Annotated in this window: 38 protein-coding genes and 1 pseudogene; 20 read left to right on the top strand and 19 right to left on the bottom strand. The window is 72.2% G+C overall.

Features of this window, described 5'->3' with window-relative positions:
• Positions 1-420 precede the first annotated feature (420 nt).
• Both ACFWBB_RS33035 and ptsP read left to right on the top strand, forming a co-directional pair.
• Complete coding sequence (locus tag ACFWBB_RS33035) at positions 421-870, top strand: PTS glucose transporter subunit IIA (RefSeq protein WP_385279825.1); 450 nt, start codon at positions 421-423, stop codon at positions 868-870.
• 78 nt (positions 871-948) lie between these two features.
• Positions 949-2,619: a phosphoenolpyruvate--protein phosphotransferase gene (gene ptsP, locus ACFWBB_RS33040; protein ID WP_385279828.1), complete on the top strand. Its 1,671-nt coding sequence runs from the start codon at positions 949-951 to the stop codon at positions 2,617-2,619.
• An 85-nt stretch (positions 2,620-2,704) separates the two neighbouring features.
• Here the strand turns inward: ptsP and ACFWBB_RS33045 are convergent, their stop codons facing one another.
• A complete protein-coding gene (locus ACFWBB_RS33045; RefSeq protein ID WP_385279831.1) occupies positions 2,705-3,598 on the bottom strand; it encodes a hypothetical protein in 894 nt (297 codons plus the stop codon).
• 236 nt (positions 3,599-3,834) lie between these two features.
• The gene (locus tag ACFWBB_RS33050; RefSeq protein ID WP_385279834.1) at positions 3,835-5,811 is read right to left on the bottom strand and encodes an acetoacetate--CoA ligase; all 1,977 of its coding nucleotides are present in this window, start codon (positions 5,809-5,811) and stop codon (positions 3,835-3,837) included.
• A 215-nt stretch (positions 5,812-6,026) separates the two neighbouring features.
• On the opposite strand from ACFWBB_RS33050, the gene ACFWBB_RS33055 reads away from it, so the two are divergent.
• Positions 6,027-8,393, top strand: a complete 2,367-nt coding sequence (locus ACFWBB_RS33055) for a TIM-barrel domain-containing protein (protein ID WP_385279837.1) — start codon at positions 6,027-6,029, stop codon at positions 8,391-8,393.
• A 2-nt stretch (positions 8,394-8,395) separates the two neighbouring features.
• Here ACFWBB_RS33055 and ACFWBB_RS33060 read toward each other — a convergent pair whose 3' ends face one another.
• Both ACFWBB_RS33060 and ACFWBB_RS33065 read right to left on the bottom strand, forming a co-directional pair.
• Entirely contained in the window at positions 8,396-8,932 is a 537-nt protein-coding gene (locus ACFWBB_RS33060; RefSeq protein WP_385279840.1) for an NUDIX domain-containing protein, read from the bottom strand.
• 47 nt (positions 8,933-8,979) lie between these two features.
• Entirely contained in the window at positions 8,980-9,789 is an 810-nt protein-coding gene (locus ACFWBB_RS33065; RefSeq protein ID WP_385279843.1) for a M15 family metallopeptidase, read from the bottom strand.
• Between the two features lie 96 nt (positions 9,790-9,885).
• Here ACFWBB_RS33065 and ACFWBB_RS33070 point away from each other — a divergent pair, with 96 nt between their 5' ends.
• From ACFWBB_RS33070 to glpK, 5 genes and pseudogenes are all read left to right on the top strand, one after another.
• The gene (locus ACFWBB_RS33070) at positions 9,886-10,311 is read left to right on the top strand and encodes a Zn-ribbon domain-containing OB-fold protein (RefSeq protein WP_385279927.1); all 426 of its coding nucleotides are present in this window, start codon (positions 9,886-9,888) and stop codon (positions 10,309-10,311) included.
• A complete protein-coding gene (locus ACFWBB_RS33075; RefSeq protein ID WP_385279846.1) occupies positions 10,308-11,498 on the top strand; it encodes a lipid-transfer protein in 1,191 nt (396 codons plus the stop codon). The genes ACFWBB_RS33070 and ACFWBB_RS33075 overlap by 4 nt, the downstream gene beginning before the upstream one ends.
• Before the next feature lie 129 nt (positions 11,499-11,627).
• Positions 11,628-13,292 (top strand): EAL domain-containing protein, encoded by a 1,665-nt coding sequence (locus tag ACFWBB_RS33080; protein WP_385279849.1) that lies wholly within the window; start codon positions 11,628-11,630, stop codon positions 13,290-13,292.
• A gap of 625 nt (positions 13,293-13,917) precedes the next feature.
• Positions 13,918-14,007: pseudogene (locus tag ACFWBB_RS33085) on the top strand (aquaporin family protein); the annotation flags it as partial.
• A 48-nt stretch (positions 14,008-14,055) separates the two neighbouring features.
• Positions 14,056-15,576, top strand: a complete 1,521-nt coding sequence (gene glpK / locus ACFWBB_RS33090) for a glycerol kinase GlpK (RefSeq protein WP_385279853.1) — start codon at positions 14,056-14,058, stop codon at positions 15,574-15,576.
• 155 nt (positions 15,577-15,731) lie between these two features.
• Here the strand turns inward: glpK and ACFWBB_RS33095 are convergent, their stop codons facing one another.
• From ACFWBB_RS33095 to ACFWBB_RS33115, 5 genes are read right to left on the bottom strand one after another with little or no spacing between them, the layout of a single operon-like run.
• Positions 15,732-16,337 (bottom strand): ATP/GTP-binding protein, encoded by a 606-nt coding sequence (locus ACFWBB_RS33095; RefSeq protein ID WP_385279857.1) that lies wholly within the window; start codon positions 16,335-16,337, stop codon positions 15,732-15,734.
• Positions 16,318-16,626: a hydantoinase/oxoprolinase N-terminal domain-containing protein gene (locus tag ACFWBB_RS33100; RefSeq protein WP_385279860.1), complete on the bottom strand. Its 309-nt coding sequence runs from the start codon at positions 16,624-16,626 to the stop codon at positions 16,318-16,320. The genes ACFWBB_RS33095 and ACFWBB_RS33100 overlap by 20 nt, the downstream gene beginning before the upstream one ends.
• Before the next feature lie 24 nt (positions 16,627-16,650).
• Positions 16,651-17,046: a DUF742 domain-containing protein gene (locus ACFWBB_RS33105; protein WP_385279863.1), complete on the bottom strand. Its 396-nt coding sequence runs from the start codon at positions 17,044-17,046 to the stop codon at positions 16,651-16,653.
• 9 nt (positions 17,047-17,055) lie between these two features.
• Positions 17,056-17,490: a roadblock/LC7 domain-containing protein gene (locus ACFWBB_RS33110; RefSeq protein ID WP_385279866.1), complete on the bottom strand. Its 435-nt coding sequence runs from the start codon at positions 17,488-17,490 to the stop codon at positions 17,056-17,058.
• On the bottom strand, positions 17,487-20,456 hold the full coding sequence (locus ACFWBB_RS33115; protein WP_385279868.1) for a nitrate- and nitrite sensing domain-containing protein: 2,970 nt from the start codon (positions 20,454-20,456) through the stop codon (positions 17,487-17,489). Before ACFWBB_RS33115 ends, ACFWBB_RS33110 begins: the two co-directional genes overlap by 4 nt.
• A 420-nt stretch (positions 20,457-20,876) precedes the next feature.
• Between ACFWBB_RS33115 and ACFWBB_RS33120 the strand changes: the two genes are divergently transcribed.
• A complete protein-coding gene (locus tag ACFWBB_RS33120) occupies positions 20,877-21,536 on the top strand; it encodes a hypothetical protein (RefSeq protein ID WP_385279871.1) in 660 nt (219 codons plus the stop codon).
• A gap of 197 nt (positions 21,537-21,733) precedes the next feature.
• Here the strand turns inward: ACFWBB_RS33120 and ACFWBB_RS33125 are convergent, their stop codons facing one another.
• The 4 genes from ACFWBB_RS33125 to ACFWBB_RS33140 form a co-directional block, all read right to left on the bottom strand.
• Positions 21,734-26,365: a hypothetical protein gene (locus ACFWBB_RS33125; RefSeq protein WP_385279874.1), complete on the bottom strand. Its 4,632-nt coding sequence runs from the start codon at positions 26,363-26,365 to the stop codon at positions 21,734-21,736.
• A gap of 131 nt (positions 26,366-26,496) precedes the next feature.
• On the bottom strand, positions 26,497-27,375 hold the full coding sequence (locus ACFWBB_RS33130) for a hypothetical protein (RefSeq protein WP_385279877.1): 879 nt from the start codon (positions 27,373-27,375) through the stop codon (positions 26,497-26,499).
• A 52-nt stretch (positions 27,376-27,427) separates the two neighbouring features.
• On the bottom strand, positions 27,428-28,957 hold the full coding sequence (locus ACFWBB_RS33135; protein WP_385279880.1) for a hypothetical protein: 1,530 nt from the start codon (positions 28,955-28,957) through the stop codon (positions 27,428-27,430).
• A gap of 157 nt (positions 28,958-29,114) precedes the next feature.
• Positions 29,115-29,816, bottom strand: coding sequence for a GntR family transcriptional regulator (locus ACFWBB_RS33140; RefSeq protein WP_385279884.1), 702 nt, complete (start codon positions 29,814-29,816; stop codon positions 29,115-29,117).
• 171 nt (positions 29,817-29,987) lie between these two features.
• Between ACFWBB_RS33140 and ACFWBB_RS33145 the strand changes: the two genes are divergently transcribed.
• From ACFWBB_RS33145 to ACFWBB_RS33165, 5 genes are read left to right on the top strand one after another with little or no spacing between them, the layout of a single operon-like run.
• On the top strand, positions 29,988-31,283 hold the full coding sequence (locus tag ACFWBB_RS33145; protein WP_385279887.1) for an MFS transporter: 1,296 nt from the start codon (positions 29,988-29,990) through the stop codon (positions 31,281-31,283).
• Positions 31,284-31,315: 32 nt separating this feature from the next.
• Positions 31,316-32,158, top strand: a complete 843-nt coding sequence (locus ACFWBB_RS33150; RefSeq protein WP_385279930.1) for a putative hydro-lyase — start codon at positions 31,316-31,318, stop codon at positions 32,156-32,158.
• Between the two features lie 20 nt (positions 32,159-32,178).
• Positions 32,179-32,946, top strand: a complete 768-nt coding sequence (locus tag ACFWBB_RS33155) for a LamB/YcsF family protein (RefSeq protein ID WP_385279890.1) — start codon at positions 32,179-32,181, stop codon at positions 32,944-32,946.
• A gap of 2 nt (positions 32,947-32,948) precedes the next feature.
• Complete coding sequence (locus ACFWBB_RS33160; protein ID WP_385279933.1) at positions 32,949-33,602, top strand: allophanate hydrolase subunit 1; 654 nt, start codon at positions 32,949-32,951, stop codon at positions 33,600-33,602.
• Positions 33,599-34,468 carry a biotin-dependent carboxyltransferase family protein gene (locus ACFWBB_RS33165; protein ID WP_385279893.1) on the top strand — a complete coding sequence of 290 codons (870 nt, stop codon included), beginning with the start codon at positions 33,599-33,601 and terminating at the stop codon, positions 34,466-34,468. Before ACFWBB_RS33160 ends, ACFWBB_RS33165 begins: the two co-directional genes overlap by 4 nt.
• A gap of 73 nt (positions 34,469-34,541) precedes the next feature.
• Here ACFWBB_RS33165 and ACFWBB_RS33170 read toward each other — a convergent pair whose 3' ends face one another.
• From ACFWBB_RS33170 to ACFWBB_RS33190, 5 genes are all read right to left on the bottom strand, one after another.
• On the bottom strand, positions 34,542-35,468 hold the full coding sequence (locus tag ACFWBB_RS33170) for an SGNH/GDSL hydrolase family protein (protein ID WP_385279896.1): 927 nt from the start codon (positions 35,466-35,468) through the stop codon (positions 34,542-34,544).
• Positions 35,465-36,826, bottom strand: a complete 1,362-nt coding sequence (locus ACFWBB_RS33175; RefSeq protein WP_385279899.1) for a glycosyltransferase — start codon at positions 36,824-36,826, stop codon at positions 35,465-35,467. The genes ACFWBB_RS33170 and ACFWBB_RS33175 overlap by 4 nt, the downstream gene beginning before the upstream one ends.
• A gap of 20 nt (positions 36,827-36,846) precedes the next feature.
• Positions 36,847-37,974, bottom strand: coding sequence for a glycosyltransferase family 4 protein (locus ACFWBB_RS33180; RefSeq protein ID WP_385279902.1), 1,128 nt, complete (start codon positions 37,972-37,974; stop codon positions 36,847-36,849).
• Between the two features lie 217 nt (positions 37,975-38,191).
• Positions 38,192-39,613, bottom strand: a complete 1,422-nt coding sequence (locus tag ACFWBB_RS33185) for a HEAT repeat domain-containing protein (protein ID WP_385279905.1) — start codon at positions 39,611-39,613, stop codon at positions 38,192-38,194.
• A 323-nt stretch (positions 39,614-39,936) separates the two neighbouring features.
• Complete coding sequence (locus tag ACFWBB_RS33190; RefSeq protein ID WP_385279908.1) at positions 39,937-40,329, bottom strand: ankyrin repeat domain-containing protein; 393 nt, start codon at positions 40,327-40,329, stop codon at positions 39,937-39,939.
• Between the two features lie 263 nt (positions 40,330-40,592).
• Here ACFWBB_RS33190 and ACFWBB_RS33195 point away from each other — a divergent pair, with 263 nt between their 5' ends.
• Positions 40,593-40,787, top strand: a complete 195-nt coding sequence (locus ACFWBB_RS33195; protein WP_385279911.1) for a hypothetical protein — start codon at positions 40,593-40,595, stop codon at positions 40,785-40,787.
• A gap of 40 nt (positions 40,788-40,827) precedes the next feature.
• A complete protein-coding gene (locus ACFWBB_RS33200) occupies positions 40,828-42,645 on the top strand; it encodes a hypothetical protein (protein WP_385279914.1) in 1,818 nt (605 codons plus the stop codon).
• A 51-nt stretch (positions 42,646-42,696) separates the two neighbouring features.
• Here ACFWBB_RS33200 and ACFWBB_RS33205 read toward each other — a convergent pair whose 3' ends face one another.
• The gene (locus ACFWBB_RS33205) at positions 42,697-44,196 is read right to left on the bottom strand and encodes a PLP-dependent aminotransferase family protein (protein WP_385279917.1); all 1,500 of its coding nucleotides are present in this window, start codon (positions 44,194-44,196) and stop codon (positions 42,697-42,699) included.
• Positions 44,197-44,292: 96 nt separating this feature from the next.
• On the opposite strand from ACFWBB_RS33205, the gene ACFWBB_RS33210 reads away from it, so the two are divergent.
• The 4 genes from ACFWBB_RS33210 to ACFWBB_RS33225 all read left to right on the top strand — a co-directional run bounded on the left by ACFWBB_RS33210 (position 44,293) and on the right by ACFWBB_RS33225 (position 47,812).
• Positions 44,293-44,979: a YitT family protein gene (locus ACFWBB_RS33210; RefSeq protein ID WP_385279919.1), complete on the top strand. Its 687-nt coding sequence runs from the start codon at positions 44,293-44,295 to the stop codon at positions 44,977-44,979.
• A complete protein-coding gene (locus ACFWBB_RS33215) occupies positions 44,976-45,743 on the top strand; it encodes a glycerophosphodiester phosphodiesterase (protein WP_385279922.1) in 768 nt (255 codons plus the stop codon). The genes ACFWBB_RS33210 and ACFWBB_RS33215 overlap by 4 nt, the downstream gene beginning before the upstream one ends.
• Before the next feature lie 51 nt (positions 45,744-45,794).
• Entirely contained in the window at positions 45,795-47,159 is a 1,365-nt protein-coding gene (locus tag ACFWBB_RS33220) for an MFS transporter (protein WP_385279924.1), read from the top strand.
• Between the two features lie 278 nt (positions 47,160-47,437).
• On the top strand, positions 47,438-47,812 hold the full coding sequence (locus ACFWBB_RS33225; protein ID WP_356567412.1) for an RNA polymerase-binding protein RbpA: 375 nt from the start codon (positions 47,438-47,440) through the stop codon (positions 47,810-47,812).
• The last annotated feature ends 65 nt before the right edge of the window (positions 47,813-47,877 follow it).

The raw sequence follows: 47,877 nt of genomic DNA on the forward strand, positions 1-47,877 counted from the left end.
GTTGATTTTTGGCACGCTGTTGAGTTCTCAAGGAACGGACGCTTCCTTTGTACTCACCCGATACTCTCGGGCTTTCCTCCGGGCGCTTCCCTTCGTTCTTGCGTTCCCGACTCTATCAGGGTTTCTCCGGCCTCCTGACCACCGCTCTGCAGACATGCAGAAGATGATCCGAAGATAGGATCTGACAAGTTGGGTGCTGCTCGATAAGCGCGCTTGATCGCGTCACTCACCCTCAAGCAGAAGTACGACTATACACGGGGCCGCAGAGTCGCTGCAAATCGACTACGCTACTGGTCTAGACCACGGATCGGGAGCTCTCGTGCGGAACCGGTACTTCATATGACATACCCTGCTGCACAGCGCGCCGACCTGAACAGGCAGTAACGGCCCATATACATCTCCACCCCCGGGAGGCTTCCCATGACCACCGTGACGTCCCCTCTAGTAGGACGCGCCATCGGACTGGCGGCCGTGCCGGACCCCGTCTTTTCCGGGGCCATGGTCGGCCCGGGCGCAGCGATCGACCCCGTGCGTGAGCCTTCCGAGGCAGTCGCACCCGTCGACGGAGTCATCGTCTCCCTCCACCCGCACGCTTTCGTCGTGGTCGACTCCGAGGGGCATGGGGTACTTACTCACCTCGGGATCGACACCGTGCAGCTCAACGGTGAGGGCTTCGAGCTCCTGGTGAACAAGGGCGACACCGTGACGCGCGGGCAGAGCATCGTGCGGTGGAACCCGGCCGCGGTCGAGGAAGCCGGCAAGTCCCCCGTGTGCCCGGTCGTCGCCCTGGAGGCCACGGCCGACTCGCTCGGCGAACTCCGTGAAGACGGCGACGTCAAGGTCGGCGACGTTCTCTTTTCCTGGCAGTAGTGCTGACGCCGTCCTGTCGACGGCACGCAGGACAACCACTGCGGCGGCGGGACCCGCCGCACTATCGGAGACGGTGAGATGGAGACAACGCTTCGAGGCGTCGGCGTGAGTCACGGTGTGGCGATCGGCGAGGTTCGGCACATGGGAACGGCGGTGCTCGAACCGCCGGCCAAGCAGATCCCGGCGGAGGAGGCGGAACGCGAACAGGGGCGCGCCCGCCAGGCCGTGGAAGCCGTGGCAGCCGACCTGATGGCGCGCGGCAATCTGGCTGGGGGCGAAGCGCAGGCAGTGCTCGAGGCGCAGGCCATGATGGCCCAGGACCCCGAGCTGATGGTCGACGTGGACCGGCGTATCGCCGTCGGCAGCACGGCCGAGCGCGCTGTGTACGACGCTTTCGCCGCCTACCGGGAGCTGCTGGCGGGAGCGGGCGAGTACCTCGCCGGTCGCGTGGCCGACCTCGATGATGTGCGGAACCGTATCGTCGCCCGTCTGCTGGGCGTCCCGATGCCCGGTGTCCCGGACAGCGACGAGCCCTACGTGCTGGTGGCCCGGGACCTGGCGCCCGCCGACACCGCACTGCTGGACCCGACGCTCGTCCTCGGTTTCGTGACCGAGGAGGGCGGGCCGACGAGTCACAGCGCCATCCTGGCGCGGGCCCTCGGCGTGCCCGCCGTCGTCGCCCTGCCGGGCGCCGGTGAGCTCGCCGAAGGAACGGTGATCGCCGTCGACGGCAGCAGCGGCGACATCTTCGTGAATCCGAGCGACGAGAAGAAGGCCCAGCTCGAGGCCGCGGCCGCCGAGCGCAGGGCGGCGCTGGCCGGCTCGACCGGGCCGGGTGCCACCGCCGACGGTCACAAGGTGCCGCTGCTGGCGAACGTCGGAGGGCCGGCCGACGTTCCGGCTGCCGTCGAGGCCGGAGCCGAGGGCGTCGGGCTGTTCCGTACCGAGTTCCTCTTCCTCGACGACAGCAAGAGCGCGCCGTCGGAGGAGAAGCAGGTCGAGGCCTACCGTCAGGTGCTCGAGGCGTTCCCCGAGGGGCGAGTCGTCGTGCGCGTGCTGGATGCGGGCGCCGACAAGCCGCTGGACTTCCTCACCCCGGCCGATGAGCCCAACCCGGCGCTCGGCGTGCGTGGGCTCCGGACCCTGCTGGACCACCCCGACGTCCTGCGGACCCAGCTGACCGCGCTGGCGAAGGCCGCCGAGGGGCTGCCCGTCCACCTCGAGGTCATGGCGCCGATGGTGGCAGACCGCGCCGACGCGAAGGCGTTCGCGGACGCGTGCCGCGAGGCGGGACTGCGGGCGAAGTTCGGCGCGATGGTGGAGATCCCGTCGGCCGCTCTGCGGGCGCGTTCCATCTTGCAGGAGGTGGAGTTCCTGTCGCTGGGTACGAACGACCTCGCTCAGTACACGTTCGCCGCCGACCGGCAGGTGGGGGCGGTGTCCCGGCTGCAGGACCCGTGGCAGCCCGCGCTGCTGGACCTCGTCGCTCTGTCCGCCGAGGCGGCCAGGGCCGAGGGCAAGAGCTGTGGTGTGTGTGGCGAGGCCGCGTCGGATCCGCTGCTCGCATGTGTCCTGACGGGTCTGGGAGTCACCTCGCTTTCCATGGGGGCGGCGTCGATCCCCTACGTGCGGACCGCGTTGGCGAAGTACACGCTGGCGCAGTGTGAGCGGGCGGCGGCTGCCGCGCGTGCGTCGGACAGCGCCGAGGAGGCGCGCAACGCGGCTCAGGCCGTGCTGTCCGGCGAGTAGTCGGTTCCGGCCGAGGATCGGCCGGTGAGCAGGGGCGCTCCGCCTTCGGGTGGAGCGCCCCTCGTGTCTGTGGACGGTCCCTCGGTCAGTGGCTGTGACCCTGCGCGGTCCCCTCATGGCCCAGGTCGGGTGGGAAGCAGTAGTCCACGTTGGACTCGGGTGAGATGAGGTCGCCGGATTCGACGTCGGTGCAATAGGCGTCGAAGACCTCGCCGGCGGTCAGGGGTTCGAAGCCGTCGCCGCGCAGCCGCCAGCCGTAGATCCGGTCGGAGGTGTCGGGGGCTGTGGTGCGCATCACCAGGCCGCCCGGGCTCTGGGTGGCCAGGCCGAGGGCGAGGACGGTGGTGAACTCGAGCGCTTCGGCCTCGTCGAGTTGGGTGGCGCCGTGGTCCTCTTCGTCCGCGTGGAGGACGGCGACCAGTGTTTCGGGGGTGCCGGTGACGCTGCATACGAGGTGCCGGTCGCCCGGTGGCGCCGTGTCGAGGATGCGGGCGACGAGGTTCGAGGCCCGGGTGAAGGCGGCGCGGCCGATGTCCTCACCGCAGGTCGCGCAGGCACCGAGGCGGGCGAGCAGGGTGGCCGCGTACTCCCAGGTCGCTTGCCGCACGGCTTCGTCGACGAGGGCGGGCAGGAGGTCGGCGAGGGGCTGACCCTCGTAGGGGATGGTAGGCCCTGTGGTCGCGACTTCGGCCGTGAAGCGTGTGCGGTGGGCGGGGATGTCGGGGTCGATTCCCCGGGCGGTGCAGTACTCGGCGTATTCCTGTGGGTCGAAGAGGGCCACGGTGGTGTGGGTGCCCTGCATGGCGCGTGTCTTCAGGAGGTCTTCGACCTGCTGGAGGTAGACGGCGTGATCGTCGAACGTGAAGGTGCGGTAGCGCCGCATGGCACGGAAGTCGTGCTCGTCGGTGAGCAGGCCGAGGGTGCCGGCGATTTCGCGGCGCAGGACGCGGCGCATGGTCTGGTGGTCGAGGTGTGCCATGTGTTTCCCCCTGTGTGCACAGTCGATCGATGCTCACCCAAAGTAACCGTCGGCACTGACAATGGGTCCTGCGTGATCAGAGGTCGCTCAGGGGGGCCATGAAACATGCAGGTCAAAGCGATGTGATGGCTAGCGTGGGAGGGTCGGGGGACTTCCGGCGATCGCCGGAAGTGACGGTGAGTGGTGCCGAGGTCGCGTCGGCCCCGGCGCCACGGCGTCGCCCTCCCGGCATGTGCTCAGGTCCGTTTGCGGGCGAGGTCCTCGTAGAAGTGCAGCAGCTCGAGGTTGTCGATGGAGCCCGGGTTGACGGCCTTTTCCAGTGGGGTGCCCTGGAGGAGGCGTTTGACCGGGACCTCGATGCGTTTTCCGGTGAGAGTGTGCGGGACCCCTGGGACCTCGATGACCTCGTCGGGGACATGGCGCGGCGAGAGCTGTTCGCGGATGGCCTGTTTGATGCGGCCGAGGAGTGCCTCGTCGAGGGCGGCCCCCGGGGCGAGGTGCACGAAGAGGGGCATCCAATAGCCGCCGTCAGGCTGCTCGACGCCGATGACCAGGGATTCCTTGATCTCGGGGAGCCGTTCTACGACTTCGTAGATGTCGGCGGAGCCCATGCGTACGCCCTGGCGGTTCAGCGTGGAGTCGGAGCGGCCGTGGATGACGACGGAGCCGTGCGAGGTGATCGTGATCCAGTCGCCGTGGCGCCACACGCCGGGGTAGGTGTCGAAGTAGCTGTCGTGATAGCGGCTGCCGTCGGGGTCGTTCCAGAAACGGATCGGCATCGACGGCATCGGGTTGGTGACGACGAGTTCACCCACCTCGTCGATCACGGGGTGACCGTCGGTGTCCCAGGACTGCAGGTCGGTGCCGAGGCCGGGTGCCTGCAGTTCACCGGTGTGGACCGGGAGCGTCGGGACGGCTCCGGCGAAGCAGGAACACACGTCCGTACCGCCGCTGACGGAGGCGATCCACAGGTCGGCCCCGCTCGCTGCGAACTCGTCGTGCAGCCAGCGGAAGCCGTCGGGTGGGAGCGGCGATCCCGTGGTGGCGACGCACTGGACCTTGGAGAGGTCGAAGTCGCGGGCCGGGTGCACCTCTGCCTTGCGGCAGGCCATGACGTAGGCGGCCGAGGTGCCGTAGAGGGTGGCGCCGGTCCGTTCCGCGATGCGCCATTGGGCGCCTGTGTCGGGATGGCCGGGGCTGCCGTCGTAGAGGACGATCGTGGTGCCGGTCAGGAGGCCGGAGACGAGGAAGTTCCACATCATCCAGCCGGTGGAGGTGTACCAGAAGAAGCGGTCCTCGGGGCCCAGGTCGCAGTGCAGGCCGAGCTGTTTGAGGTGCTCGACGAGAATGCCGCCCTGGGACTGGACGATGGCCTTGGGCAGACCTGTCGTACCCGAGGAGTAGAGCACCCAGAGAGGGTGGTCGAAGGGAACCTGTTCGAACACGGGTTCCTCGTCCGCGGCTGTCAGGGCCGACCATTGCAGGGCTCCCCGGGGCGGTTCCGTACCCAGCAGCGGGATGTGGACGACGGCGCGCAGGGTGGGCAGTTCGGCGCGGAGTTCGGCGACGACGTCACGCCGGTCGTGTTCCTTGCCGCCGTAGCGGTAGCCGTCGACTGTGAACAGGACGACGGGTTCGACCTGCTGGAAGCGGTCGAGGACGCTGCGGGCGCCGAAGTCGGGTGCACAGGAGGTCCAGACACCACCCACGGCGGCTGTCGCGAGGAGGGCTACGACGGCCTGGGGGATGTTCGGGAGGTAGCCGCTGACCCGGTCTCCGGGGCGGACGCCGAGGGCGCGCAGTTCACCGGCCAGTGAACCGACCTGGCGGCGCAGGTCGGACCAGGTGACGGGGCTGGGTTCATGGGTCTCGTCGACGTAGAGCAGGGCCGGTTCGGCCGGTCGGGTGGCAGCCGCGCGCAGGGCGTGCTCGGCGTAGTTCAGCGTCGCCCCGGGGAACCACTGGGCCCCAGGCATGGAGCGGTCGCCCAGTACGCGCGCGTAGGGCGTCGAGAACCGTACGTCGAACCACTCCGTGACGGCCTTCCAGAACGTCTCCAGCTCGTCCACGGACCAGCGGTGCAGCGCCGGATAGCCGCCTTGGGAGGGGGCTCCGTGCTGCTCGGCGGCCCAGGTATGGAACTTCGTGATCTGGGCCTGGGCGATCCGCTGCGGATCCGGCCGCCAGAGCGGCTCGTGGTTCACGGTCGTCATGGGGCGGCTCCCGGACTGTGCGCGTCGTGTGCGTCGACCGCGCACGAGCGGGGGTGGTGCGCGTGACGCGGCTGACACGGACGATGCCATGTGATCGACTTCTGCACCAGGGTGGGCTCCCCACAGTCCAGTGTCGTGAAGATGTGGGGCCACCACAGGTGAACGGCAGTTGAACGAGCCGCGCGCGGAGCACGGTCAGTGACAGGGTGAACAGCATGGACGGTCGTGACCTGGTGCGTTCGATGAAGGCGGTCGGTTCCGCGGGAACTGCCCAGGGGTTGCGGACCGTGCGGGCCGCGTGGCGCAGGAGCCGCGCCGACGCCGCCGGGCTGCCGGCGCGCGGCCCGGAGCGCGCGCGGGTGCCTGGTCCGGTGCAGGAGGTGGAGTCGGAGCCCGGCGGTGGGACGCTGCGGTTCACCCGCTCGGAGCTGAGGATCCGCGTCGCCGTGAACGGCGCGGTGTTCTGGGGATGGGACGGTGCCGAGCCCGAACCGTCGTACGCGTTGGCCGGCCGCTGTCCGGAGCCGGATACGCGAGCGGTGCTGGAGCCCGACAAGGACGGCGGGTGGCGGGTCGTCGCCGAGCGGGTGACGGTCGTGGTCTCCCGGCACGGTGCCATCGAGGTGTGCACGCCGGGGGGTGTCGTGTTGCGCCGTGATCTGCCGCCCCGGTGGTGGGAGCCGCTGGGGGGCGGGCCGGCCCGATGGATGCAGCGTTCGGAGGTGGCGGCGGACGCGCGCTTCTTCGGTCTCGGCGGGCGAGCGTCCGGGCCGCGGCTGCGCGACGGCGCGTACCGGCTGTGGAACACGGATCCCGGGCGCGCGTTCGGCCGTGGGGACGACCCGCTGTATCTCACGATGCCGGTACAGCTGGTGGTCGCCGACGCGGCCACTCACCTGGTGTTCCACGACACCTCGTGGGACGGCACTGTGACGCTGCGGGAGGGCGAGGAGGGGGCCGGCTCCGGGCACGACCGGTCCGGGGCGTGCGAGATGCGGATCGACGGAGGTCCGTTGCGCTGCTGGGTGGTGGTGGGCACTCCCGCGCGCGTGCTGCTCGCCTGGGCCTCGCTCACCGGGGCGCCCGCGCTGCCGCCCGCCTGGGCGCTCGGTCACCAGCACGCGCGCCGGGGTTTCGGCAGCGAGGCGGAGGTGCGCCGGATCGTGGCGGGCTATCACGAGCACGGCCTGCCGCTCGACGCCGTTCACCTGGACATCGACCACTACGACGAGCACCAGGTGTTCACCGTCGACCAGGAGCGCTTCCCCAAGCCGGCGGTGCTCGCCGAGGAACTGCGCCGGGACGGGATACGGCTGGTTTCGGTCGTCGAACCGGCGGTCAAGGCCATCCCGGGCAACGCCGTGTACGACGGTGGGCTCGTCGAGGACGCGTTCGTGCGGGACGCGTCGGGGCGGCTCGTCGAGGCAGTGGGGTGGCCGGGAGAGGTCGTTCTCCCGGACTTCACGCACCCGCGTGTGCGGCAGTGGTGGGGAGGTCTCCATGCCGAGCGGATCGCGCATGGTTTCGCCGGCTTCTGGCACGACATGAACGAACCGACGGTGTTCGCCGCCTTCGGGGAACCGACGTTGCCCCGGTCGGCCCGGCACGCCCTGGAGGGGCGCGGCGGTGATCACCGCGAGGCGCACAACGTGTATGGCCTGTGCATGGCCTGGGCGGCCTACGAGGGGTTGCGGGAGCTGGTTCCGGACGAGCGTCCGTTCGTCTTCTCGCGGTCCGGCTGGGCGGGCCTGCAGCGCTACGGCGGCACTTGGTCCGGCAACGTCGCCACGGGCTGGCCGGGACTGCGGGCCTCGCTGTCCCTGGTGCTGGGGCTGGGGCTGTGCGGTGTGCCGTACTCGGGTCCGGACGTGGGGGGCTCCGACGGCAGTCCTTCGCCCGAGCTGTATCTGCGCTGGTTTCAGCTGGGCGCCTACCTGCCGCTGTTCCGCACGCACGCGGGTATGCGCGCGGGGCGCCGGGAGCCGTGGGAGTTCGGTCCCGAGGTGCTCGAGCACGCGCGCGTGGCGCTCGTCGAGCGTCGGCGGCTGCTGCCGTACTTCGTGACGCTGGCGCATCTGGCCCGCCGTACCGGTGCCCCTTATGTGCGCCCGGTGTGGTGGGGAGCGCCCGGCAACCGGGCATTGCGCGACTGTGAGGACGTCTTCCTGCTGGGCGACTGCCTCCTGGTGGCGCCGGTGCTCGACCCGGGCCTGGACCGGCGGGCGGTGCAGTTGCCACGGGGGCGCTGGTACGACACGGCGACGGGGCGGGCGTACCAGGGGCCGGGACAGGTGCTCGTGGATGCCCCGTTGTCGCGCATCCCGGTGCTCGCGCGGGCGGGCGCCGTCATCCCTGTGCGGGGAGACGACGGGCGGCTGGAGCTCGAGGTGTGGGCTCCGGTTCGGGGGCGGACGGGCGGCGGCGTGGTCGTGCCGGACGCGGGCGAGGGCTGGGAGGAGCCGGAGATCGAGCGGTACGTCGCCCGTTGGGAGGGTTCGCGGCTCGTCGTCGAGCGGGAGGGGGAGGACGGCGTGCACGTGCCGTCCCACCCGGTGCGCGTACGCGGGCTCGACGAGGGGTGAGTTCAGATGTAGCGGCCCTCGAAGAACGCTCGCACGGCGTGCGTGTGCAGGGGGAAGGCGAGCTCCTCCGGGCGGTGGAGAAGATGCCAGCCCTCGGTCTCGTCCGTGGGGACGGTCGCGGGGAGGCGGTCGGCGGGTCGCTCCGGCAGGAGCCCGAACAGCAACAGGTGGCCGTCGGGGGAGCTCATGGCGTCGGCCAGCCGCACGTCGCGGGCGGCGGCGTCGATCCCGGTCTCTTCCCTGAGCTCGCGGACGACGGCCTGGCGCCAGTCCTCACGGTTGTCGATGTAGCCGCCGGGCAGTGCGATGCCCCCGCGCGCGGGGGCGATGGTTCGGGTGATGACGACCAGGGCGGTGCCCTTGGCGTCGTACACGGGCTGGAGCGCGACGGCGACCGGCAGCGGGTTGCGGTACGCCACGGTGGCGCAGGCCGGGCAGGTGCGGGGCCAGCTGGTGACGCCCTCCCCGTAGGGCGCTCCGCAACTCGAACAGTGGGAGTCGCGCGCGGAGTTCGAAGTGGAGTGCAGATTTTCGGACACGCGGCGGAGCGTATCCGATCTTGGGGAGGGCGTCGTACGGAGGCGGCTCACCACCCCTGGGCGACGGACTTGACGGAGACGGGGAAGTCGAAGTAGGTGTCGGGGTGGGGCTCCGGCTTGAAGGTGTAGTGCCACCACTCCTCTGGGAGGTTCACGAAGCCGAGGGCTTCCAGGGTGTCTTTGAGGAGCATCCGGTTGGCGTGCTGCTGCCCCTGGATGCGCGGGTCCAGGGTGTGGGCCAGGGTGTCGAAGCAGTCGAACCCGGTGCCCATGTCGACCGAGTTGTCGGGGAAGCGCTGCTGTTGAGGCGCGTAGCACGGGACGAGAGGCTCACCGGGCACATAGGGCCGGGTCGGCGTGGCCGGGAGCTTCACGATGGTGAGGTCCATGGTCGATCCGCGGCTGTGGCCGGACTTCTCGGCGATGTAACCGTCCTCGAAGAGCCGGGTCTTGTCGACGTTCGGGTAGAACTCCCCTTTCATCGACTGGTCGTTCAGGTCCTCGGCCCAGCGGACGAAGTGGTTCACGGCGCGCTGCGGGCGGTAGCAGTCGTACATCTTGAGCGTGTAGCCCTGGCTCAGCAGTTTCGTCTGGGCCCTGTGCAGGGCTTCGGCGGCCGGCCGGGTGAGGATGCAGATGGGCTGCTGGTAGCCGTCCACGCGCTCGCCGACGAAGTTGTGCTGGGTGAAGTAGCGCATCTCCTGAAGGATCGTCGGGTCCACGGTCCCCAGCGTCACGAAGTCCGTGGGGGCCCGGGGATCGGTGCGGGCGCGTGCGGCGGCGGCGGTGGCCGTCACGGTCAGCAGGGCGACCAGTAGGGCAACGACACCGCGTACCGCGCAGGAGAGTCGTGTCATGTCTCCTGCCCTGCCCAATTCGGCACGCGCGTGACACACTTCTGACGTTCCGTCAGATATCTGCCGGGAGGCACCTTGTCACGCACACGCACACCTGTGGTCACGGGATGGTTCGTCGGGGAGGGGGACGACTTCAGACTGCTCGGCACGCGCTGCTCCGCGTGCGGGTCGGTCTTCTTCCCGCGCGAGGACACGTACTGCCGCAACCCCGGCTGCCAGGGCGGCGAGCCGGCGGAGGTCCCGCTTTCGCGGCGTGGGCGCGTCTGGTCGTACACGGACAGCCGGTACCGGCCTCCGTCACCCTATGTGACTGATCCGGAACTTCCGTGGGAGCCGTACGCGTTGATCGCTGTGGAGCTGGAGTCCGAGCGGATCGTGGTGCTCGGACAGGCGGTTCCCGGGGTCACCGTCGCCGATCTGACGGTGGGCATGGAGGTGGAGGTCGTCCCGGGCGTGCTCGACGAGGACGCAGAGACGACCTGGACGGTCTGGCGATGGCGGCCCACGGGGGTGGCGGGATGACGGCAGAGGTGGCGGTGCTCGGCGCGGGGATGCATCCGTGGGGCAAGTGGGGGCGCGGCTTCGTCGAGTACGGCCTGAAGGCGGCGCGCGCGGCCCTCGCGGACGCCGGTGTGGACTGGCGGGACGTCGGTTCGATCGTGGGCGCGGACACGGTGCGAGGCGGCTATCCGGGATATGTGGCCGGGGCGACGTTCGCCAAGGCGCTGGGGTGGCAGGGCGCCCGGGTCTCGAGTGTGTACGCGGCGTGCGCGTCGGGCGCCCAGGCGGTCGCCACGGCCCGGGCCCAGATCCTCGCGGGCCTGGCGGACGTGGTGCTCGTGGTGGGGGCCGACGCCGCCCCCAAGGGCTTCTTCCGGCCCGCGGGCGGAGACCGGCCGGACGACCCGGACTGGCTGCGGTTCCGGGTGCTCGGCGCGACCAATCCGACGTACTTCGGGCTGTACGCACGCAGGCGCATGGCTGTGCACGGGGACACGCCTGAGGACTTCGCCCAGGTCAAGGTGAAGAACTCCGCCATGGGCGCGCTGAATCCGAACGCGCGCTACCGCAGGCGGGTCACGGCGGAGGAGGTAGCCGCCTCCGCGGTGGTCGCCGATCCGCTGCGACTGCTGGACATCTGCGCGACGTCGGACGGCGGCGCGGCCCTGGTGCTGTCCAGCATGGAGTTCGCCCGGCGGCACGGGGTGGCGCAGCCGGTACGGATCAGGGCCGTGTCCACCGTGACGCCCCGCTACCCCAACACGGTGCTGGATCTGCCGGACATCGCGACCGATTCCGCGGTGGCGGGGGAGCCGGCCGGTGAGCCCTTCAGGGCTTCGATCGCGCGCGCCGCCTACGAGGAGGCGGGCATCGGGCCCGACGACCTGTCCCTCGCCGAGGTCTACGACCTGTCCACCGCCCTGGAGCTGCAATGGTACGAGGATCTGGGGCTGTGCGGCGAAGGTGAGGCCGCCAAGTTGCTGCGGGAGGGCGCCACGGCACCGGGCGGCCGTATACCGGTGAACACGAGCGGTGGCCTGGCCTCCTTCGGAGAGGCGGTGCCCGCGCAGGCGATCGCCCAGGTCTGTGAGGTCACCTGGCAGTTGCGGGGACAGGCGGGCGATCGCCAGATCGCGGACGCGCGCGTGGCCGTCACGGCCAACCAGGGGCTGTTCGGGCATGGTTCGGCGGTGGTCGCGGTGCGGTGAGGGGCCCCGGACGGCTCCCTGCCACGCGCCCCGACCGAGCGATCTCACCCTCTGTGATCACCACGGAATCCTGTGTGAACGTCTCGTGAACTGCGCCTGGGCGCAGGCCGGCAGCGCAATCATGCTCCCGTGCACTCCTGGACGGACACTCTCCGCTTTGCCTTCCAGCCGGTGGTCAACCTGACCACGGGAGGGGTCGCGGGACTGGAGATACTCGCCCGCCCGGAGGCCGGCGACATCTTGGCGCAGGCCCGACGGGATCCCGGACTCGACGGCCGCCTGGCCGTGCAGGCGGTTCGCGCGGCGGCCCGCAGGGAGACACTGCTGCCCCTTCACGTGAACGTGTTCGCAGGCACTCTGGCCGACCTCGGTGGGCTCACCCCGCTGCACGACGCCGTGCGCGAGGCGGGGCGGTTGCCGTGGGAGGTGACGCTCGACGTCGTACCGCCCTACACGCACGTTCCGCAGCCCGCGCTGCTCGAGGCGCTGGCCGCACTGCGGGGCCAGGGCTTCCGGATCAGCGCGGACGGGGTCGGGGACGGGGACGCACCCCTGCGGCTGCTCGTCGACATGGCGCCGGACCTGGTCAAGCTGGACGCCTCGCTCCTGGCACGGCCCGCGGCGGTACGGGCGATGCGGACCCTGTGCGACGAGTTGGGGGCGCTTCTGGTCGTCGAGGGCGTGGAGACCGAACTCCAGTGTGCGGCCGCGCTGTCGGCCGGGGCGCAGCTGGCACAGGGCATGCTCTTCGCGCCGCCGAGCCGATTGCCCGCCGCAGACGTGTACGTGCCGCCCCTCGGGTCCGGCGTCGGGTCGGCGCCCCGGTCGGGGCCGTCGGTAAGGGAGTTCGTCCGGCCGGCCGCGCTGCTGCCCGCCACTGCCTCCGCCGGTCAGGTGCGGGCACTGCTGACCGGCTCCCCGGACGTGTCCGGGGTGCTGCTAGTGGACCGTGCGGGGGTCCCGGTGCGATCGGTGCACCGTTCGCGATTCCTGCTGTCGCTGTCGGGGCGCTACGGCCATGCCCTGTACGCGGACCGTCCGGCGGCCAAGCTCGGTGACCCGCCGCGGACGGTGGGCGTCGACGCGACGGCGTGGGAGGTGCTCGACGTGGTCGCGGTCGGCGACCGGGACCGCACCTCGGACGATGTCGCGGTCGTCGACCACAACGGGCGCTGCGTGGGCGTGGTCCGGCTGGCGGACCTCGTACGGGCGCTGGCGGAGAGCCGGGTCGAGGAGGCGGCCGGTCTGAATCCGCTGACGCGGCTGCCCGGTTCGGACGCGATCACCGCGGAGGTGGACCGGCGGATCGCGGAGGGACGCATGTTCGCGCTGAGTTGGCTGGACATCGACCACTTCAAACAGGTCAACGACGGGGCCGGGTTCGCGGCGGGTGACGAGCTGATCCGCTCGGTGGGACGGGCACTGCAGATGACGGCGTCGGGGAACACGCGCGTGGGGCACATCGGCGGAGACGACTTCCTGGTGCTGGCCGATCCTGAGGCCCTGGAGCCGCTGGCCGTCTCCGTACTGGACACGCCTTGGTCGGCGGGCGGGTACCCGGTGACACTGTCGCTGGCCACGGTCCTGAGCCGACCGGGCAGCGTGACCGATCACCGTCAGGCGGCGTCGTGTCTGGCGCCTCTCAAGAAGGTCGCGAAGTCACTGCGAGGGGCGAGCTGGGTGGTCGGACACGCGGGACTGACCGGATACGAGATCCGGCGGGGGTCCCCGCCCATGGCCCCCGCGGGAACGGGGGCGGTAGGAGCGGTGGGGGCTGAGCCGGGGGTGGGCTGACCTGCCGTCGGCGGGTGGGCGGGTGGCTGAACGGCTCGGCCGCAGCGAAACGGGATGGGGCAGCCGTTCAGGACGACCGTCCGGCGGCTGCGCCCACCCGTCGGCGGGCCGGGTGCGCGGGCTGCTGGAACCGCTGACGGGCGCTCCGGGCCGCCTGGGGGTCTCCCCGGACTTGACGGGCGCTCCGGGCCGCCTGGGAGGTCCCCCGGGGGCCCTGGGGAGCCGGCAGTGCGCGAGAGCGGCCACTGAGCGGCTCCAGGGCGGCAAGGACGCGGGGACCGACGGGCGGGACCCGAGGTGTACGTCCCGGAAGCCTGAGCGCGCGAGCCGCTGCCCGCGCTCCCAACCGTTGCCGTCGGCCTCCTTGACGCTCCCTTGGTGCCGGTGAACACTTCCCGGTGTCGGCCGACATCGCCGTACATTCTCGGCGTGTCCAGGCATGCGCCGTACGGGCTCCCGACGGAAGGCCCGCTCCCCCACGGGCGGTTCGGCCACGACGGCACGCTCGTCACGGAGGCCGGGGTGGGGCGCGGATCTCCCTGCCATCGCCGGAACGGCCATGGGAACCACGTCCTTGCACGGCGCACCGGGGTCGGTCCGCCCCGCACCGGGCCCAGGAGCCGCCATGAGCAACGGCTACATGTTCGTCGGCGAGGTCGTCGGGACCGCGATCCTCATCCTGTGCGGCGCGGGCGCCCGCGCCACCGTCTCCCTCACCGCCGCAGTCATCAGCGCAGTCTTCTGACCAGCCCAAGGGGTAGCCATGACGGACAACGCCGAGAAGTACGTCGCCGCGATCGACCAGGGCACCACCTCCAGCCGCTGCATCATCTTCGACCGGAACGGCGCGATCGTCGCCGTCGATCAGCGTGAGCACCGCCAGATCTTCCCCAAGCCGGGCTGGGTGGAACACGACGCCACCGAGATCTGGTCCAAGGTGCAGGCCGTGGTCGCCGGGGCGATCGCGAAGGCCGGACTGCGCGCCGACCGGATCAGCGCCCTCGGGATCACCAACCAGCGCGAGACGACCGTGCTGTGGGACCGCGCCACCGGCAAGCCTGTGCACAACGCGATCGTGTGGCAGGACACCCGCACCGCGGCACTCTGCGGTCGGCTGGGGGGCTCCGACGGACCGGACCGCTTCCGGGAGCAGACCGGGCTGCCGTTGGCGAGCTACTTCTCCGGGCCCAAGGCGGCCTGGCTGCTCGACAACGTGCCGGGGCTCCGGGTGCGCGCCGAGCGCGGCGAGATCGCCTTCGGCACCATCGACTCCTGGCTCATCTGGAATCTCACCGGTGGCACCGACGGCGGCCGGCACGTCACCGACGTCACCAATGCCGGACGCACCATGCTGATGAACCTGGAGACCCTCCAGTGGGACGCCTCCATCCTGTCCGCCATGGGCCTGCCGGAGGCGGTGCTGCCGGAGATCAGGTCCTCCGCCGAGGTGTACGGCACGGCCGTGGGCCAACTCGCCGGCGTGCCGGTCGCTTCGGCGCTGGGCGACCAGCAGGCGGCGGTGTTCGGCCAGGCCTGCTACGAGGTGGGCACGGCGAAGAACACGTACGGGACGGGCAGTTTCCTCCTGCTGAACACCGGCAACCGGCCGGTGCCGTCGAAGAACGGGCTGCTGACGACGGTGGGCTACAAGATCGGCAGTGACGCGCCCGTGTACTGCCTGGAGGGGTCGATCGCCGTCACCGGTGCGCTCGTGCAGTGGTTCCGGGATCAGCTCGGCATCATCCGTACGGCTGACGAGATCGAGAGCCTTGCGGCGAGCGTCGACGACAACGGCGGCGCTTACATCGTCCCCGCTTTCTCGGGGCTGTTCGCGCCCTACTGGCGCTCCGACGCGCGTGGTGTCGTCACCGGCCTCACCCGCTACGTGACCAAGGGGCATCTCGCGCGGGCGGTGCTCGAGGCGACGAGCTGGCAGACGCGCGAGGTCGTGGACGCGATGTTCCAGGACTCCGGGGTGCAGATCACGACCCTGAAGGTGGACGGGGGCATGACGAAGAACAACCTGCTGATGCAGCATCAGGCGGATGTGCTCGGCGTGCCCGTGATCCGGCCGCGGGTCTCGGAGACGACCTGCCTGGGCGCGGCCTATGCCGCAGGGCTCGCGGTCGGCGTGTGGAACGACCTCGACGAGCTCACGTCGCACTGGCAGAAGGACGTCGAGTGGACTCCGGCGATGGACGCGTCGGTGCGTGACCGGGAGTACCGCAACTGGCGCAAGGCCGTGGAGAAGAGCTTCGGTTGGCTGGAGGACGGCGAAGGCTAGTACGCGCGCGCTGCTGAACCGCGGCACGCGCGCGTGGCCGGCCTCTCCTCGTGGCCTCGTCTCCTCGTCTCCTCGTGCCCCACGCGTGTGCCTCCCATTGCGCCACGGCTCGTACCCCGGTCGGCGGGGGTACGGGCCGTGCCCGTCCGGACGGCTCAGGTGGTGACCGTCTGGCGACGCTCGGCCCCGAAGTCCATCGCGTGCTGGACCACGCCGACCAGAACGTCCCTGACCGATCTCCGGTCGCGGGCGTCGCACAGCACCACCGGAATGCCGTCATCGAGGTCGAGGGCACCGCGCACGTCCTCCTCCGGGTAACGGGCTGAACCTTCGAAGCAGTTCACGGCGATGAGGAAGGGTATGGAGCGCCGTTCGAAGTAGTCGACTGCGGCGAAGCAGTCCTCCAGCCGTCGGGTGTCTGCCAGCACGACGGCGCCGAGCGCGCCCTCGGAGAGCTCGTCCCACATGAACCAGAACCGCTCCTGGCCGGGCGTCCCGAACAGGTAGAGGACCAGGTCCTCGCGCAGTGTGATGCGCCCGAAGTCCATGGCGACGGTGGTGGTGTGCTTGCCTTCGACGCCGGTCGTGTCGTCGACCGGGCGACCGGCTTCGGTGAGGTACTCCTCGGTACGCAGCGGCCTGATCTCGCTGACGGCTCCGACGAGGGTGGTCTTGCCCACGCCGAAACCGCCGGCCACCAGGATCTTGAGCGTGACGGGCTCGACCGGGGGCTTGCCGCGCTCAGAACGCCCGAAGATCATTGATCTCTTCTCCTGCTTGACGACTTGACTGGGGAGTGCGGGGCGAGCGGAGTGCGCTCCCCCTCGCGGGCAAGAAGGCGGTGGTCGCGACCGTCGTGCCGGTGCGGACCGTGTCGACGGGGGGCCGCGCGTCCTCGACGGGTGCGCGGACGACGGCGACCGCCGGGTCGGCGTACCGCGCCGGGTTCTCCGTCGGCGATCCGCGCGTCACCGGTCGGCCGCCCGGGCGGCGCGCGACGATGTCGGCCGGGGCGCCGCCCCAATCCACCCCGAACTGCCGGCCGGTCACGTCATCACCTCGCTTCCGCACTGCTCACAGCGCTCGGAGGCCGCTGATCACATCGCGCAGAATGCCTTCGTCCGGCAGCTCGGCAGGAGGCACCGGCCGGTTCACATGAACGAACTCGGTGTCCACGAGGTCGCCGACGAGGACCCGTACCACTCCGATGGGCAGATTGAGTTCAGCGGCGAGTTCGGCGACCGACTGCGGTGCTTGCCGGCACAGACCGACGATGTCCAGGTGTTCCGGGGACAGCGAGGGGTCCGTCTCCGCGTCCTCGGCGTGGGGCTCGGCGACGACCAGCGCGATCAGATCGAGGCGGTGCTGGACCGCACTGGTGGTGCGGCCGCGCGTCATGGCGTACGGACGGACGACCGGTCCGGCCTCGTCGTCGAACCAGTGACTTCTTCCCTGACCGTCTGTGCTCATGCCATCCCACTACCCGCCCGAGGGCAGATCGGTGCGCGGGGTGGAGCCCAGGTGTACGCCGACCCGCTTGACGAGGAGCGTCATCTCGTACGCCACGAGCCCCACGTCCGAGTCGGCGTCCGACAGGACGGCGAGGCAGCTGCCGTCACCGGCGGCCGTGACGAACAGGAAGGCGTCGTCGAGCTCGACGACGGTCTGGCGGACGCTGCCTGCCTCGAAGTGGCGGCCGACGCCCTTGGCGAGGCTGTGGAAGCCGGAGGCGACGGCGGCCAGATGCTCGCCGTCCTCCCGGGTCAGGTCCCTGGACACGCCCGTCGCCAGGCCGTCGCCGGAGAGGACGACGGCCTTGCGGATGCTGGCGACACGGTCGACGAGTTCGTCGAGGAGCCAGTTCAGCTCGCCGTTGTTGGTGGTGCTGTGGCCGGTCGCCTTCGGTGCGGTCATCGACCGTCCCCCTTTGTCGTTCCCTGTGGTGCTGCGCCGCTGTGGGCGTCGTCGCCCGCGGCGTTCTCTACGCGGCCGCGCTGCCAGCCGCGCTGGAGCGAGGCCATACGGCTGCGTACCTCGTCGGCGTCCCGGTCCGCCGGGTCCGCCCGGTCCTCGGTACGCGGGGCCGGGCCCTGTCTCAGTTGCGGGGCCAGGTTGGCCTGGCGTACCCGCCGCGGCAGCGCACCTGTGCCTGAGCCGGTGTCATGAGGCGCGATTCCCCGGGTGCGGGCGCTACTCCCCGGGTCGGCGCCCCGCGCGGAGCCGCCGATCCGGTCGGACGCGCTGCCGCCTGTCGCGCCGAACGGGGTGTCATCGGTCGTGGCGGCCGGGGTGCCGACGCGCTCGGGCGAGCCGTCGGGACCACCGGGCCGGGCCGTGGCCTGTCGGGTGCGCTGGGGAAGCGTGGGGGGCCGGGACGGCTCTTCCGTGCCGCTGCCCGGGCGCTCCGGCAGCACGGGGCGCTCGGTGGTGCCTCCGCTGCGGGGGATCTGTGCCGTCGTGCCGCGGCGGCGCGACGGCAGAGGCGCCGGGCCTTCGCTCTCCACCCGGCGGGGGCCGGGCCTGGCCGGGGGCTCCGGGTCCGTCCCGGTGCGCCGGGGACGCTGTTCCGGGACCGGGCGGCCGTGCGAGCTGACCAGCTTGGGCATGTGACGACCGGGCGGCAGCGGTACGGAGCCGGCCGGGTCGTCGGCGAGGGACCCCTGGGGTTCGCCGGGGTTGTCGGGGAGTCTGTGGTGCTGGTCGGCGGCGCTCGGGGCCGGCTCGTCCTCGGCGCGGACGAGGGAGTGCCGCGGGAGGAACAGGCCACCGCGCTCGTCGTCCTCGTCCAGGACGGCCGGGAAGTCGCTGAGGACGTCCAGGTCGACGGGGGCCTCCAGCTCGACCGGACCGTCGAGCAGCGACGCGGGCACGCCGGGAAGCTGCGCCGAGGCCGGCGAGAGGGCGGTCCTGCGGGTCTGCGCGGACTCGGCCTCCTTCGGGGGCCGGGGGCGGTCGAGCCGGAAGCCGATGCCGTTGGTGTCGGGGACGTCGTCGGTCAGCAGGGCGTCGGGGATGAGGACGATGGCCGTCGTCCCCCCGTACGGCGAGGGCTGCAGGGAGACGCGGACGTTCTGCCGCTGGGCGAGCCGGCTGACCACGAACAGGCCGAGGCGATCGGTGTCGGAGAGCTCGAACTCCGGCGTCTCGGCCAGCCGGAGGTTGGCTTCCAGGAGAGCTTCGGGCGCCATGCCGAGGCCCCGGTCGTGGATCTCGAGGGTGAAACCGTTGGCGACCCGGTCGCCGAACACCTGGACCGCGGTGTGCGGCGGGGAGAACACCGTGGCGTTCTCCAGGAGTTCGGCCACCAGGTGGGTGAGGTCGGCGACGGCCGGGCCGGTGGCGGCGAGGCGCGGCAGCCGGCGGACCTCGATGCGTTCGTAGTCCTCCACCTCGGCGACCGCGGCGCGCACGATGTCCATGAGCTGCACGGGCCTGCGCCACTGCCGGGAAGGGGCCGCGCCCGAGAGGATCACCAGACCCTCGGCGTGCCGGCGCATCCGGGTGGTGAGGTGGTCGAGGCGGAAGAGGTCGGCGAGTTCCTCGGTGTCCTCGGTGCGGCGCTCCATCGTGTCGAGGAGGGTCAACTGCTTGTGCAGCAGGACCTGGCTGCGGCGGGCGAGGTTGACGAAGACCTCGGAGACCCCGGAGCGCAGTTCGGCCTGTTTCACGGCGGCCTCGACCGCGGCACGCTGAAGGGTGTTGAGGGCCTGGCCGACCTCGCCCATCTCGTTCTTGTCGTACTCCAGCCGCGGTACCTCGGTCTCCACGTCGACCTGTTCGCCCGCGGACAGCCGGCGCATCACACTGGGCAGCCGCACACCGGACGCCTCGTAGGCCTCCAGCCGGAGCTGGCGCAGGTCGCGGATCAGGCCTCGGCCGATCCGCACGGACAGGACGAGGGAGAGCAGCAGGGCGACCAGTCCGAAGACTCCGGCGACGACCGCCTTGACGATGACCGCGATCGCCACCGGGCGGACGCGGTCCTGGTAGCGGTCGTTGGCCTGCTCGTCCAGGGTGCCGAGCTCCTGGAGGACGTTACCGGCCGCGGTGTCCCAGTTTTTGGCGGTGACGCCCCGCGGCATGCCGCCGGGTGTGGTGGCGACGACGGCCTGTTCGACGGTCCGCAGCGGGGCGGTGGTGGCGTTCTTCCAGAAGCTCTCGTAGCGTTCGCGCTCCGCGGTGGGCAGCTGGGCGAGGCTGACGTCGTAGACCACCTCCCGCTGGGCCTCGAGGTCGGAGACGTCGCGGATCTCCTCGCGGCTGAGCCGGCCGACGACCAGGGCGGAGCCGAGCAACGCGTCCTCCTGGGAGAACAGTTCACGCGCGCGGGCGACGCTGACGAGTGCTCGGTACTGCTTGTCCATCTCCACGCTGTCGACGACGTCCATCTTGACCAGCAGGCGGTAACAGGGGTCGATCAGCTGGGTGTAGAGGTCGAGGGCCTGCGCGCGGGTGACGGTGCCCTCCTCGACGCCACGGCGCAGGGAGTCGACGCCGTCGAAGGCGTCGAGCACCGCGGTCAGGCCCTCCCCGTCGTCCTGGTCCAGGACGTCACGCACGTCGGGGTCCTGGGCGTTTCTGCGGATCTCGGCGAGTGCTTCGTCGGTGGCGGTCCGGGTGCGGCGCAGCGCGGACAGCGCGTCGGCGGCACGGGGGTCGGCGAGGTAGACGAGGGTCTGGCGGCGTTCCTGCTGGACGACCCTGACGGTGTCCTCGATCGGATAGCCGACTTTCTCGACGAGGGACGACACGGTGAACAGGCGGCTCGCCTCGCGTCCCGTGAGTACCGTGGCGAAGCCCCAGACGGCGGTCAGGGACACCAGCGGCACGAGAAGCAGTGCCACGATCTTCCGGCGGATCGACTTCCCGCGAAAGCGCATGGCCTCCCCCAGCTCGAACCCCCACCGGCAGGGGGTACGCATGTGCGTCAACAAACGGCGCGAGCCTACTACCGACACGCGGTGAACTCGAAGAGCTGTCCGGAACCTGAACTTCCGCCCTGAGGGCGGGAGATGGTGTGTTGTCCGGGTATTGCGGGAGATTCTCGCCCCGGATCCGATCCTCGGGACCCGGCCGGATCCGGTCGGCCACGCACACGAGTTGGCCAGAATTTTTCGCAACTCGGGAATCTTCGGGGCACGTCGTCCGTCCTACTCATTGGGAATTGGGGGCGGAATCGGCCACACGAGCCGTATGCCGCACCTGGGCGGCGTAAAACAGCGCAAGCCGGGCAGCCACTGGGGAGCCGGGTCTTCGACCCGGAGGCGAGCGGTCTGCTGGCGGTGGGGAGTGACACAGTGATGGGCACGGCGGAGCGGCGTGAGGCGCCCGAGGAGGGCGCGGCGACGCGCGGTACGGCACTGCGGGATCCCGAGGCACCGGATCGCGACATTCCGGTGAAGGGGCACATGACAGCGGAGCAGCGCGACAGTGCGGTGGACAGGCGCGGACCGACCGTCCGTGGCGTCCCGACGGTTTCGGGGGCCGTCGACGCGGCACCTGAGGGCATCCGGCGGTCCGCCGGTGCCGGCCCCGGCGGTACGTCCGCCAGGGAACGGGAGCGGGCGGCACAGCGCCCGTTGTGGGTGGAGGAGCCCGCGCGCCGGCGCCGGATGCCCGACCCGGTGCGCACGGCGGCCGTACGCGCGGTGCTGGTCATCGCCGTGACGTTGATCCAGGCGATGGTCGCCTTCCTGTGCACCCTGGCCGGGTCCTGGCTGGCGTTCCCCATGGTGATCAGCAGTGTGGTCAGTACGGTGCTGGCCACGTGGGGCGCGCTGGACGTCTGGGTGACCCGTCAGGTGTGGAACCAGCGCAACGGCGTGGTGTCGACGCCGAGCAGCACCGCGCGTTCGCTGCGACGCGAGCGCCGCCGGGCCCGACGTCAGATCCGGGTCACCGAGCGCGCGCAGCAACGGATACGCAGGCAGGGCGGCACCGGGCAGCTGTCCCACCTCTGAGGCGGTCGGGGCGGCGCTGTTGAAGGGAACGGCCGACGCGGAGACGACGGTCCCTCGGCCCTCTCGGCACGCGGCTGCGGGTCGAGAGGGCCGAGGGATCTCGGGTCGAGGTACTGCGGTTCGAGGGACTGGGTCGCGCACGGGTCGGTCGCGCAGGAGGGCAGCCGGCCGACCGACTTGATCCACCGGGCGCTTGCTCAACCGGCGTTCGTCCCGGGTCGTTTGTACATCCGGGTCGCCGTGATCTCGCTGCGCACCTGACCCGCTTCTCCCTCTCCGGCCGTGGCCTGCTGCGGCAGACCTGGCCGGAGGTGTTCCTCGACGCTGATGTACTTCAGGCCCGCCCGCAGGTCGGCGTCGTTGCGCAGCCGGATGACCAGCGGGAACTCCGCAAGAGCCGTCGTGTCGAACAGGCCCGTGGTGTAGAGGAGCTGCACGCCGAGGGCGTCCGAGACCGCGCGCTGGAGCTCCAGCAGATAGGTCGCGTTGGCGCGCCCGATGGGGTTGTCGAGGAACAGGGTGCCGGCGTACCGGTGCTTGTCCCGGCCCCGGTCGTTGCTCCGCAGCGCCGCCATCGTGCAGTACAGGGCGATGGCCGCGGTGAGCAGCTGGCCGCCGGAGAACACATCGCCCATCTGGCCGACGGGGACGCGCTCGGCGCGCAGTACGGCGTCCGGCTTGAGGATCTCGACGGCGACGCCCTTGGGCTGGAGAGCCGCGCCGACCCCGCGCAGCAGCAGTGACATGCCGTCGCGCCGCAGGTCGGAGTTCTTCTTCACGGCCGCCCGGGTCGCCTCGTCGATGACCTCGCCGAGCCGTTCGGTGAGGGTGGTCTGGTCGGGCTCCTCGAAGCGGATGCGCAGGAATTCCTGCCCTGACCACTCGCCGAGCCCCTCGGGCAGCCGGGAGAGCCGCTGGGCCGAGCGCAGGGTGGCGAGCGCGGACTCGACGAGTCCGCGGAGCCGGTCCACGATCGAGTCCCTGTTGCGCTCCAGCTGCTCCAGCTCGTCCGTCAGGACGCGCAGCCGGGGCGCGAAGGCGTTAGCCCACTTCTGCGCGTGCTCGGGCAGCGCGGCGGCGGGCAGCTCACGGATCTGCTGGCGGGCCGGGGTGCGGACCTGCTCGTAGCGCGTGGAGTTGGCGTGCCGTACGAGGATGTCACCGGTCTCGCGGACGGCGGAGTCGGCTGCGGACAGGTCGGCGGCGCAGCCGCGCAGTGAGCGGCGGGCCTCGGCGGCCGACTGGCGGGCCTCCTCAGTGGTGCCCGGATAGGGCTCCGACTCCTCCTGGTCCTCGTCCGAGGTGTGTTCACGCAGCAGGTCCCGGAGCATCGCGGCGATCTCGTCGAAGCCGCCGGCCGCGTCCTCGGCGGCGCGGTGGGCGGCCAGGAGTTCGGCGTGGGCGTCGCGTGCCTGGTTCAACGCCTCGCTGCGGGCGGCGAGTTCGGCCGTCGCCGTGCGCAGCAGCGCCTGGGCGTGCTCGGCGTCGCGCGGCTGGAGCTCCTCGGTCAGCTCGGTGTGGACCTCGCCGTCCTCGGGGGCGTGCCGCTCGGCCTCGCCGCGCAGCCGTCCGAGCTGTTCGCTCGCGGTGGAGACGCGGGTCTCCAGGAGCTGCACCAGTTCCTCAGCGCGGGCGGCGGCGGCCTGTCGGGACGGCCCGTCGGAGCCGTCGGGCGACTGGAGCAACTGCTCCGCGCGCGTGCGGACCTTGTTGCTGAGCCGGTCCAGTTCGGCGCGGGCCGCGCTCTCGTCGCTCTCCGCGCGGGCCTGTTCGGCCCGCAGGTCCGCGCCGACGCCGACCTTCTCGTACAGCTGGGACGCCGCCCGGTAGGCCTCGCGGAGGGCCGGCAGGGACGCCTTGGAGGCGTCCGTGTCGTCCTGCGGGACGCCGTCGGGGGCGCCGGCGATCTCGGCGCGTTCGGCACGCAGCGCACGGGCGGTGCGGCGGGCGTCGTCGGCGGCGCGCTGGGCGCCGCGCCGGTCCTCGTCGGCGGCGCGGGCGCGCTCCAGGCAGGTCTGGGCGCGGGCCTCCGACTCGGCGGCCTCGTCGGCGAGTTCACGCACCTTGACCTGCCAGCCGGCGCGCTCGCGCAGCCGGAAGGCGAGTCCGGCCAGGGCGTCGGCGGCGCGCCGGGCCTTCTGTGCGGCCTCCTGGCGCTCGTCGCGCACCTGGGCCGCCTCCGCGGCGGTCTCCTCGGTCTCCGCGCGCACGGTCCGTGCCTCGGACAGCTCGGCCTCGGACTCCTCGGCGAACGCGCGCGCCTCCCCCGCGGACCGCGCCAGCTCGGTGAGCCTCCCGGCCGGGCAGCCGGTACGCCAGGAGGTCAGCCGGGCGGTCAGCTCCCGGTCCTTGGCGAGTCGCGCCGCGAGCCGACGGATGTCCTCGTCCCGCTCGGTCGCCCGTGCGCGCAGGGTCTGCCGTTCCGCGTCGGCGGCGTGCTCGTCGTGCATGGCCGGGTTCGGCGGAACGAGGAAGACGTCACCGCTCTCGGGGTCCGCCGCCGGGGTCGGTGCCAGCAGGGCGGCGGCCGTACCGACGGCCACGGCCGAACGGGGCAGCAGCGCGGCCTCACCGAGTGCCTCACGCGCGCGTGCGTGGGAGGCGGGGTCGGTGATGATCACGCCGTCGACCAGTTCGGGCCGGGCGGCGAGCACGCGCGCGTGGTCGGCGGGGTCGACGGCCTGCGCGAGGTAACGCCAACCGGGCAGGGCGGGAATACCGTGCTCGCCGAGGAACTCGACGGTGGCCAGCACGTCCGGGCCGGGGGGCAGCAGTCCGCCGTCACCGAGCGCCCCGAGGATGCGGGAGTCGTCGGCGGCCGCGGTCCGCAGCTCGAAGAGCTGGCGTTCGGCGGAGGAGACGGTGTCGTCGAGGAGCTCGCGCAGCTCGTCGGCGCAGCGGTCCAGGTCCTCGGGGGTCAGGAGGGCGCCGTCGTCCGGATCGCCGTCCTGCCGTGGCCGCGGGATCCGCGGACGGGTGCCGGCGCCGGTCAGCCCGAGCAGTTCCGCGAGCCGTTCCTCACCGGCCAGGGACTCGGCGAGCCGGCGCTCGGCCTCGTACGACCGTTGCGCGGCCGTCGCCGCGTCGGCGGCCCGGGCCGCGGTGAGCTCGGCGCGGGACTCCGCGGAGGCCGCCTCGCGCGCGTGCTCGGAGGCCCGCCGGGAGGCGTCGCGCGCGGCGTCCCAGGCGGCGACGGCCGTCTTCTCGGCGTCGCTGGCGGCGAGAGCCGCCCGGGCGGGGTCGGCGTCGGGCGCGCTGTCGTCGAGCCAGCCCGCGCGTACGGCCTCGGCGGTCTCCTGCTCGACCTCGGAGAGACGCTGGCGCAGGTGGCCCACCTCGCTGCGGGCGCGCTGGGCGTCGGTGGCCGCGGACGTCGAGTCCCGGTGCGCGGACTCGCCGACCTCCTGGAGTGCCGCCGAGCGTTCCTCCTCCTCGTTCGCGAGGCTCTCGGCCCTCTCTGCGGCCGCGTGCAGGACCCGTACGAGGTCGACGGCGGCCTTGGCGCGGGCGGCGAGCGCGGGAGCGGCGTCGCGCTCGGCCTCCTGGATCGCGGCGGAGACGCGCGCGACCCGGTCGGCGGCGGCGCGGTGGCGCAGCACGGCCTCGGCGGCCTGCCAGGCGGAGTGCAGGGTGCGGGCGTCGGCGAGTTCGCGCTTCTGCGCGGCGGCGGACTTCTCGGCGGCGGCGAGGGCCAACGACGCGTGGCGGTAGGCGAGTTCGGCGGCGATCAGCGCTGTGCGCTCCCGGGCGGCCTCGGAGTGCGTGACGGCGTGGGCGGCGGCCGTGACCCGCTGGGCGAGATCGCCTGCTCGCGCCTTCTCCCGCACGCCCCGCGCGGACAGTCGCCGGGCCAGCGCGCGGGTGCGCCGCTCGGCTCCGGCGTGGACGTCACGCGCGCGTGCGCGCGCCCCGGCGGCCTCGACGATCCGCCCGAGCAGGTCCACCGACCCGGCGGTGAAGTCCCGTTCGGCGATCAGCTCGGCGCGGCGGCCCAGCTTGTTGCCGAAGCCGCTGACCAGGTCGGCGAGCCCGTCGGTGTCCCGGGTGTCGGTCACCGCGCGCAGCAGGAGGTCCGTGAAGTCGGAGTCCTTCTTGACCGCGAAGAGGCCTGCGGCCTCGCCCTCGTCGGCGTTCATCTCCCGCTGGTAGCGGAAGAGTTCGGGGTCCAGGCCCAGCTCGCCCAGGTGTTCGATCCACCGGTCGTGGATCTCCTCCCAGTGCACCTCCAGATGCGGATACGCCTTCCCCGCCTCGGTGATGGCGTCCCGGAACCCCTTCATGGTGCGCCGCCGCCCGTGCGCGCCGGAGGCGCCCTCGACGGGCGGACGTACGGCGGTGGACTCGGCGACGGGCAGGTTGTCCAGGCTCAGCCCGGGCCCGGGCCGGAACGAGTACCACGCCTCGGCGAACTTCCGCGGATCGTTGGACACCTGCCGCCCGCGCCACTCGCTCGCCTTGCCGACGACCACGCACTCACCGGTGAGGACGTGCTGCCACTCCAGCGCCACGTGTCCGCAGTCGTCGGCGAGCAGGAACTTGCGCAGCACGCCGGAGCTGGCCCCGCCGAGGGTGTTCCGGTGTCCCGGCAGCATCACCGAGAAGATCAGCTTGAGCAGGACGGACTTGCCGCCGCCGTTCTCCAGGAAGAGCACGCCCGCGGGCGCGGGGCGGCGCGGCGGGCCGACAGGCTCCTCCGCGAAGAACTCCGCCTGTGTGGGGGCGGGGTCGGGCACGATGTCGCCCACGCCCCGCAGGTCAAGCACGGTGTCGGCGTAGCGCGCACCGGCAGGCCCGATGGAGTAGAGGCGGACCCGGGACAGCTCGTACATGGCGGACTCTCGTAAGTCTTCGGCAGATCGGGGGGAGTCGCTTCCGAAGCCCTGAGGCCCCGAGGCCCAAAGGCCCGGATACTCAGAAATTCGGAAGCTCAGGAGCTCAGGAGCTGGGAGGCTCGGCAGCGTCAGGAGTGGAACGGCAGCCCGGCGTCGGCCACCAGGTCCAGGTCGTCGGTCTCCTCGGGGGGCAGCAGCGTCGGCGTGCCGTCGGTGACCGGGACGACGCCCAGCTCCAGCAGTTCGGCCATGGCGGCAGCGCCCGCCATGTCGCGCACCTGGAGCTGATAGCGAGCGGTTGTCCGGTAGGTACCGCCGCTGTCGTCGCCGGTCCGCTGGAGGAAGCCGGAATCGGTGAGGAACGCGACGGCCTTGCCGACGATGCCGGTCGTCGAGCCGGCGAGTCTGCGCGCGTCCTTGGTGGCGCCGGTGGAACTGCGTCTCGCCCAGATCCGCCAGGCGGCCTCGAGACCGGGCGCGTCGGTTGCGGGGTCGGTGTTCTCGCCCTGCTCCTCCGCCCGCTCCTCCAGCCGGCGGCAGGCCTGGCGCACGAAGGCGTCGACCCCGTTGACGCTGACCCGCCCGATGTACCCGTCGTCGGCAAGGTCCTCGGGCCGTGGGAAGGCCATCGCGGCGACGGAGAGGTGGGCGAGTCCGTGCAGGAACCGGTCGCCGCCGTCGGCGGACGTACGACGCGCGTAGTCCCCCATCCGCACGGCGAACACCGAGTCCTCGGCGGCGGTGACCGCCATCCCCGCGCGCGGGGAGACCTCCAGCACGATCAGCCCGAGTCCGGCGGCCACGGCATCGGCGAGCCTCGCGAACGCCGGATCCTCGCGGTACCGCCGCAGCAGCTCCGCGTACTCCTGGTCCCGCGCGGGCTGCAACTTGGGTTGCAGCCCGAACGCGACGAGCCGCGCCGCGTCGGCGGCGTCGGCGGGGGTGACGGCGGAGGAGGCCGGCGCGGCGACGGCCTCCGGCTCACTCCGGTCGACGTGCTCGCTCACGGTTTCGGCTCCTCGCTGTGTTCATGCTCGTTCATTCGGTTTCCGGCCCGGCTCATGCCGCCTCCGTACGGTCCGCCGCCATGCCCGCGGCGTCCAGCAGGGCGGTGCCGACGATGAGATCGGCCCCGCCGAACCCCGGGTCGTCCAGCTCCGTCCCGTCGTCCACGGCGAACAGCAGTTTCTCCTCACCCTGGCGGTAGGCGGTGCCCACGGCCGGACTGGCGGCGTGCACGGCCAGCAGTGCCACCAGGTACGCCAGTTCCTCGCCGCCCTTGGCCCGCGCCTCCTCGAGGAGTCCCGACAGCCGGCGTGGCGCATCCGCCGGGAGATCGAGCAACTTCTTGGCCATCGCCAGCTGCCCCTCGCTGAACCGGCTGTCGTCGGGCGTCGCGATGAGGTCCGGCTCGGGCATCTCCGCCCCCAGGTGCTCCCGCTCCACCGGCGGCGTCAGCAGCAGGTCGACGAGATCACCCACCCGCACCGACACGGGTGTGCGCAACCCGGTCCCGCGGGCGAAGAACGCGTCGGTGACCCGGACCGCCTGCTCCAGGGGCAACGGCAGCACGGGGGTGACGAGGTGCCCGTAGAGGTCTATCCCGGCCGACGTCATGGGCGTGGCGAAGGCCTGCCGGTCCTGCTCGGCGCGGAACAGCGGGCCGGCCTCCAGCAGCCGGGACTGCAACTGGGTGTGCCGGCGGATGCAGTCCTTGACGATGTCGACGAGTTCGGCGGCGCGCCGCTTGTTCTCCGCGTCCTCGATCTCGTCGCGTGCCTTGCGGATGTTGGTGAGGATCGCGTTCTCGTGGCGATAGCGGTCGGCGACGTGGTCGAGGGCCTCGGCGATCATGTCGGGCACGGCGTTGAGCCAGTCCACCGCGCGCACGTTGCGCCGGGTCGCCTCCAGGGCGCGGCGCAGCGTCTCCGAGTACTGCACGGTCCGGTAACGGGCCTGCTCGGCAGCCAGCTGGGCGTCGGCGAGACGGCCGCGCCGGATGAGCACCTCGAGCTTGACCTCGGCGGCGATCTGCGCGCTGGTGACATCGGTGTCGAGGGCGCCGACGAGGACGTTGACCGCCTCGTCGGTCGTGCGGAGGTAGACCGCGCCGCCGTAGCCGGGGACCTCCTCGATCAGCTTGAAGTCGTAGTCGCGGCGCACATACGTACCGTCCGCCGCGAACGTGCCGTACGCGGCGCGGAAGCCGCGGTCGACGCTGCCGACGTTGATCAGGTTCTCCAGGACCCAGCGGGCCACCCGTTCGTGCTCGGCGACGGGCCTGCGCGGGGCCTGTGCGGCGATGCGCGGCATGAGGCGGGCCACTATCTGCTCATGGTCGGCGCCGGTGTCGAAGTCCATGTTGAGCGTGACGAGGTCGATGGCCGCGAGGGCGATCTCCGCCATGCCGTAGACGGTGTACTCACCGGCGAGATTGGCCTTGCGCGCGTCGAGGTCGTGGATCGGCGCGGTGCAGGCGAGCGCACGCAGCCGCCGCGCCAGCCCCTCGTCGGCGGCCGGGCCCGCAGCGGGGCGCGGCCCCGCGCTGAGCTGGGGCGGAACACGGTCCGTCGAAGCAGGCGAAGTCACGGTGCACAGACTAGGTCCTCGGTCTGACATCGACCCAAACGACGCGGATCGCCTCCGGCGGTCGGGCGGGCGACCACCGGCTGTGTTCCGTCTGCGGGCCGGTGAGGGCTTGTCGCGCCCACGCGGCGGAGCCGCACATCGCCACAGCCCCGCGCCCCTAGAGGGCGCGGTCCTCCCCCACCCTTCGTCGGTACACCTCGACCACCTTTGCCGAAGAATCATCGAGGTAGACCGTGAGCAGTTGCTCGGCCCCTGCCTTGTCGCCGGCCTCGAGGGCCTGGAGGATCTGACGGTTGCGCTGGAGGTACGGCTCGTGCAGCCGGCGCGGCTCGTCGACGAGGTGGAAGGCGAGGCGCAGCTCGGCGAAGACGCTGCGCATCAGCTCATCGGTGCGGGCGCTCCCGGCCAGCGTCACCAGCTCGCGGTGGAAGTGGAAGTTGGCCGTGCCCAGCCCTTTCCAGTCATTCTCGACGGCCGCCACCTGTCCCTCGGTGACGCTCGCCCGGAGGCCCTCCAGCTCGTACGGCGACTCCCCCAGCCCCCGCACGACGGCGCACTCGACGAGGGCGCGGGTGCGGTAGATGTCCTCGACGTCCTCGACGGTCAGGACCCGGACGAACACGCCCCGGTTCAGCTCGTGGACGAGCAGGCGCTCATGGGTGAGCAGCCGGAACGCCTCGCGCAGCGTGTTGCGGGAGACGCCGAGAGCCCCGCCGATGCTGTCCTCCGACAGCCGGGTCCCGGGCGGGAAATAGCCCTCGGCGATGCGGCTCCTGAGGATGTCCGAAACCCGTTCGGCCGTGCTCGTACGGCCCAGTAGGGCGCGGTCGTCGGCCAGTCCCGCCAGCTGCTCTGCCATGCCCGGAATTCAACCGCAGACACGAGAACGGAACAACAGGGGTATTGAAGGATTGTTCAACGATCCTCTACCTTCCTTTCATGGCACCGCCCGTCCCCACAGCGGCGACCCGCCTCCCGTACGGCACGGCTCACTCCCAGCACCCTCCGTCCTTCTTCAGCGAGGTGCCTCATGAGCACTCCCCCTCCACCGCAGGCCGCGACCGCTGGCCCCGTCACGGCCGAGCACGCCCCTGACGACGGCGCACCGGCCTGGCTGCGCGCCCTCGGACCGCGCGGCCGCCGCGCCTTCGCCGGCGCGTTCGGCGGCTACGCCCTCGACTCCTACGACTACTTCACGCTGCCGCTGAGCATGGTCGCGCTGGCTGCGTACTTCCGTCTGGACAGCGGCCAGACCGGCCTGTTCACCACCGTCACCCTGGTCGCCTCCGCGATCGGCGGCGCCGTGGCGGGCGTTCTGGCCGACCGGATCGGCCGGGTCAGGGCCCTGATGATCACAGTGGTCACGTACGCGGTTTTCACCGTCGCCTGCGGCTTCGCACCCAGCTACGAGATGCTGCTGGTCTTCCGGTCCCTCCAGGGCCTCGGTTTCGGCGGCGAGTGGGCGGTCGGCGCGATCCTGGTCGCCGAGTACGCGAGCGCGAAGCACCGGGGCCGCACTTTGGGCGCGGTCCAGAGCTCCTGGGCCGTCGGCTGGGGGCTCGCGGCACTCGTCTACACGCTGGTCTTCTCGTTCTTCGGCGACGACATGGCCTGGCGCGTGATGTTCTGGACCGGCGCCCTGCCCGCGCTGCTCGTCGTGTGGATGCGGCGCCGGGTGCAGGACGCGCCAAAGGCCACGGCCGCACGCGAACAGAGCGCGGAGAAGGGCTCCTTCCCGGCGATCTTCAAGGGACCGCTGCTACGGACGACGCTCTTCGCGGGCCTGCTCTCCACCGGTGTGCAGGGCGGCTACTACACCCTGGCGACCTGGGTGCCGACGTACCTGAAATCCGAGCGCGGCCTGTCGGTGGTCGGCACCGGCGGCTATCTGACCTTCCTGATCTCGGGCGCCTTCCTCGGCTACCTCACCGGCGGCTACCTCACCGACCGGCTGGGCCGGCGCCGCAACATCTGGTTGTTCGCCCTGCTGTCGGCGGTGTGCGTCCTGGCGTACGCCAACATTCCGAGCGGGGCGGACACCGTGCTCCTGGTGCTCGGTTTCCCGCTCGGATTCTGTATGTCGGCGATCTTCAGCGGCTTCGGGTCCTATCTGAGCGAGCTGTACCCGACCGCCCTGCGCGGCACGGGACAGGGCTTCACCTACAACACCGGCCGCGCCGTGGGCGCCGTCTTCCCCACCACGGTCGGCTTCCTGGCCGACAGCTGGGGCGTGGGCGGCGCGCTGGTCTTCGGCGCGATCGGCTACGCGATCGCCGCCGTGGCCCTGCTGGGGCTGCCGGAGACCCGTGGGAAGGAACTGGAGTGAACCGTCCGATCCTCACGCAGGACCGCCGTCCGATCCTCCCGCGGGATGGCCGTCCGCCCCTCACCGAGGACCGTCCCGTCACCCTCCTCGACGAGCACGCGCACGCGTGGAGCCCCGCCGCCGCCCGGGCCCGCTTCCGGGCGGGCCTGGCGGGCCCCACGGCCGGGGTCGCGGCGGGCCACACACAGGTCAACCTGATCTCGGTGCCCGCGGACTGGGCGTACGACACGCTCCTGTTCTGCCAGCGCAACCCGAAGCCCTGTCCCGTCCTCGACGTCACGGACGCCGGCTCCTGGACGACCGTCCTGGCCGAGGGCGCCGACCTGCGCACCGACCTGCCGCGCTACCGGGTGTGGGCGGACGGGGAGCTCGTGGACGAACCGGGGGACGTGCGCGCGTACTGGCGTGACGACCTCGTGTCGTTCCTGATCGGATGCAGCTTCACCTTCGAGTGGGCGCTGTCCGGGGCGGGTGTCCCGATCCGGCACCTCGAGCAGGGGCGCAACGTCCCCATGTATATGACGAACCGTCAGTGCCGGCCCGCGGGGCGGCTGCACGGCCCCATGGTGGTGTCCATGCGTCCGGTGCCGCCGCAGCACCTCGCGGCGGCCATCCGGGAGAGCAGTCTGCTCCCGGCGGTGCACGGCAGCCCCGTACACTGCGGCGATCCGTCGGGACTGGGCATCGGCGACCTCGGCCGGCCCGACTTCGGCGACCCGGTGGACGCCGAACCGGACGACATCCCGGTGTTCTGGGCCTGCGGTGTGACCCCGCAGGCCGCGGTGATGGCCTCGCGCCCGCCGTTCGCCCTCACCCACGCCCCGGGACAGATGTTCCTCACCGACGCCCGCGACGAGCAGTACCGCGTGGCCTGAGAAGGAGATACGAAGGAACCATGACCGCGACGACCGCGATCGATCTGAACGCCGACCTCGGCGAGGGCTTCGGCCGCTGGCAGCTGACCGACGACGAACGACTGCTGTCCGTCGTCAGCAGCGCCAACGTGGCCTGTGGCTTCCACGCCGGGGACGCGGCCACCATGCGGCGGGTGTGCGAGCTGGCGGCCGAGCGGGGCGTGACGATCGGCGCGCAGGTCTCCTACCGGGACCTGGCGGGGTTCGGGCGGCGGGCCATGGACGTGCCGTCCGGCGAACTGGCCGCCGAGGTGGCCTACCAGATCGGCGCCCTGGAGGTGTTCGCCCGGGCGGCGGGCGCGCGCGTGGCGTACGTGAAGCCGCACGGCGCGCTCTACAACCGGGTCGTGCACGACGAGACACAGGCCGGCGCGGTGATCGAGGGAGTGCTCCTCGCGGACGCCGCGCTGCCCGTCCTCGGGCTGCCCGGCTCGCGCCTGCTGGAGCTGGCCCGCAGGGCGGGGCTCCCGGCCGTCCCGGAGGCCTTCACGGACCGCGCGTACACCGAGGAGGGCACGCTCGTGCCCCGCGGGGAGGCCGGGGCCGTCGTCACCGATCCGGACGCCGTCGTGGAACGGTCGCTGAGCCTGGCCCGCCTGGGGCGGGTCACCTCCCGCGCGGGATCGTCCATCGAGGTACGCGCGCGTTCCCTGTGCCTGCACGGCGACACGCCCGGCGCGGTGGAGCTGGCCCGCCGGGTCCGGCGCGGGCTGGAGGAGTCGGGCGTACGGGTGGAGGCCTTCGCGTGAACGTGCGTGTCCTGCCCGTCGGCGACGATGCCCTGCTCGTCGAGATGGCGTCGGGCGCGGAGGCCGAGGCCCTGCACGCGGAGCTGCTGCGGCGGCGCGCGGCGGGCCTGCTCAGTGCCCGCGAGATCGTGCCGGCGGCCCGCACGGTCCTGCTGGACGGTCTGACCGACCCCGGCCGGCTGGCGTCCGAGCTGGCCGCCTCCGACGTACCGCCCGCCCCCCCGCGCGAACAGGCGGCGGTGGAGATCCCGGTCCGCTACGACGGCCCGGACCTGGCCGAGGTAGCAGCCCACTGGGGCGTCCCGGAACAGGAGGTGGCCCGCGTCCACGCGGCCACCGAGTTCCGGGTCGCGTTCTGCGGATTCGCGCCCGGCTTCGGCTATCTGACCGGCCTGCCCTCGCGCTACGACGTCCCGCGCCGGGCCACCCCGCGCACCGCCGTACCGGCCGGTTCCGTGGCGCTGGCGGGGCCGTACACGGGTGTGTACCCGCGTACGTCGCCAGGTGGCTGGCAGCTGATCGGCAGTACGGAGGCGGTGCTGTGGGACCACACGCGCGTGCCGGCCGCACTGCTGTCGCCGGGCACGCGCGTGCGCTTCGTGCCGGTGGGGTCGGCGAAACCGGTGGGGTCGGCGGGGTCGGCGGGGACCTCGTGAGCGACCGCGCACTCTTCGTCGTCCGCGCCGGGGCGCTCACCACCGTGCAGGACCGGGGCCGCCCCGGACACGCGCACCTCGGCGTGCCGCGGTCCGGCGCCCTCGACGCGCCGGCGGCGGCCCTCGTCAACCGGCTGGTGGGCAACCCGGTCGACGCGGCCGTCCTGGAGACGACGCTCAACGGCTGCGCCCTCAAGCCGCGTTCCGACATGACCCTGGCGGTCGGCGGCGCGCCCTGCCGGGTCACCGTGGACGGCCGGCCGGCCGCCTGGGGCACGCCCGTGCGGGTACGCGCCGGGGCGGTGCTGGACGTCGGACCGGCCGTCACCGGGGTACGCACCTATGTGGCCGTGGCGGGCGGCGTCATCGTCGAGCCGGTCCTCGGCAGCCGGTCCACGGATCTGCTCTCGGGCCTCGGTCCCCCGCCGCTCACGGACGGCACCGTCCTGCCCCTGGGGCGCGAGCACGTCCCGCACGCGCGCGTGGACGTCGCTCCGCAGCCGGCGCCCCCGGCCGAACTCGTCCTGCGGGTGACGCTCGGCCCACGTGACGACTGGTTCACCCCGGACGCGCTGCGTGCCTTCGCCTCGCGGACGTTCCACGTGTCCTCGGCGAGCAACCGCATCGGACTGCGCACCGAGGGGCCCGCCCTGGAGCGCGCCCGCAGTGGTGAGCTGCCGAGCGAGGGCATGGTCCTGGGTGCCGTACAGGTTCCGCCCGCGGGCCGGCCGGTGGTCTTCCTCGCCGATCACCCGACCACCGGGGGCTACCCGGTGATCGGAGTCGTCCGCACGACCGACCTGGCGGCCGCGGCCCAGGCGGCACCCGGAACTCCGGTCCGCTTCGTCGCCGTACGCCGAAGGTGACGCCGTCGGCGGCGGAACGCGGGCGAAGCGGCCGCCGCGAGTGCCCGCGGCTGACGTGCGGGCCAGGGTTCGTTCAGGCGGCGTCCGGCTGCCGCTCCGCCACGGACAGCCCGGCGAGCGCCGCGGACACCGCGGCGGAGGCCCGCAGGTCGAGGCGGGCGCTCGTCCCCCGCGCGCGGTGACGCATCTCGTCGGCGGCCAGCGTGAGCAGTTGCGGGAGCAGGTCGGTGCACCGCCGGGCCACCCAGCCGGTGCCCGCGGTAGCCAGCCACCACAGGCTCGCCGAGGTGGTGGGCTCCGGGAAGTCGGGCTCGGGCGAGGGCGCGGACCCGGTCGCGAGGCCTGCCTCGGCCAGCAGCGCGTGGAAGCGCACGGCCAGTTGCCGGTGCCCCCGTTCGCCGGGGTGCAGTCGGTCCGCGCTCCACATGGCCCGGTCCGTCAGCCAGGCGCCCTCCGAGGCGTGCAGGTGGACCGCACCGTAACGCTCGGAGAGCGCGTGGACGACGGCGTTGACCGCGCGCTGCCGCCGGGCCAGTGGCCGGGCGAGAGGTCCGGGCAGCCCGAGGGTGCCGCCCGGGTCGGGCAGACACGCGGTGAGCAGGACCGCGCCCTGCTCGGCGAAGGCCCCGTAGACCGTGTCGAGCCGGGCGGCCACGGCATGGATGTCGAAAGTGCAGCGCAGGGTGTCGTTCACGCCGACGACGACGGAGACGACGTCGGGCCGCAGCTCCAGCCCGACCGGGAGCTGCCGTTCCAGCACATCCCGCGTCTGCGCTCCGCTGATCGCGAGATTGGTGAACTCCACCGCCTCCCCCGCCTCCCCCGCCTCCACGGCCTCTACGGGCTCGTCGGGCCCTTGCGTCGCGAAGGGCTGCCCGGTGGGCTCCCCGACGAGCCCGCGGGCGAGCAGCGCGGCCCAGCCCCGCCATCCGCCGCCCACGGGATCCCCCACGCCCTCGGTGAGCGAATCCCCGAGGGCGACGAAGCGGACGCGTCTCATCCCAGGCTCCCCGGCACGAAGGGGAAGGGACGGACGAACGCGGTGGCCGGTGCCACCACAGGAACCAGTGCCGGGGACGAACCGTGGGCCGAGGCCGGGGATGGGTATGGGGTCGAGGCTGGGGACGTAGCGTCGTGCGCCGCGAGGAAGGCGTCGACCGCCGTTCCCCAGCCGAAGCACTCCGCACGCGTACGTGCCGCTTCCCTGCGTGTCACCAGGGGACGCTCCAGGAGGTCCTCGACGGCGTCCGCGAAGGCCTCTCCCCGGTCGGCCGCCGTGGCCCCGGCGGCCCCGATCACCTCGGGGAGCGCCGAGGAGGCACTCACGACGACGGGGGTCCCGCACGCCATCGCCTCCAGGGCGGCGAGCCCGAACGTCTCCGCGGGTCCCGGAGCCAGGCACACGTCGGCCGAGGCCTGCAACGCGCCCAGTACGCCGCGGTCGGCGACATGCCCCAGGAACGTCACGGGCAGCCCGCGCTCGCGGGCCCGCTGCTCCAGCCGAGGCCGCAGCGGTCCGCCTCCGGCGACGACCAGAACCACCCGCGCCCCGCGCCGCAGCAACGCCTCCAGGGCGTCCAGCGCCGTACCGGGCCGCTTCTCCACGGAGAGGCGGGTGCACATGACCAGCAGGGTCTCGTCCCCCCGCGCGTGGCGGGCCCGCAGTCCCGCGTCACGCAGGGCGGGGTGCCGTTCGACGAGGTCGACGCCCAGTGGCGCCCGCACGACGTTGCGCGCCCCGATCCGCACGAACTCCCGTTCGGCGAACTCGGTGGTGCACACCACGCGCGCGTACGTGTGCGCCGTACGGAGATTGAGCGCGTCGGCGGCGCGCCGGGCCGCCCCCTCCGGCACACCCCAAGTACGCAGGACACCGTCGGCGGTCTCGTGGGAGACCATCACGGCGGGAACGCGGGCCCGCCGTGCCCACCTGCCGGTCCAGCGCAGCGTCGTACGGTCGGAGACCTCCAGCCGGTCCGGGGCGAGTTCCTCCAGCAGGCGGGCCACACGCCGTTTGTCGGTGAGGACCCGGTAGCCGCCGGTGCCGGGCAGCAGCGGCCCGGGCAGGGTGATCACCCGCCCCTGCTCGGTCGCACGGTCGCTCACCCGGTCGCCGGGCACGATCAGGACCGGCTCGTGGCCGGCCGCACGATACCCCTTGCCGAGTTCGCGCAAGGCCGTCCGCAGCCCGCCCGAGGCGGGGGCCACGAAGTTGGCGAGCCGCACGATCCGCAGGGGCCTGAAGCCGGTGACGGGGGCGGTGGTGGCACTGGTGGTGGCTGCGGTTCGGGCCGAGCCGTCCCGCGCGTCGGTGCCCTTCATGCCGCCGGTGCCCCTCAGGTCGTCCGGGCCGCTCATGCCACCAACGGTCGGGCCGCTCATGCCGCCACCACCAGTCGGCGCGCGGCGAGCACGTCCTCGTAGTGGCCGATGAGCCGGTCGCCGACGGCGGCCCAGGTGCGCCCCTCGACCGTGGCCCGCCCGGCGGCGCCATAGGCGGCCCGCAGGGCGGGGTCGGCGGCCAGCGCCGCCACCGCGCCCTGTACGGCGGTGGCGTCCCGGGGCGGGACGAGCAGGCCGGTGCGCCCGTGGGCGACCAGGTCCAGGGGGCCGCCCGCGGCCGGCGCGACCACCGGCACACCGCTGGCCATGGCCTCCTGCACGGTCTGGCAGAACGTCTCGTACGGGCCGGTGTGCACGAACACGTCCAGCGAGGCGAAGATCCGGGCGAGCTGGTCGCCGGTGCGCCTGCCCAGGAAGACCGCGCCCGGCAGGTGCTCCTCCAGGCCGGGCCGGCTCGGTCCGTCGCCCACCACCACGACCCGGACACCCCGCAGCCCGCATGCGCCGGCCAGGAGCTCGACCTGCTTCTCGGGGGCCAGGCGTCCGACGTAGCCGACGATCAGCTCGCCGTTGGGGGCCAGTGCGCGGCGCAGGGTCCCGTCGCGGCGGTCGGGGCGGAAGCGCGTGGTGTCCACGCCCCGCGGCCAGAGCCTCACCCGGGGCACCCCGTGCGTGTCCAGGTCGTGCAGGGCCGCGCTGGAGGGGGCGAGGGTGAGGTCGGCGGCGGCGTGGACGGACCGTATCCGGCGCCAGGCCGCCGCCTCGCCGGCGCCCATGTAGGTGCGGGCGTAGCCGCCCAGGTCGGTCTGGTAGACGGCGACGGCGGGGATGCCGAGCCGGGCGGCGGCCGCCATGCCCCGGACGCCGAGGATGAAGGGGCTGGCCAGGTGGACCAGTTCGGCACGGTGCTCGGCGATGGCGGCGGCGACGCGTCGACTGGGGAGGGCGACGCGGACCTGGGGGTAGCCGGGGAGCGGGAGGGAGGGCACTCGGACGACGGGGCAGGGCGCTTCGGCGTCCGGCCCGGTCCCGGCGGCGGTGGCCGGGGCGACGACGACGGGGGTGTGACCGCGATCGACGAGGTGTCGGGCGGTCTGGAAGGCGCAATGGGCCACGCCGTTCACGTCGGGGGGAAATGATTCGGTCACGATGACGACACGCATACCCGTGTTGTCGCCGTCCTGGACGTGGCCGCGTCAAAGTGGATCTTTCCGCACGACTAACGTCCCGTGAGCGTTGCGCTCCGCACCCGGTATCGACACGATGCGTACCGCGCAGGTCGGACGGTGTCCATGCCGGTCCGCCCGGCAGGCCATCGAGTGTTCACCTGTCGAACCGGCCGCCGCCAGGCTCCCCTCGGGCGGCGGCCGGTCCCGGCGTTCACATCGCGGACGCGGCGTCCGGTCCGATCCGGCTCCGCACGGCCGTCTGGACCTCCGCCTCCTCGGCGGGGTCGGCGGCGAGCCGGCGCAGGCGCTCCACGACCCGGGCGTCACCGGTCTCGGCGTGCCGCGCGGCGATCTCGCGAGTGCCCTCCTCGCAGTCCCAGAGGCATTCGACGGCGAAGCCCGTGGCGTAGGAGGGGTCGGTGGCGGCGAGTGCGCGGGCGCAGCGCCCCCGCAGATGGGACGAGGCCGTCTCCCGGTAGATATGGCGCAGCACGGGTGCCGCGCAGACGATGCCGAGCCGCCCGGCGCCGTCGACGAGGGTCCACAGGGTAGGCGCGTCGCAGCCCTCGCCGCGTACCGCCTCGCGCAGGGCGCCGAGGACCAGATCGCTGTCCTGGGTGCCGCCCCGGCAGGCGAGCATGCGGCCGGCCGCGGCGCCCAGGGGGTCGGGCCGGTGGGCCCAGCCGCGGGCCCGGTCCACGGCGGCGACGCTGCGCATGCGCTCGAAGGCGTCGACCGCCGCCTCGACGACGGGCGTGGAGCCGGTGGCCATGGCCTGTTCGATCAGGAGCAGGGCATCGGGATCATTGAAGTCGGCCAGGTAGCGCAGCGCGGTGCACCGGGCTCCCTCGCTGCCGTCCTTGGCCGCCTGCACGATCTCGGGGCGGTCCTCGGGCCCGGCCACGGCGGAGAGGCAACGGGCGGCGGGGACATGGAGCGCGACTCCGCGTTCGACGCCCTGCTGGGCCCACTCGAACACGGCCTGCACGCTCCAGCCGGGGCGCGGTCCGGCGGGACTCATCTGCCGTTGCCAGCGGTCGAAACAGCCGGCCTCCTGAGCGGCACGCACGCGTGTGGAGACGTACTCACGGGGATCCTCGGCCCACAGCCGCCAGGGCCGTGGCTCGAAGGCGTCCCGTACGGCGGCGGCGAGTTCGGCCTCGCCCTCGGTATCGGTGGCGAACCGGGCGAGCACGGGCGCGGCCAGCGCCCGCAGCCCGGCGTCGTCGTCCCGCAGGGCGAGTTCGTCCAGCGCCCAGGCCCAGTTGGCTCCCGAGACCGCGTACCGGCGCAGCAGGGCCAGGGCGTCCCGCCTGCCGTAGGAGGCGAGGTGGCCGAGGACGGCCAGGGCGAGTCCCGTGCGGGACTCCTCGGTGTCGAAGGAGTCCTCGACATCGAAGAGGTGGGCCTCGATCTCGTCCAGCTCGCCGTTCAGGTCGAGGTAGAGACGGGCGTAGTAAAGGGAGCGGTTCTCCACCTGCCAGTCGTGGCGGGGATCCCGCAGCACACAGTGGTTCAGCGCCGCGAGCGCTTCGGCTCGCGGTGCGGTGAGCGCGTGCAACGTGCCGTCGCCGCGCCCCCTCTGGAGTAGGCCGAGCAGCGTACCGCTGGGCGCTATGACCGGATCGAACATGGGAAACAGCCTCACATCAAGCGTCGACGCAACCGGGGACGTGCATTACCTGGCCGCGTGACAACGCGTCGGGGCGCCCGCCGTTTCCTGCTTGCTGTAGACCATTTTCCTCTGCCTCTCGTCGGTGGCCCATGCGGACCGCATCACGGCCCGCGCGGTGCGGCAACACCTGCCCAGCCATCGCGTCCGTGAATCACGACGTCATGATGACCCGGCTGTTCTACCTGCCGCGACCGAAATTTCCGGCGGCCTTGTACCGCCTCCCCCGTGCTCGTTGATTTACCTGGTCAGGAACTTCCGTCGACCTGCTCAGGACTGCCGGTTCAGTGCACGCCGAACAGTTCCAGCAGCTCCGCCCTGCCGAACATGCGAGCGGTGTCGACGGCTGACGGCGTCCCCTGTGACGGGTCGGCGCCGGCCTCCAGCAGGACCTTGACGACGTCCGCCTCGCCCTTGAAGGCCGCCCCGGCGAGCGGGGTCTGGCCTCGGTCGTTGATCCGGTCCGCCTCGGCGCCGCGAGCCAGCAGGGCCCGGACCGCGTCGGCGTGGCCGTGGTACGCGGCGAGCATCACGAGGGAGTCGCCGCGGTCGTTCGTGAGGTTGGCCGGAACGCCCGCGTCGACGTACGCCACGAGCTCCTCGGTCTGCCCCTGACGGGTCAGATCGAAGATCTTGGTCGCCAGCTCCACGACCTCGGGGTCGAGGGCCTCGCTCATCGGCCGGTCCGCCTCTCCTTGCAACCGTTCAGGTGAATCGCCAGGGTACTGGCTCGTCGGACACGTGGCCGGTCCCGGCGACGGCAAAGATCACGGGCGGACCCGTTCGACGCAACTCTCCTGTTCAGGCGACCCGTCAGGCCTTCCGCCGGCTGGGGGAAATCAGCCGCATTTCACCCAGTTGCACCTTTTATAGTATGGATACATCCTGTGATCCTGGAAGTACTCATGGTGACTGTCCCCCGCGAACCAGGAGAACCCAAATGATCCTGTCCATGTCAGGCGTAGTCCTGCTCGGCATCGTCGTCTTCCTCTTCTTCCGCAAGGACGGGCTCAAGGCGTCACACGCCGTGGTCTCGGCCCTGTTCGGGTTCTACATGGCCAGTACGGCCATCGCCCCGAGCATCAAGGCCGGCGGCGAGAGCCTGGCCAGCCTCCTCGGTGGCATCAAGTTCTGACGCCGTTCGTCCCGTCCGTACGCACCTCCAGGAGACAGCAGTGGCCCGGCGCCCCCTTCCCAGCATCCTGAGCACAGGCAGCGCGCGCATCGCCCGAAGCCGGGAGCTGGCCCGGACGGCGGCCGACAGCGCCACCGATGTCCTCCATCCGCTGATCACCATCACCCGCGGACTGCGCCGGCTGGCCTCGGCCGGACGGCGCAGGTGGGCCGAGACCCCCAAGGACAGGCGTGGACCGCTGCTGTTCCTGGCGGCCTCGTCGATCCTGGTCGTGATGTTGGTGCCGTACGGCCCGCTGCTCGCCGTCATCACCCTGATGGCGGCGGCGGCCTGGCAGGGCAGGGACCGCACCCCACCGGCTCCCGAAGGCCCCGACGAGTCGCAGATCCAGCGACTCCAAATGCTGTACGAGGCCCTGGTCCCGTACTTCTCGACGGCCGACGACCCCTCACCCATGTACGCCCACGGTGGCGACTGGGAGGACGTCTTCCCGACGCTGGAGTTCGACGACTCGGGCCGCCTGGCCCACCTCGTGATCCGCTACCCGGCGTACTTCCCCGACGGAGAGGCCGCCCCGCGCGCACGGATCGAGCAGCTGCTCGCCGCGAAGTCCGGCCGTGGCCGCGAGTACCTCTTCGTCTGGGACGAGGAGGGCAACGAGCTCACGCTCAGTGTCCTCACCCCTCTCCCCACCGACATCGCCGCCCAGCGCTTCGTCACCGCCCCCGGCGAGACGGTCCTGGGCTTCACCGACCCCTCGGGGGTCCAGCGCACGCTCCCCCTCGCCCACGGTGAGGACCGGCGCGACGTCCCACCGGTCGTCTGGCGCACCGGCATCCGCTCGACCGAGCCGCACCTGCTGGCGGTCGGCCAGCCCGGCAGCGGCACCTCCACCCTTCTGCGCTCCATCGCCCTCCAGGCCCTGGAGCACGGCGATGTCCTCGTGATCGAGGGCGGCGGCACCGGCGAGTACGCCTGTCTGGCCGGCCGGGACGGCGTCCTGGGCGTCGAGATCGGGCTCGCCGGGGCACTGGCCGCCCTGGAGTGGGCGGCGCACGAGACGGAGCGCCGGCTCGTCGCCGCCAACCACGCCCGGCAGGCGGGCGACCCGCAGCCGGACGACACCAAACACCCGCTGTGGATCCTTCTGGACCGCCCCACCGCCTTCACCCACCTGGCCGACGCCGACGGCCACAAGGATCCGCAGACCCTCCTGCGGTCCCCCCTCCGGCACGGCCGCGCGGCCGGGGTCACGGTGGTCGTGGCCGAGCAGTTCGACGCCCTGGACTCCCTGAGCGACGCCGTACGGCAGCACACCCGCGCGCGGGTCGCGCTCGGACCGGCGTCGAGGCAGCAACTGGAGGCGGTCCTCGGCGCACCCCCGCACACCACGCCCGTCGACCATGTGCCGTCGGGGCGCGGATACGCCCGGCTCGGATCAGGGCCGGTGCACCGGCTCCAGGTACCGGCGACCCCGGACCCGTACGACGACGCGACGAGCGACGCGCATCGGCAGGCGGTGCTGGATCTCCTGCCACCGCGTGCCACACCACGCGCCACGGAGCTGCCACCGGTACCGGTCGAGCAGCCCGCGATCCTGGACCACGAGCTCGCCGAACCCGTGGCCGCGGACCCCGTGCTCACGAAACCCGCGCTCACCAAACGCGTGGTCGTGGACGCCGTGCTCGCGAACCCCGTTGCCGCCAAGGCCTTGGACCCGAAAACAACGGACGCGGAAGGCGCGGACGCGGAAGCCACGGACGCGGACGCGAGAGGCACGGACGCGGAGAGCGTCGGCGCGGAGGTCGTGGGCGCCGAAAAGGTGGGCGCGGAGCAGGTGTCGAGCGCGGGTGGGTGACCGCACCCCCGCGTCCCTTCCCCGCTCACCGCGCCCGCTCCCCGCGCCCCTCTAGGCGACGAACGTGCGCGGTCCCTCGCCGCCCGCCGTTCCCCCGCTCTCCACGATCCGCGCCGCGGCGGCCAGCCGTGCCGCCGCCTCCTCCGCCACCGCGCCTCCCACCGTGAACGGCAACCGGACGTACCCCTCGAAGGCGCCGTCGACGCCGAACCGCGGTCCTGACGGCACCCGCAGTCCCACCCGCTCACCCGCCTCGGCGAGCCGCGACCCGGAGAGTCCCCCGGCCCGCACCCACAGCGTCAGCCCGCCCCGGGGCACGGCGAACTCCCACTCCGGAAGCTCCCGCCGCACGGCCGCGACCAGGTCGTCGCGGTTCTCACGGGCCTGGCAGCGCCGCAGCTCGACGGCCTGTTCCCAGCCGCCGGTGCTGAACAGCCAGTTCACCGCCAGCTGCTCCAGCACCGGTGTGCCCAGGTCCGCGTAGGCGCGCGCCGCGACAAGGCTGCGGATGACGTCCGGAGCCGCTCGCACCCAGCCGATGCGCATCCCTGCCCAGAAGGCCTTGCTCGCCGACCCGACGGTGATGACCGTCGACCCGGCGGGGTCGAACCCGCACACGGGCCGCGGCATCTCGACGTCGTCGTCCAGCCAGAGTTCGCTCATGGTCTCGTCGGCGACCAGGACCGTCCCGGCGGACCGGGCCGCCTCCACGAGCCGGCGCCGCTGGTCCTCGTCGGCGAGCGCGCCGGTCGGGTTGTGGAAGTCGGCGACGACATACGCGATGCGCGGCGCGGCCTCGCGCAGGACCTGACGCCAGCGGTCCATGTCCCAGCCGGCGAGTCCCTCGGCCATCGCGACGGGCACGAGACGGGCGCCGGCCTCCCGCATCAACTGAAGGATGTTGGCGTAGGAAGGCGACTCGACGGCGATGCGCTCGCCACGCCCGCCGAACAGGTGACAGATGGCGTCGATGGCTCCCATCGCACCGGTGGTGACCATGATCTGCTCGGGCATCGTCGGGATCCCGCGCGCGGTGTACCGCTCGGCGATCATCGACCGCAGCGCGGGCAGGCCCGCCGGATAGTCGCCGTGCGTGTGGGCGTACGGGGGCAGCTCCTCCAGCGCGCCCCGCACGGCGCGGGTGAGCCAGGGCTCGGGCGCGGGAAGGGCCGCGCAGCCCAGGTCGATGATCGAGCCGAGGGCCTCGGGCGGCAGGGGCTCCAGGCCGCGCGCCGGAACCGGGTTGCCCGCCGGGACGGCCGTCCAGCTGCCCGCGCCGCGCCGGGACTCCAGGAACCCCTCCGCGCGCAGTGCCTCGTAGGCTGCGGCCACGGTCGTCCGGCTCACGGACAGGGACAGGGCCAGTTCCCGTTCCGCGGGCAGGCGCGCGGCGACCGGAACGCGCCCTTCCAGCACCAGCAGCCGGACACCGTCGGCGAGCGCACGGTAGGCGGGTGGACGGCGCGACCCCGGGCCCGCCGGGCGGTCCTGCTGGGGCTTGAGCAGCCGCGCGAGCTGTGCGGCTCCCACCGCCGAGGTCCACTGCGGCATGATTACCAGTCCACCTTCTCAGAATTGGCCATGGATGGCGTTCACTTCCAAGCCACAGAGTGTCATGGGTCAGGCCACTACTACCAGGGGGACCCCTTGTCCGAGCCACCGCCGCGGGAATCACCTCAGCCGGATCCGAAAGGCCACCTCGTCCGCCGACCACTCCAGCTGTACGCCGGCCTCACGCTCTACGGCGCCAGCTCCGCCCTCCTCGTCCAGGCGGGCCTCGGCCTGGAGCCCTGGAACGTGCTCCACCAGGGTCTCGCCGAGCTCACCGGCCTGACCATCGGCGTGGTGTCGATCGTCGTGGGCGCCGCGGTACTGCTGCTGTGGATCCCGCTGCGCCAGCGCCCGGGCCTCGGCACGGTCTCCAACGTCTTCGTCGTCGGTCTCGCGATGGACGGCACGCTCGCGTGGGTCCCCGAAGCGCACGGACTCGGCGCCCGGGTGCCGCTGCTGCTCGTCGGGATCGTCCTTAACGGCGCGGCCACCGGCCTCTACATCGCGGCCTCCTTCGGGCCGGGCCCGCGCGACGGACTGATGACGGGACTGCACCGGCGTACCGGGCGTTCGATCCGGCTGATGCGGACGGCGGTGGAAGTCGTGGTCGTGGTGACCGGGTTCATCCTCGGCGGCACCATCGGCGTCGGCACGCTGCTCTACGCGGTGGCGATCGGCCCGCTCGCCCAGCTTTTCCTGCGGGTGTTCGCCGTACCCGCGGCATCGGGCGGCAGCGCGGTCGTTGCCACCGGGACACCACAGGGAGCCATACTGCGTCCGTGACCAGCTCCATACGCCACCCGTATCTCGACCATCCGGGGCCCATCCCGTTCGCCCACCGCGGTGGGGCGGCGGACGGTCTGGAGAACACCGCGGCGCAGTTCCGACGCGCGGTCGAGGCGGGTTACCGCTACATCGAGACCGATGTGCACGCCACGCGCGACGGCAAGCTCGTCGCCTTCCACGACGCGACGCTGGACCGGGTGACCGACGGCGCGGGCCGCATCGCCGACCTCCTGTGGTCGGACGTATCGCACGCGCGCGTGGCGGGCGAGGAGCCGGTGCCGCTCTTCGAGGAGCTTTTGGAGACCTTCCCCGAGGTGCGGTGGAACGTCGACCTCAAGGCGGAGCCCGCACTGCACCCCCTGCTCAACCTGATCGCCCGCACGCGCGCGTGGGACCGGGTCTGCGTCGGCTCGTTCTCGGAGGCCCGCGTGGTGCGCGCCCAGCGGCTGGCCGGGCCGCGCCTGGCGACGTCGTACGGCACCCGGGGCGTACTCAACCTGCGGCTGCGGTCCTGGGGCATACCGGCGGCGCTGCGCCGCTCGGCGGTCGCCGCGCAGGTGCCCGAGGCACAGTCGGGCATCCAGGTCGTGGACCCCCGCTTCGTTCGCGCCGCCCACGCGCGCGGGCTCCAGGTGCACGTGTGGACGATCAACGATCCGGATCGGATGCACCGGCTCCTGGACCTGGGAGTCGATGGCATCATGACCGATCACATCGACACGTTGCGCGAGGTCATGAAGGACCGGGGCGTCTGGGTCTGACCTCGGCCCGCCGCCCGCGCGCGGCTGCGGCAGCGGGAAGCGAGGGCACGGGTGGACATCGACACCGTGCGGACGGCGGCGTCCGACGAGGTCGCGGAACGGCGGCGCGAGCAGCGCGGCTGGTACTTCTACGACTGGGCGTGCTCCGTCTACTCGACGAGCGTGCTCACCGTGTTCCTCGGCCCGTACCTGACATCGGTCGCCAAGCACGCGGCGGACGCCGACGGGTATGTGCATCCCCTGGGCATCCCGGTGCGCGCGGGCTCCTTCTTCCCGTACTCGGTGTCCCTGTCGGTGATAGTGGCCGTGCTGGTGATGCCCCTGGTGGGTGCGGCCGCCGACCGCAGCGGCCGCAAGAAGCCCTTGCTGGGCGCCGCCGCCTACGTGGGCGCCGCGGCCACGACCTGCATGTTCTTCCTGGGCGGCGACCGCTATCTGCTGGGAGGCGCCCTGCTGATCGTGGCGAACGCGGCCCAGTCGGTGGCGATGATGCTCTACAACTCGTATCTGCCGCAGATCGCCCCGCCCGAGGAACGCGACGCGGTCTCCTCCCGGGGCTGGGCCTTCGGTTACGCGGCGGGCTCCCTGGTCCTGGTCGCCAACCTGGTGCTCTACCTGGCCCACGACTCCTTCGGGGTCTCCGAGCCGATGGCCGTGCGGATCTGCCTGGCGTCGGCAGGCCTGTGGTGGGGCGGCTTCACCCTCGTCCCGCTGCTGCGGCTGCGCGACCGGCCGTCCGCCGCACGGGAGGCGGCCGCCCGGACGGACCGGACGGCTCCGGGGCTGCGCCAGCTCGCCGCGACGGTCCGGGACATGCGCCGCCACCCGCTGACCCTCGCCTTCCTCCTCGCGTACCTGGTCTACAACGACGGCATCCAGACCGTGATCTCCCAGGCCTCGGTCTACGGCTCCGAGGAACTCGGCCTCGGCCAGTCCACGCTGATCGGCGCCGTCCTGCTGGTGCAGGTGCTGGCCGTGGCCGGTGCGCTGGGCATGGGACGGCTGGCCCGGACGTACGGCGCGAAGCGCACGATCCTCGGCTCGCTGGCGGCCTGGACGCTCACCCTGGGCGCCGGGTACTTCCTGCCGGCCGGGGCGCCGGTCGGCTTCTTCCTGCTGGCGGCCGCGATCGGACTGGTACTCGGCGGCAGCCAGGCGCTGTCCCGCTCCCTCTTCTCGCACCTCGTCCCGCCCGGCAAGGAGGCCGAGTACTTCTCGGCCTACGAGATGAGCGACCGTGGCATGAGCTGGCTCGGTCCGCTTCTTTTCGGGATCACCTATCAGCTGACCGGGAGCTACCGGGACGCGATCATCTCGCTGGTGGTCTTCTTCGTCGTCGGGTTTGTCCTGCTCGCCAGGGTGCCTGTACGGCAGGCGATCGGCGACGCGGGGAATCCGGTACCCGAGAGGATTTAGCACTCAAGGCGAAAGGGCGGTAGTGTACGCGTTTGGCCTGCCAGGCGTACCGTTACTGCGCGTCAAAGATGCCGAAACGCTGGGTGACATCTCCTTTCAGATGTGACATACCGGGCGCCGGTGGGTACTGCACTGATTGACAAGGCTGCGGCTACGACGGCGACCCACCACCCGGAACGGGACTCGGAACGGGAATCTTTACCGCCGACCGGACGTTGACCGGATGACGACGACAGCGACACCTGTCCTGTGGGCGACAAGCCCGGGAGGCACGATTCATGAGTGAGCGAGCTCTTCGCGGCACGCGCCTCGTGGTGACCAGCTACGAGACGGACCGCGGTATCGACCTGGCCCCGCGCCAGGCCGTGGAGTACGCATGCGAGAAGGGGCACCGCTTTGAAATGCCCTTCTCGGTCGAGGCGGAGATTCCGCCGGAGTGGGAGTGCAAGGTCTGTGGAGCCCCTGCACTCCTCGTTGACGGCGACGGCCCTGAGGAAAAGAAGGCCAAGCCCGCGCGTACGCACTGGGACATGCTGATGGAGCGGCGGACCCGCGAGGAACTCGAAGAGGTCCTCGCGGAGCGGCTGGCCGTTCTGCGGTCCGGGGCGATGAACCTTGCGGTGCATCCCCGCGACAGCCGAAAAAGCGCGTAGCCCCGAGGGGCTACGACCGCTTCACAGCGCACGACAACGACCGCGGGCGCCGTACGTGTTTCACG

It is taken from the genome of Streptomyces sp. NPDC060000 (assembly GCF_042737375.1).
Classification (GTDB): domain Bacteria; phylum Actinomycetota; class Actinomycetes; order Streptomycetales; family Streptomycetaceae; genus Streptomyces.

Excerpts from the sequence above, each read along its gene's own strand:
- ACFWBB_RS33105 (WP_385279863.1), bottom strand. The coding sequence starts at position 17,046 with ATGAGCACAGACGGTCAGGGAAGAAGTCACTGGTTCGACGACGAGGCC.
- ACFWBB_RS33050 (WP_385279834.1), bottom strand. The coding sequence starts at position 5,811 with ATGACGACCGTGAACCACGAGCCGCTCTGGCGGCCGGATCCGCAGCGG.
- ACFWBB_RS33075 (WP_385279846.1), top strand. The coding sequence starts at position 10,308 with ATGACGGCAGAGGTGGCGGTGCTCGGCGCGGGGATGCATCCGTGGGGC.
- ACFWBB_RS33115 (WP_385279868.1), bottom strand. The coding sequence starts at position 20,456 with ATGCGCTTTCGCGGGAAGTCGATCCGCCGGAAGATCGTGGCACTGCTT.
- ptsP (WP_385279828.1), top strand. The coding sequence starts at position 949 with ATGGAGACAACGCTTCGAGGCGTCGGCGTGAGTCACGGTGTGGCGATC.
- ACFWBB_RS33195 (WP_385279911.1), top strand. The coding sequence starts at position 40,593 with ATGATCCTGTCCATGTCAGGCGTAGTCCTGCTCGGCATCGTCGTCTTC.
- ACFWBB_RS33120 (WP_385279871.1), top strand. The coding sequence starts at position 20,877 with ATGGGCACGGCGGAGCGGCGTGAGGCGCCCGAGGAGGGCGCGGCGACG.
- ACFWBB_RS33155 (WP_385279890.1), top strand. The coding sequence starts at position 32,179 with ATGACCGCGACGACCGCGATCGATCTGAACGCCGACCTCGGCGAGGGC.
- ACFWBB_RS33175 (WP_385279899.1), bottom strand. The coding sequence starts at position 36,826 with ATGAGCGGCCCGGACGACCTGAGGGGCACCGGCGGCATGAAGGGCACC.
- ACFWBB_RS33065 (WP_385279843.1), bottom strand. The coding sequence starts at position 9,789 with ATGACACGACTCTCCTGCGCGGTACGCGGTGTCGTTGCCCTACTGGTC.
- ACFWBB_RS33055 (WP_385279837.1), top strand. The coding sequence starts at position 6,027 with ATGGACGGTCGTGACCTGGTGCGTTCGATGAAGGCGGTCGGTTCCGCG.
- ACFWBB_RS33125 (WP_385279874.1), bottom strand. The coding sequence starts at position 26,365 with ATGTACGAGCTGTCCCGGGTCCGCCTCTACTCCATCGGGCCTGCCGGT.
- ACFWBB_RS33045 (WP_385279831.1), bottom strand. The coding sequence starts at position 3,598 with ATGGCACACCTCGACCACCAGACCATGCGCCGCGTCCTGCGCCGCGAA.
- ACFWBB_RS33170 (WP_385279896.1), bottom strand. The coding sequence starts at position 35,468 with ATGAGACGCGTCCGCTTCGTCGCCCTCGGGGATTCGCTCACCGAGGGC.
- ACFWBB_RS33180 (WP_385279902.1), bottom strand. The coding sequence starts at position 37,974 with ATGCGTGTCGTCATCGTGACCGAATCATTTCCCCCCGACGTGAACGGC.
- ACFWBB_RS33185 (WP_385279905.1), bottom strand. The coding sequence starts at position 39,613 with ATGTTCGATCCGGTCATAGCGCCCAGCGGTACGCTGCTCGGCCTACTC.
- ACFWBB_RS33225 (WP_356567412.1), top strand. The coding sequence starts at position 47,438 with ATGAGTGAGCGAGCTCTTCGCGGCACGCGCCTCGTGGTGACCAGCTAC.
- ACFWBB_RS33145 (WP_385279887.1), top strand. The coding sequence starts at position 29,988 with ATGAGCACTCCCCCTCCACCGCAGGCCGCGACCGCTGGCCCCGTCACG.
- glpK (WP_385279853.1), top strand. The coding sequence starts at position 14,056 with ATGACGGACAACGCCGAGAAGTACGTCGCCGCGATCGACCAGGGCACC.
- ACFWBB_RS33205 (WP_385279917.1), bottom strand. The coding sequence starts at position 44,196 with ATGCCGCAGTGGACCTCGGCGGTGGGAGCCGCACAGCTCGCGCGGCTG.
- ACFWBB_RS33035 (WP_385279825.1), top strand. The coding sequence starts at position 421 with ATGACCACCGTGACGTCCCCTCTAGTAGGACGCGCCATCGGACTGGCG.
- ACFWBB_RS33190 (WP_385279908.1), bottom strand. The coding sequence starts at position 40,329 with ATGAGCGAGGCCCTCGACCCCGAGGTCGTGGAGCTGGCGACCAAGATC.
- ACFWBB_RS33140 (WP_385279884.1), bottom strand. The coding sequence starts at position 29,816 with ATGGCAGAGCAGCTGGCGGGACTGGCCGACGACCGCGCCCTACTGGGC.
- ACFWBB_RS33095 (WP_385279857.1), bottom strand. The coding sequence starts at position 16,337 with ATGATCTTCGGGCGTTCTGAGCGCGGCAAGCCCCCGGTCGAGCCCGTC.
- ACFWBB_RS33110 (WP_385279866.1), bottom strand. The coding sequence starts at position 17,490 with ATGACCGCACCGAAGGCGACCGGCCACAGCACCACCAACAACGGCGAG.